Raw genomic sequence first — 57,671 nt, 5'->3', positions numbered from 1 at the left:
ACCGCCATCTGATGCTAAGTCGCGGCCTAGATTATCGCAACAGCCCCCTCTCAAAAGCGCTAAGGCGCATCGGTGTGGCCAGCGTCATGGATCGCGACATATTGCAGCAAGCCGGCTCGATATCGGGGCTGCAAGCTGAAGAACTGCTCAAGCTTGAACCGCGCTGGATTTTACTCAATGACCCGCACAATCGATTAAAACCTAGCATTCTGCCGGCAACCGACTTAGCTCGACATTTAAACGAACTACAAACCAACAATGCTCAATGGAATAAATCTCCGGATTATTTAGATCTCTACAAGATACCCGCAAAACGACTCGACACCGCATCAGTCACGATCGTTGCGACGCTCCAAGAAGCACATGAGAAAATGCAGTTTGAACAATGTGAAGTACTTTACATCACAGGCGCTCACGGCGAATCTAAGCGACGAATCTACGGCGTGGTGACACGTGAACACATTGAGAGCAGTTATCGCGTGTGACGGCCTTGTGGGCCCAACACGCCACCACACTTAACTTCACAAGCTTCTAGTTATCATCACAGATATCGCAGCCTCACTGCGACGAATGCCGATGGACAATAGTTTTACACCAAACTATGAATGACCGAATCCCGAAACCAATAAATAAGAAAAAGAAACCAGCCATAAAGTACGGTGCACTCGATACAACTGATAACGCTGGTGCCCACGGGAAATATTTAATTGATAATGATTCGCCATAACCAGAGATTGCCAAACCCCAGCTGCGATATTTCTTAGACGCTACTTCATACTGATATTCGGCAACCAATAATGAAGACGAGCTTCCATTGAAATTACTATGCGGCAAACCACTATAGCCTTGCTGGTGGAACACTAATTGGAGCACCGATATAACATCGGCTTCGATGGTTTGGAAAAATAAACTTGCAAAGCCAATAATGAAAAAGGATGACGCCGTCGCAAGCAGCAACTTTACCGGCATGCTGAACTTAAATTTCATGGTTTGGCTTTTTTCATTTCAATAATAATTCAATTTTTAAACGTCCCACCGCCAGCAACGTATTGATGTCCCTGGCCGGCCTTGAGCCGATTGACGATAAGCATTTATAGCGTTTACTTTAATGAATCATCCAGCTCTTGCCCAGCCTCTCAATCTGGTTCCGAGATATTTTCTTTTTCTAATACTATCTCTAGGCAAGTAGTACTTAATTCCGCTTATCTGTAACGGCGCGCATGGAAGGATTACTCACGGCATCCATGCGTTTCGCCCTACGGGCAGCCTGCGGCTGGTCAAAATCGCTCCAGGCGATTTTGTTGAACGTGAGGCTCTCATCATACTCTCATACACAGCAAACAAAAAAGCCCCGTTATCTAAGATAACGAGGCTTTCGTGTTTGGCGCGCATGGAAGGATTCGAACCTCCGACCACCTGGTTCGTAGCCAGGTACTCTATCCAGCTGAGCTACATGCGCGTGTCTTTTCAAGGTTGCGAAGATTAATCGAAACGAGTTCAATAATCAACGCTTTTTTAAAAAAATAGCGTCCGAAAACGCTACTTCATTTTAATGGCGGAGAAGGAGGGATTCGAACCCTCGATAGAGCTATAAACCCTATACTCCCTTAGCAGGGGAGCGCCTTCAGCCACTCGGCCACTTCTCCAATTTCAGCAGCAGCGATTCTACACTAACACCGCATAAAATTTCACTACTTATTTCCAAACGTATCTTCGTCGCTGAAATAAGCCGCTCCACGAAGGTCGTGGTCACTACTATACTCTTCAGCAGCGTCAGGCTGGTCGTCATCCCCTTCCATCCGCTCTTCACGCTTGATACGTTGATAAATCTCTTCACGATGAACAGGCACATCTCGTGGAGCATTGATTCCAATTCTCACTTGATTGCCTTTGATGCCAAGAACAGTTACTTGAACATCATCACCAATGTTTAGAGTCTCATTAATACGTCGAGTCAAAATTAACATTACTATCTCCAATCTAAATCTGTCTAGATTTACTCCAATATGGCGCAAACCCAAAATAACCCTAGCAAAGCTTGTCTCCCACAACCCGACCTTGCTTCAGATCTACTCATAGACAGGTGGGCGTATTATATGGAAATAAAAAATGATTTCTAGACTTATTGTTGGTTATTTTCAACACACGCCGCACCCGACTTGTTTTCACGTTAGCACACCGAAAAACAAATAAATGTGCATATTGTTCACAACTTAAGCCAGATCCTTAATGTGATTAAAATTTAAGCTAAATTAAACGCCTCATGTAGCGATTGGACAGCCAAATCAAGCTTATCTTCTTGAATTATTACCGAAATTTTAATTTCGGAAGTCGAGATCATCTGAATATTGATATCTTTATCAGACAAGGTCTTAAACATTTTGTTTGCCACGCCACTGTGTGAGCGCATACCAACACCGACAATAGACACTTTCGCGATCTTGTCGTCACCTTTAATATCTCTAGCACCTAAGGTGTCGACTAATGAGTCCAATAGTTCCATACACGCAGGGTAATCCCCACGAGGAACGGTAAATGTGAGGTCAGTTAAGCCCTTGGCACTGGCGTTTTGAATAATCACATCGACGTTTATATGCGCATCTGAGATAGGACCTAACACACGATGAGCAATACCAGGATGGTCCGGAATGCCGCGTATGGTTAATTTTGCCTCATCACGTTGAAACGCAATTCCTGAAATCAATGGTGCTTCCATTGCGGTACCCTCTTCTTCATAGGTAATTAGCGTGCCTGGCCCATCTACAAAGGATGACAATACACGAAGTGGAATTTTATATTTCCCAGCAAACTCGACGGATCGAGTCTGCAAAACTTTGGCACCGAGGCTCGCTAATTCAAGCATTTCTTCGGCGGTAATTGTGTCGAGTCGTCGAGCTTCAGGCACAACGCGAGGGTCGGTTGTATAAATACCGTCAACATCTGTATAAATTCGACACTCATCGGCTTTAATCGCCGCGGCAATAGCAACAGCGGTGGTATCTGATCCGCCACGTCCTAGTGTGGTGATATTGCCGTCAGAATCGACACCTTGAAAACCAGCAACAACGACTATTCGACCTTTGTCGAGGTCATTAATTATTTTGGCGCTATCAATATTGGTGATTCGGGCTTTCGAATGCACATTGTCAGTTTTAATTGAGACCTGACCGCCCGTGTAAGAACGCGCATCGTTCCCTCTGGTGTGCAATGCCATGGAGAGTAGTGCTATCGTGACCTGCTCTCCTGTGGACACCAGCACGTCCATTTCTCGCGGCGACGGTTTATCGGTAATAGCACTAGCTAAACCAATAAGGCGGTTTGTCTCGCCGCTCATAGCGGACACCACCACCACTAGCTTCTCACCGGCCGCATGTTTAGCAAGCAAGTGATCGGCCACCGCGTTGATTCGTTCAACACTTCCAACAGAGGTGCCGCCAAATTTTTCAACAATCAATGTCATCGAACAATCTCAATACCAACCATGAATAACAAGGCTGGTGGGTATAAATAAAAAGCGAAGCGCGATTAAACATGGTTTATGAGGCACTGTAAATCCTTCTCAGGCAATTAGCGCACTAATTCATCAGATGCTCACAAAACACCCATACTTGCTTCGCTTATTGGCTTAAATACACCCTATAACATTGATCGTTTAGCTCTGGGCGACTACCCAAGGCTCTACCGCATCAAGACAGACTGTCAAGTTCGACGCATCAGGAATGCCTCCTTCCGCCATATCGGGGCGGCCACCGCCACGACCATCAGCCAAAGCGGTTATGTGCTGGATAATCTTACCCGCCGGATACGCTTTAGAAATTGACTTTGACACACCGGCTGATAGCTTAACTTTACCGTCGATTTCAGCACCCAACACAATAATGCCAGCTTGGTGCTTATCTTTAAAACTATCTATAGTTTGGCGCAAAAGATCTTTGTCTGCCCCTTCAAGCACCGCAGTCAACAACGAGATCTCCCCCACTGTTTTAACTTTAGACTCTAGATCACTACCGCCAGCACCACTCGCGAGCAAAGTTTGTAGCTTCTTCTTGTCAGCTTCTAAAGATTTCAGATTTCCTTGCAGTTGTTCGATTCTTTTCGACAAACTTGCCGGATCGGTCTTCAACATGCCAGCCGCATTGCGCAGCATAGAAGCTTGCTCGTTAGCCCATGCTACTGCACCACGACGAGTGACAGCCTCAATTCGACGCACTCCAGCCGCCACACCTGACTCGCTGATGATCTTAAATAAACCAATTTCAGAGGTATTACCAACGTGGGTTCCTCCGCACAATTCTAGCGAGAACTGCCCCATTGAAATGGTCCGAACCTCTGCACCGTACTTTTCTCCAAAAAGGGCTTCTGCGCCAGCCGCCTTAGCTTGATCAATTGCCATTATCTCGGAGCTTACCGTTTGCTGGCTAAATATCTCCGCATTAACTAAGCCTTCTATTTCAGTAATTTGCTCGGGGCTTACAGGAGCGTCATGCGAAAAATCAAAACGTAAGCGTTCGGAATTGACCAATGAGCCCTTCTGTTGCACATGCTTACCCAATACTAATTTAAGGGCAGCATGCAATAAGTGTGTGGCCGAGTGATTTGCTTGGGTCGCATGCCGAGCCTCGGCATCAACGCTAATCTGCACCTGATCGCCAACCGACAAATACCCATCAACGACTCGGCCAATGTGATAAAAGGCTCCATTCGGTGCTTTACGACAGTCGTCAATAGCAACCGTGCCTGAATCTGATTTGAGTATTCCAGCGTCACCAACCTGTCCACCGCCTTCTGCATAAAATGGCGTGGTATCTAACACCACGATAATGTCAGATTCAGACTCCGCGCGCGCTACATCATCACCACCCAAATTGATTGCTAACACGTTTCCTGAGTTGGTCAAGTTATCGTATCCAACAAACTCAGTAGGTGCTTCTACCTGAATCACAACCGAATCTTGTGCAGCGAATTGACTACTAGCGCGTGCGCGCTCACGCTGTTGCTCCATTAATGCTTCAAAGCCAGCTTGATCAATTGTTAAGCCACGCTCTCGAGCAACATCCGCGGTTAAATCCGCGGGAAATCCATAGGTATCATAAAGCAAGAAAACCACATCACCTGGTAACTGCTTGCCCGATATCTCAGAAGCTTTTTGGTCAAGTATCTTTAATCCTTGATCTAACGTCTCAGCGAATCGAAGCTCCTCTTTTTTTAGCGCGTCTTCAATCACACTCTGCTGCTCTATAAGCTCTGGATAAGCCGCACCCATTTCCTTTACCAATGCGGCAACCAATTTATAAAAGAAAGGCGTCTCGCCGCCCAATTGATAACCATGACGTATAGCACGACGAATAATTCGTCTCACAACATACCCTCGCCCTTCCCGTGATGGCAGAACACCGTCAACGATTAGAAAAGAACACGAACGGATATGGTCGGCGATTACCCGCACCGAATGATGCTTACGATCTTGGACACCTAATACTGAACAAATCTCACTAATGAGATTATCAAACAAATCAATTTCGTAATTGTTATTCACATGTTGCATAACGGCGGCAATGCGTTCAAGTCCCATACCGGTGTCAACCGAAGGCTTAGGCAGCGGCGTTAACGTGCCGTCACTGGAGCGATCATATTGCATGAAGACGAGATTCCAGATTTCAATAAATCGATCACCGTCTTCATCTGGTGTTCCAGGAGGGCCACCCCAATATTGTTCGCCATGATCATAGAATATTTCACTGCATGGCCCGCATGGACCAACATCACCCATTGACCAGAAATTATCTTTCTCACCGATTCGCGCGAACCGCTCTTCGCTCACGCCCATCTCATTTAGCCATATGTCAGCAGCTTCATCGTCTTTTTCATAGACCGTGACCCATAACTTCTCAGCAGGTAGGCCTAGTTCAACCGTCAGAAATTGCCAAGCAAACTCGATCGCTTCGCGTTTAAAGTAATCTCCGAAGCTGAAGTTCCCCAACATTTCAAAAAAAGTATGGTGGCGCGCAGTGTACCCAACGTTCTCGAGATCGTTATGCTTGCCGCCCGCTCGAACACAACGTTGCGATGAAGTCGCACGAACGTAATCAGCCTGCTGATTACCAAGAAATAAATCTTTAAACTGCACCATGCCAGCATTGGTAAATAACAGGGTTGGGTCATCTCCAGGCACTAAAGAACTACTGGCAACTTGAGTGTGTCCGCGCTCAGTAAAGAATTCCAAAAAGCGTTGTCTTATATCAGCAGTTTTCATCATTATAGTAATCGGAGTTGCCAAATTTGGCGTTTGAGTGGCATAGTTAATATCTAAAACGGAATTTTATTATATCGCCCTAGAGCGACTCACATCCACGAAACAACGAGATGCATGCAAAGTTACAAGTTATGCATAATTCTCTTTCGACGCGAGATTGTAGCGATGCATACGACCTTCAGCAAACACCGTATCGACAAACGCTGTTTACGTGTAGCGGTATACGGGCATCATAGTCGCAAACAAGAAACTAACTGTCAGAAATAGTAGAGCACTTAAAAAGAACGCTAGATTATTAATTTAGCAGCTATCTGTCGCTAGTCTTGGACTACTGTTGGAACCACAATATGAATATGGTCCATGGTGAAGCCACGACCTTGTAAGAACCTAGCTCGCTTCGACCAATCATTATAGTCGCTAACCACCGCATCTCCATACTTTTTATGGTACTGCTTAATCGCCGCGTCTAGCCAATGCCCCGACCGCGCATCAATGTATTCATCAGCAAGGCTAGCTTCAATTCCTTTATTCTGAAGCTCCAACTTAATTTTCACTGGTCCAAAACCGCGTGCAAGCCTAGACCGAGTATAGCTCTCCGCGAATCGATCATTGCTTAGATAGCCTTCGTTAAGCATTTCCTCAATCACCGCATCCACAAGATCGATGAAGCCTTCGGCTTTACTTGATAACTTGGTATGTAACTCCTTTACACTGTGCTCACGCATTGCCAATAAACGAATCGCCTTTGATTGCAATACTAAATACTGTTTCTTTCGAACATCCAGCGCGTCTGCTTCGCCTAAATCCTCAGAAGTAACTGCCAATGACTCGCCGCTTTGAATTGAATCAGCCTGGGAACCCGCTGAACCAGCGGTCAAGTCGCGAGACTGCCTAATTTTACGCAGCCTATCTTCAAGTTCATGAGCATCCCAGCCCTGACTTGTTGTATTTGAATTTTCACGCTGCGTATCCTGGCGAACGCGAAGTTCATCACCTTGATCAGATGATGAACTGGCTTGGCGATTGAGTTGACCTGTCCGTGGTCGCCTTGAAGGCTTAATGATACGCATTCAATTTCTCAAAATATTTGTTTACAAACTACCTATTTGCTAACTATTACTAGCTCAAAAGCCAAGCCAAAACTGCACTACCAAATTTATTCGGCTTCAGCCTTATCAACATTGGCTTTTGACTTTCCTTTAGCTTTGGACCTTTCTTCTTCAACACCTACACCTAGAGCGGCGCGGATCTTTACTTCGATTTCGTTAGCCGTTTCTTTATGCTCTTTCAGATAGTCACGAACATTATCTTTACCCTGACCAATTCGAGTGCCGTCGTAGCTGTACCAAGCACCGGATTTTTCGACAATATTGTGTTCAACGCCTAGCGTGATCAACTCACTCTCTCGCGAAATGCCCTCGTTATAAAGAATATCGAATTCAGTTTGCTTAAATGGCGGGGCAACTTTGTTCTTAACAACCTTTACTCGAGTCTGGTTGCCGTATATTTCATCGCCTTTCTTGATAGCGCCGATACGACGAATATCTAAGCGCACGGACGCATAAAACTTAAGTGCATTACCACCCGTAGTAGTCTCTGGATTGCCAAACATAACGCCAATTTTCATACGAATCTGGTTAATAAAAATAACCATTGTGTTGGCTTTCTGAATGTTAGCCGTCAACTTACGTAATGCTTGAGACATAAGCCGTGCTTGCAGTCCCATATGGGAATCACCCATATCTCCTTCAATCTCAGCTTTTGGTGTGAGCGCTGCGACCGAATCAATAACAATCACGTCAACCGCGGCTGAACGGACCAACATATCGGTAATTTCTAATGCTTGCTCACCAGTATCTGGTTGAGAAACTAAGAGCTCTTCAATGTTGACCCCAAGTCTTTCAGCATACTTAGGATCCAAGGCGTGCTCCGCATCAATGAATGCCGCAGTGCCGCCCATTTTCTGAGCTTCAGCAATAACCTGTAATGTTAGAGTGGTTTTGCCGGAAGATTCTGGGCCATAAATTTCGATTACTCGACCTTTTGGCAATCCCCCGATACCTAAAGCAATATCGAGTCCTAGAGAACCGGTTGGTATGGCTTCAATACCGGTACCAATTCCGTCATCTCCCATACGCATGACCGAACCCTTTCCATATTGTCGCTCAATTTGCGTTAACGCTGCTGCCAGCGCTTTTTGTTTATTGTCGTCCATTATTTTCTCCAACAGGGGTATTTTGTTTGCTCAATTTCAATAACTGTTAATTTATACAGTATAATTAGCAAAGTCAACTAATTGCTTACTGTAATTAGTTTGAATCGTTAATCACGCGCCGGACTCTACCATTATACGCCTAATAATGAGGTGGACGCTCATCGCTGCTATGGCTATCGCCGTCTTCTTGTGACGGCAAACTACGCATTCGCACCACTAAACTTGCGTATTTTGATTTCAGCTCAGCCAGCTCTCGTTGCTGAGCGTAATACTCATCACTCAACTTTACCATTGCGTCTTCTAAGAACGCGACTTTCACCTGCAAGTCATGGAGCGCGTCTTCATTCATCGGACTCTACCCATTGCTTACTTCGTTCAACCGCTTTATTCCATTGCTTTAGTAATGCATCAATTTTTTCTTTAGGTAAACGAGGTTTGAACTCACGTTCTATTTCGCGTACTCGCGACAAATCCTCCAGCGTCCAATAAGCCACTTTGAGCCCCGCTAAATAGGCCGCGCCTAGGGCCGTTGACTCCAATACTTTTGGTCGAACCACTGACTTTTGCAAAACATCCGCCTGAAACTGCGCCAGGAAATCATTAGCAATGGCGCCGCCGTCAACATTAAGCTGGCTAAGAGAAATACCGCTGTCTTTTTGCATTGCCTCAAGTACGTCGTATATTTGATAGGCTAACGATTGCAGCGTTGCCTTGGCGATTTCTGCACGACCAGAGTCACGGGTCAAACCAAAAATCGCACCGCGCGCATACATATCCCAATGTGGGGCGCCGAGCCCAGCAAACGCTGGCACAACAACCACATTACTCTCAGGGTTTGCTTGCGCGGCTAACGCTTCGGAATCACTCGCTGATTCAATAAACTGAAGTTCGTCGCGTAGCCATTGCACCGCGGCCCCCGCAATAAAGACACTACCTTCGAGCGCATAAGTCAACTTACCGTCAATCGACCACGCAATCGTACTTAACAGGCCAGATTGGCTTTTGACTCTTTCTGAGCCAGTATTCATGAGCATAAAACAACCCGTGCCATAGGTGTTTTTTGCCATACCTTTCTCAAAACAAGTCTGCCCAAATAAAGCGGCTTGCTGGTCGCCAGCCACACCGGCAATCGGCACAGATTTCCCTTGAAAACTAACCACACCAAAATCATCCGAACTGCCTTTAACTTCCGGCAACATCGACGCTGGAACCGTAAACAATTCAAGCAACTCAGGGTCCCACTGACCCGAATCAATATTCAGCAACATAGTGCGGGCCGCATTGCTGGCGTCGGTGGCATGCACGGCACCATCGGTTAGCTTCCAAATAAGCCAACTATCGACTGTGCCAAACAATAAATCACCGGCGTCGGCCAGCGACCTTGCGCCTTCGACGTTATCGAGAACCCATTGAATTTTACTAGCCGAAAAATACGCATCGATGACCAGGCCAGTCTTTTGCTCAATCCGGTCTTTCCAACCCGCTTCAGCAATTTCGTCACAGCGCGCCGCGGTGCGTCGATCTTGCCAGACAATAGCGTTGTAAACCGGTTCGCCGGTATGGCGATTCCAAACGATGGTAGTCTCGCGCTGATTAGTGATGCCAATCGCAGCGATATCATCAGGGCGTAACTGATTGGCCGCAACGAGCTTTTGTAGTACACCAAACTGAGTATCCCAAATTTCGTTAGCATCGTGCTCAACCCAACCTGACTTGGGGTAATGCTGGGTAAACTCTTGTTGCTCGACGTCGACAATGTCTGCGTCATGGTCAAACAACACAGCTCGGGAGCTGGTGGTGCCTTGATCCAGAGCGATAATCATTTGTTTTTTCACGCTAATTCTCTTATTTTTATTGATGGCTAATGGCGCTTACCGCGCGTGTCAGTGTACGGGATTTTGACGCGCAAACCAACTGCACTACAATGCAGATATGCAGACTTCTAACCAGCTACCGCGCATTGTCTTTCTGGACCAAAATGGCTTACCAGAACGAATTCGAATAGCGCCTCCGCCCCAACCACACGAGTGGCTGAATTACCCGAGCACTAAACCAGAGCAAATACTGGAACGATGCACCGGGGCTACTATTGTGCTCACCAACAAAGTGCCCATTAGCAAAGCAATTCTCACCGCTTGCCCGACGATTCGGCACATCGCAGTGACCGCCACTGGATACAACATTATAGATATTGATGGGGCACGATCCTTAGGCGTATCGGTCAGTCACGTACCGAGCTACGCCGCAACGACCGTTTCGGAGCATGTAATTGCCAGCGCCCTAATGTTACGACGGCAACTAATTCGCTACCGACAACGTGTAATCGAAGGAGCATGGCAACGCAGTTCCGCTTTCTGCGTGTTCGATCGCCCTATTCTCGACCTTAAAGGTGCCCGGCTCGGCATTATTGGCATGGGCGAAATCGGTCAAGCGACCGCACAACTCGGTCAAGCCCTCGGCATGCGCGTTGCGTACCATTCAAGGTCTGAACACGCGGTACCCTATGACAAGGCAGAAGACTTAAATTCTCTATTGTCGAGCAGTGATGTGCTGAGTATTCATTGCAGCTTAAACGACGCGACGCACAACCTCATAGGCTCAAAGGAACTGGCTCTAATGCCCGCTGGCGCAATATTGATCAACACCGCTAGAGGCGGAATTGTCAACGAGCAAGCGACCCTAGAAGCGCTGCAACAAAACCACTTGGGCGGCATAGCCTTTGATGTATTAGTTGAAGAGCCTCCGCGTGACACCTCGCCCTTACTGTCACTTGCCAAGCATGACAATGTTATCATTACGCCGCATACCGCTTGGGCGTCGGAACAAGCAATGCAGCAGTTAGCGAATACGGTTTCATCTAACGTAACTGCCTTTCTGGCAAACCAAGCATTAAACCTAGTCTCGTGAAATATTCGCCCCCAAGCTAAAACCACTAATTCTCTCAGCAGCAACAGTTTGCACATTATGAAGCTTTCAAAATTCGGAACCAAGTTCACTCGCCAATCAGCCATCAATCAACTTATGGTTGACCTCGGAGAAGCCTATGCGTCAAACCATCCAGACTTATGCATGCTAGGTGGTGGAAATCCTGCTTTTATTCCCGAAGCACAAGCTTTGTTTGGGCGTGAGATGCAAACCTTGATAGAAAATAAATTGTTCGAGCGCATGATCGGTATCTACGATGGGCCGCAAGGTGAGCAGAGTTTTCGCCAGGTTCTCAGCGAGTATCTGAACCGCCAATTCAACTGGAACGTTGGACCAGAAAATATCTCGCTTACCAATGGCAGCCAGAACAGTTTTTTCTATCTATTCAATGCGCTCGCCGGCGACATGCCCGATGGGTCTAACAAGAAAATCATGTTCCCACTTTGCCCTGAATACGTTGGCTATGCTGATGCCGGCTTGAGTGACAATATGTTTATCTCCAACCCACCTAAAATTGAGTTACTGCCCGACCAACAGTTCAAATACCGAGTAGATTTTGAGTCATTAGAGATCGGTGATGATGTGGCGGCAATCTGCCTATCTAGACCGACCAACCCTACCGGCAATGTAGTGAGCGACAATGAGCTAGCCAAACTAAAACTCTTAGCAAAGCAGCACGACATTCCGCTGATCATTGACAATGCCTACGGGCAACCGTTCCCTAATGTGATTTACGCCGACGCCAATCTAGAGTGGGATAACGACACAATTCTGTGCATGTCGCTCTCGAAGTTAGGCTTGCCTGGCGCACGAACCGGGATTGTTATCGCCAACACTGAGGCTACTCAAACCATCAGCGCCTTAAGCGGAATCATTACGTTAGCGCCGAACAGCGTTGGCGCAGCGCTAATGACACGTCTAATTCAAGATGGTGAAATGGAAAACCTCTCGAATAACATCATTAAACCGTTTTACCGCAACAAGCTCGACGTTGCCTTGGCGATCTTCAATGAGGTATTCAACGACTTACCCGTCAGACTGCATAAACCTGAAGGCGCCTTCTTTTTATGGTTATGGTGCGAAAACTTGCCAATTAGCGCGAGCCAACTCTATGCGCGACTCAAACAAAAACAGGTCTACATTATTCCCGGCGAAGCGTTCTTTATTGATATTGACCCGAACTGGTCTCACACTCGTGAGTGCATTCGCATCAATTATGGTCAACCAGAAGATCGAATTCGCCGCGGCTTTGAAATACTTGCGGCAGAACTCCGGTCACTGTACGTGTAGCTAATAGAGTAGTTATATTTAAACTTACACAACACCTCTAAATAGGGAGCTTGCAACACAATGAATAATACCAAACTGGCTAATGCCTTACTGTTTATGCGCTTGAGCGTCGCGCTGGTTTTGCTTATGTGGACCATCGATAAATTTATCAACGTAGGGCACGCCACAGCAGTTTTTGAGAAGTTCTATTTTATTGCAGGATTAGGCGAGTCGATCATGATGGCAATTGCGATTGGCGAGTTAATTCTTATTGGCCTATTTGTCATTGGTCGCTTTAAGAATATTACCTATTTGATAGTGCTGATAATCCATGCAGTTTCAACCCTTGCACCATTTGCAAAATATCTCGACCCTTATAATGGCAACCTTCTGTTCTTTACCGCATGGCCAATGCTTGCTGCTTGCTACGCACTTTATGCATTGCGTGAGTACGACACCAAGTTAAACTTCTAACGCTGAACGGCGTCAGCCGTAGTTAGCAAGAACGTTTTAGCAAGATAGCTAGTAAATACGATGCATCGAAGCCTGAACTCGGCCTAGATGCGTCGTATTATACGTAATCGAACCAGCAGAGCCCGCGCTCGGTTATCGCACGGCTCGGTTGGTAAGCCACACAAAACCATAGGGCGCAATTGACAAGGACTCGTATTCAACCGAGTAGTTGTCGCCCGAAATCAAGTCTTCCCAAAGATCTAAACTGGTTAAATTGATTGAGTTAATGGGAATCACAACCACCTGATCAGTCATATTATGAATACAAAAAACACTCTGATTTCGATTCAAACTCTGGCGCCAGAAAGCAAACACTTCATCACCTAAATGCAACACCGCTTGAAACGCATTCGGGTGAAACGCCGGCTGCTTAACACGAATTGCGATCAAACTTTTAAGCGTTGAAAAACACTGGGCATGATGACTTGTGGCATCTTCTAACTTGCCCGTTAACGCACTGAAATCCCATTTATGACGATTAATGCTGCGATTTTGCCCCGTCAACTCGAGTCGCTCATAATCATTTTGGGTCGCTAGCAAGCTGTGGATATAAATACCAGGCACACCTTCTAATGCCAACATCACCGCATGCGCACAGAGAAAACGTTGTTGCTGCCAGCGATCCGGACCCTTACTGGTACCTTGCAGCGCATCATACAAAGCAACATTAATCTCATACGGCTCATTGCGTCCATCAGCCACCGCGCGCCATGAAATTCGCGCACCGAAGCTCTGCATCGTGTTAACCAATTCATCTAAGTCGCCCTGGCTCAACAAACCATTCGCCGGCCGCAGTCCTATGCCATCATGGCTAGCTATAAAATTAAAATAAAACGTGCCAGTTTGCGCTGGCGGCATACTCATCTGCCAACGTTTAAGATGCTCGCTGGTTCCACTGACTAAGGCATGCAACAACAGTGGTGGCAATGAAAAATTGTAGACCGCATGCGCCTCATTGGCGTTACCAAAATACGATAGATTTTCGTGATTCGGAACATTGGTCTCGGTAATCACAATCGCGTCGTCGGTATGTGCTTCGATCATGGTACGCAGCAAGCGCACAATCTCGTGCGTTTGCGGTAAATGTACACAATTAGTACCGATTTCTTTCCACACAAATGCGACGGCGTCCATGCGAAATATCCGTACACCCTGATCTAAATAGCGGCGAATGATTCGAATCATCTCGATTAACACCGCCGGATTACTGAAGTCCAGATCAACTTGGTCATGGCTAAACGTACACCAGACATGTCGCAGGCCATCGAGTGTTTGTGTTTCACACAATAGCGGTGATGTTCGAGGTCGCACGACATCACTCAAATCGGCGCTCGGATCCGCTTCCACAAAATAGTCTTTACCCGGATCTTTACGTTGCTTAAAGTTCTCAAACCACGGGCTGCGTTGTGAACAATGATTAACGACTAAGTCCGCCATTAAGTCATAATCCTGACCAATTGCTTCAATATCGCCCCAGTCACCAAGGCTGTCATTAACCTGCGAGTAATTGATCACGGCAAAGCCATCATCTGAGCTATACGGGAAAAATGGCAGAATATGAATTCCAGAAATCTCTGGCTTTAGATAAGCGTCACTGAATTTTTTTAGGGTTTTTAATGGTGCTTCGCCAGCCTCGCTAATTGAGTCGCCATAGGTGATAACCCAAATATCGGACTCGTCCCACTTGTTGCGATGCAGTTCGCTCGAAAACGCCTCATGATCTAGATGCATCGCCGCAAAAATTTGATCGGCGAGTTCGGTAGCATCTCGCTCCGGATAAATGCGACAGAGGTGATCAATTACTACCGGCAGTAATGGTCGCGCAACGGAGACACTCATAGAATCTACTCGAATTATAGGTTTGTTAGTTTATATAGCGTCAGAGTATTCCTGCATATCGGCTGTCACGGCCTCACTCAACTCATCAAGAATATCGGGCAAAGCGCTCATGGCACGATTCCAACTGGGAATAAACGGCGTTTCCATGGGGTTTTCTAAAAAGTCATGTCCTGCGTTCAACACATTCTCAGCGAATAACTCAATGGCTGCTTCCTCAGCGTGGATGTCCAAATTGAGGCCATTCATTTGCGCGTCGTTGTAGTAGGTTTCAACGAAGTCCAAAGCGATTCGGTAATACGTGGCTTTGATGGCGCGAAAGGTTTCAGCGTTAAACACCACGCCATTGGTGGCCAGCTTGCGAAATAATGCCTTACAAATATCAATCGACATTTTTGACAGACCTTTGGCGGTATCTTCTGGCGATAGCGACTGATGTTTGTGATCATAAGTATCAGCAATATCGGCCTGGCAAATTCGATTATTGGCGTAGTTACGATTCAATTCTGACAGAACGCCAATTTCGAGCCCCCAATCGCTGGGAATGCGGAGATCGTTAATCACGTCGGTACTAAACGAAAACTCGCCGGCCAATGGATAACGAAAGCTGTCGATGTAGTCTAAATAATCGTTTTGTCCGTAGACCTTCTTGAGAGCTCGGACTAACGGCGTGACTAATAAACGGGTAACGCGGCCGTGCATTTTGCCGCTCGCTACGCGAGCATAAAAGCCCTTGCAAAACTTATAGTTGAAATTGGGGTTAGCCACTGGGTAGAGCAAGCGCGCCAATAGGCTGCGGTCATACGTGACAATGTCGCAATCATGCAAAGCGATTGCTTTGGCACGCTCTGCTGCTAAAACATAACCAAAGCAAAACCACACATTGCGGCCCTTACCCAATTCTTTAGGTGCCAGCTTCTTGGCTCTGAGCTTGGCATCAATAGCTTGTAATCTTGGGCCATCGTTCCACAGGACCTTAAAACTCTGATTAAGAGGTTTGAAAAATTCGAGTGCCTGGCGGTATTGATCTTCGCTGGCTCGATCTAAGCCAATCACAATATCGTCCAAGTAATCAACCTTACTCAATTCCTGCACTATATTGGGTAAGGCGTCGCCTTCTAACTCCGAAAATAGCGACGGCAATACTAGCGCCATTGGGCGCTTCTTTTTAAACGACCGAAGTTCGCCTTCCAGTTCCTCTAAACTGCGCTGACGTAGGTTATGGAGCGTAGTGATAATGCCATTTTGATAAAAATCTGCCATGAATAGTTCGCTTTTAGAGTTATTAGGTTTAATTCACATCAGCTGAGAAGAGTCTCTAGCGCTTCATTCCAACCCACTGGTCCAAAACCGTGAGTTCGAATAATCGGATGTTCGGTGGCCAAGCTTGGATAGTCCGCGATTGGCGAACGCACACAGACAGGAAAGTCTGCGACATTGAGCATAGCCACGTCGTTGTGACTGTCTCCTAAACATATCAACTTCGGCGGAATATTACCATCAGAATCAGGAAACAGCATTTGCGGATGTTGTTTCAGCCACGTTAACGGGCGCGCCTTATCCGTGTGACCTTGTATGTGTATAAAGCGTCCGCCCTTTAGCAAACTAAACCCAGCGGTCGCGACCGCAGCCTCAAACCCAGCAAAGCTTAGGTCATCGTCTTGCCATACAATCGGCTCAGAATACTGTTTTTGTGACGCCAACTCAGCACTCGCCAGATCCAGACCAGTATTGCTCGCTATTTCAGCCGCCGTCCAATCATTAAACCCAGCAAACTGCCAAGTAGTTTCACGTCGCAAAGCACTAATGAAATCTAGAATCGCCGATCGTTTCACACCGAATACTAGGGTCGTTCGCTGCGCGTCTTGAACCACTTCAAACTGATTTTCTGGTAGATTTGAAATATTAATATCCGCGGCATCGAAACTTAGCGCACTGCCGTTCTCTACCACCAATGGCGCCGAAATATCGAGCGCTTGTTGCAACGCCACGACCTCTGCAAAGGTCTTACTGGTATTCAAAATCACCGGCACACCTAGCGTTTTGCAGCGCGTGAGCGCCGGTAACGCGGCGGCGTAGGAGTAAGTATTATGATCCAACAAAGTACCGTCTAAGTCGGTCGACACGATCAAATTAGCACGTGTCATGACTTACTCCTTAGCGATTCGAATTGATGATTGTTATTTAGCGTTAATAGCCAGTCCGCACGCTGCGGCATGGTGGCAAGAGCGTGCTCCGTCAAGCGCTGATAGTGGGAAATAAATCGTTCAATCTGCGCAGGCGTTTGCGCTTGCGACACATCTCGCCCCTGCGCCTGCAAACGATCGATCATCTTCTGCTCTTGCAAGAGTCGCCAGCCATATACGCAAGCAAAGCTCGGAGCTTGTAGCGCGACCAGCACATCCAAACGCGCGAACAGTTCCGCATACTCTTCACTCAACGCTCTATTCACCGACTTTCGCCAAATAAAATCGACATCTTCCAATCGCTCCAGTTGATTCTTTGGCATCGCTAGCGCGCTATCAGGTTCTGCATCAATGCCAACACACCAACCTTCGAGAATAACCACATCGAACGGACCCGTTAGCTGCTGCCATTGACTCGATGGCGCGCGATCATCTACCGACTTATCAAATATCGGCACAGAAAATGTTTGTGATGTCGCGGCAAGTTCGAACATTGTTTGGATCATGCGTACATCATGGGTTCCGGGCACACCGCGTGTCGCGAACAGCGGATGCACCTCACGAGCCATGGTCTCACGCTCCAATTTGGTAAGATAGAAATCGTCAATTGAGGCAACCAACACACGTTTATCAAATTCGTGTTGCAGCAATATTTTTATAAACTCAGCGCAGGTGCTTTTACCGCTGCCCTGAGAGCCTTGTACGCCGACTTTAGTCAACTGATGATTCTCGAGCTGGCTATTTAAGCCTATAGCCAACGGCAGGTAGAATTCCAACACTGAGTTGATAAACTCAGCGGGTAGGCGCTGCTGGTCAATCAACTGGCTAACAGCGGCGAGCGTGGCGGGCTTTAAAGACGACATAAAAAGGCACAACTTGATCCATCGGGGTCTACTACTTTACTTGACCTAAACAGACAATCATAGATCGAGATAGATCTCTTCCGCTCAGAAACCGTCGCTATAGCGCAAATTCGACTCAATATCGGCCTAATGATACGGATTCATTGCCGTTAAAGAGCTTTCGGCAACAGTTGCTTGCGCTATAATCCGCCGCTTAGCGAATGAGGTTTTTATGACAGCTCCAAAAATTGGTTTTATCAGCTTAGGCTGCCCAAAGGCACTGGTTGATTCAGAACGCATTCTGACTCAGCTGCGAGTCGACGGTTACGATATTGTGCCGACATATCAAGACGCAGATATGGTGGTAGTGAACACCTGTGGCTTTATCGACGCCGCCAAGCAAGAGTCGTTAGACACCATTGGCGAAGCCTTAGCTGAAAATGGCAAGGTGATCGTAACAGGCTGTATGGGCGCAACTGAATCAGACATTACCGATGTACACCCGAACGTGCTCGACGTGTCAGGACCCCATGCCTACGAACAAGTAGTCGGCGCGGTAAAATCACATCTGCCGTTTAGCAAGGAATACAACCCGCATCTAGATTTAGTCCCGCCACAGGGTATCAAGCTAACCCCGCGGCACTATGCCTATTTAAAGATTTCAGAAGGCTGCAATCATCGATGTAGCTTTTGTATCATTCCGTCTATGCGTGGAGACCTAGTAAGTCGTCCAGCTAATGATGTCGTCGCCGAAGCCGAAGGGCTGGTGCGCTCCGGCGTTAAAGAGCTATTGGTGATCTCGCAAGACACCTCAGCTTATGGCGTTGATACGCGGTACCGAACCACGTTTCACAATGGCAAACCGATCAAAACTAAGATGCTCGATTTATGCCACGCTTTGTCAGAAATTGGTGGCGAGCAAGCCCCGTGGGTTCGCTTACACTATGTGTACCCCTACCCACACGTCGACGACATTATTCCACTAATGGCCGACGGTAAAATCTTGCCGTACTTAGATATTCCATTCCAGCACGGATCACCAAAGATCCTCAAAGCTATGAAACGCCCAGGTGCTATTGACAATACGCTCAATCGAATCAAAGCGTGGCGACAAGTATGCCCCGACATCACTATTCGCAGCACCTTTATTGTCGGCTTTCCTGGTGAAACAGATGATGATTTCAAACAGCTATTAGACTTTATTGATGAAGCTCAGTTGGACCGCGTCGGCGCGTTCACCTATTCCCCAGTAGAAGGCGCCGCGGCCAACGCCATTGCAAACCCAGTACCCGAAGAGCTTAAAGAAGAACGTTTGGCACAATTCATGGGGCTTCAAGCCGAAATAAGCACCGCCAAGCTTGCCGCAAAAGTAGGTAAGACTATTGACGTGATAATTGATGAAATCGACCAGCAAGGCGCGGTCGCCAGAAGCCAAGCCGATGCGCCTGAAATCGACGGCCTAGTCTATCTAAATGAAGAAGCGCACCATCAACCCGGCGACATTGTGCGGGTAAAAGTGCATGCCAGCGACGAGCATGATTTATGGGCAAATAGCGTTCAATAAGCGGCTATTCACTAATACTAATCGCATCGTCACTAAGCAACAAAGCCACTGCCCATCAAGGGCGTGGCTTTTACTTCTGAACTCTCAGAGTAAGCTTAATAGTCGTCGTTAGAATCCAATAAAACCAAGTTATCGCGGTAATAACGCAATTCCTCGATCGACTCCTTAATGTCATCCAACGCTTGATGACTTGCACGCTTATCAAATCCACCAAGAATACTCGGAGCCCATTGCCGCGCGACTTCCTTAAAAGAACTCACGTCAATATTTCGGTAATGCAGCCACTCACTCAATTCTGGCATGTATTTGTAGAGGAAGCGTCGGTCTTGGCAAATACTATTGCCACATAATGGGGCGCGATTTTTGAGCGTGTGTCGCTGAATAAAGTCGAGTGTCTCGATTTCCGCTTGGCGCTCGGTCACGCGCGAAGCTTTGACCTTGTTAACTAGCCCGGTTTTATTGTGTGTGCGGGTATTCCACTCATCCATGCCATCCAATAACTCCTGTGGTTGATGAATGACAATAACTGGCCCTTCGGCAATCGTTCGCAAATCACCATCGGTGATAATAGTCGCCATTTCGATAATACGATCTTTCTCAGGATCTAGGCCGGTCATCTCAAGGTCCATCCAGACCCAAGCATTATGGTGTTGTGGCACAGGCCATCTCCTTACTATTGATAAAATAGTGGTATAGTTTTAAAAATTAAGCTGGCTAGAATACTATGAACGACGCAATCAATAAACTACTCGCACTAAACTGTCGGGACTATTCTCAAGAAGAGTCCTCATTAAATTTATCTGAAGTAGAGCAATGGCGAAAACTGACACCTGAATGGCAGTTCTGCGCTACTGAAAATGAACTCAGTCAGACCTTTCATTTTGCCAATTATGCTGACACCATTCATTTTGTTAACGCGGTAGCTAAGGTCGCTGAAGCGGACAACCACCATCCTGAAATGGAAGTCAGCTTTAAACGCTGTAAAGTCACGTTTTACACACACACGGTGCGCGGCGTAACACTCAATGATTTTATCTGCGCAGCAAAAATTGATGCCGCACTCCCACAACTTAACGCTATTTAAATTGGGATAATTGAAGTTAGAAGCATCTAACTAATTAATATCCGAAGTTAAGCAATATTCACTCTGATCGACTAGAAGTCAGTGCTAGTCGATCCACCAAACTGTTGCAAATAACTTGTAACGCAAGTTCGCACATGCCGAAATCGGTCCGCGCCTAGATGAACGCCGCCATACCATCGGGTAACAATCACGACTTGGTTAGTTACCCCAGCTCGATCTAACATTGCCAGCATAATCACACCAGCACCGCTCTCTCCGTCGTCGTCTTTGACCGGCTCGCCATCGGCAAACACCACCGCCCAAGTGTTGTGGGTCGCTTTGGCATATTTTTTCTTGCTGCGTAGTTTCTTTAACACCGCCGCCACATCAGCTCGATTCCGCACGGTCGCGCCGCTCACGGAATACTTTGAGCCCTTATCACTAAGCACGTTTTCGATTTGGTTTAATTTCATTATGTCTAAATGAGTTGGCAAAGCCAGTATCGACAGACATAAAGCATGCCTGCCAATACTTAACTCGAACCTAGTGCACTACAACTTCAATATATTGTTACCGGTATCTCGGTCAATAAACCGCACAAAAGGATCTACACCAATGTATTTTGGTAACGCATCGACAACTAATTGAATGGTATTTTCACCAGTCTTCAATTGGTGCGACTGGTTATAAAGCACCTCAGTCTGTGCGCTAAAATCGTTCGGGTCATTATCGAACAGCACAACCTCGACCTGTTCATCGAATGGCTGCTCGGCTTCGACACCGGTACCGTCGGCACTAAACTGTTGAGCATTCACCGTTAGATTAATTTGGTAACGTCCATCGAGCTCATCGACCGAAACCTCTTCAGCGCGTAAATCATACACCGTGATTTGATTGAAACTATTATCGATAAAACTGATCTCGCTGTCGCTTGCGCCCACTTTTAATTGACGAACTAGGTCGAGCGTTGTCGGATAAGGGTTACTTTGATACTTATACTCAGTCAGTAGCCGTTTTAATGCGTCATTGATACGCTGCTCACCGAGTTTATGACGCAGCGCCATCATTACTACTGACCCTTTTCGATAATGGATGTATTGCTGGCGCTCGGCGCGTAGCAAAGGCATTTCCTCGAGTAACTCAGTGGTACGCCCGGTCAGATAACGATCCAATTCGTAGGTCAAGAATTTACGCAGCTTTGTTTCACCATACTTCTTTTGCATTACCATCAGCGCACTGTACTGCGACAACGTTTCTGACAAAATTGCCGCGCCTTGCACATTAGCGGCACCGAGCTGATGGCCCCACCATTGGTGCGCCATCTCGTGTGCGGTTACGTAATACACATAGTCGATCTTTGATTCATCACGCAAATCCGCAGTAAAACCAATCTCCTCTGAAAATGGGATGGTATTAGCAAAACTCTGAGCAAAGCTTCGGTAACCCGGGAACTCAATAATGCGAAACTGTTTATGTTGGTAAGGACCAAATGCGGCTTGAAAATAATCGAGCGAATCTTTGGTTGCCGCCACCATGTTGCTGAGATTCCATGCATGTTCAGGATGATGGTAAACCTCGATAGCCACGCCGTTGTGCTCATCTTTCAAGGTCAATAACTTACCTGATGTGACGCTGAAAAAATTCATCATCGGCTGATCCATCACGTATCGAAAATACTGACGACCGCCCTCTTCCCATTGCTTTTCGAGATAACCAGGAGCCATTGCAACTTGGTCCTTTGATGTCGAGATCGTGGCACTAAAGTCTATAAAGTCGACGCTCGGATCAATAAAGTGTTCAGTATACCGACTGCTATCCTCCAATTTATACGCCCGCTCGACTGGGTCAAGCCCACGTTTCCGTCGGTCATGCTGATCAAGTAATTGCGACCTAGCTTGGTATCCCAACATCGGAAACAATTCACCATTATTGATAAAGGTTCCATTTTCGACCACAGTAAAGTCCTCACCGCGGTCCTTAAAACCTTGATGATCAATCTCGGAGGTCAGCACGCCAGCTCGTCGTTCGCCGGGTTGCAACGGTTGCGAAAATTCAAACCAAGCGGTCTTGAAATTGCTATCAACGTCGAGCATTTCGCCACCATGTATTTGCACGCTAGCGGTTTTACTATGACGTGGAAGATTCACCAAAAACTTAGTGATCGGTGACTTACTCTTATTAAGCACCTCGATGTCCGCGCGCGCGACGATCCGACGATCACTGGGGTAGATTGCAATATCAGCATCGACACTTTGAATCATCGGCACCGCGTCGTCGCGAACTGGGCTAAATTGCCTTTCGTACTCAGCTTGCAAGTCTTTAAATGCTTCAGCTCCGATAAAATTATTGAGCACTCGCGTGTTGTAATAGATATTTGCGCCAGCACCAATAAACACCAGCAGCGCAATCGCAATGACACTCAAGCCTTTGTTACCAATTTGGTAACGCAATAAACCCAATCGTTGCTTCAACGGCGCAACCGGTCCGCGACGCCATAAACCATAGCTGACTACCGCCAGCACGACAGCAAGCGCGCTCCAATACAACATGTACCAGCTATGCGCCTGCAAAAACGGCCCAAACCCATTTAAATCGGAATAGATTAATTCAGGCCCGCTGCCGAAATTCGCCATGTTATGCTCAACTCCCAGCTGCGGAAGCACTAATTCAGTCATCGCATAGGCAAAAAAGATCAGTATTCCGATATATTTTCCTGGGCTCAGAGACTGAATAAAGAAGGCCAATACCACTAGCAAGAAAATTGGCAGTAAGTAAAAATAAAACACCGTAATAAAGTACTGCGCAAAATCAATGTGTGGATAACCGGCGACTAATTGGAATACCACCGCAATGCCGATTGCAAACACATGTAGCGCTATTAGCACCGCACACACGGCCACGAACTTTGATAACCAAAACACCAAATTATGTGCCGACGTGCTATCAATAATATCGCCCATCCCTACCGAACGCTCTCGCCAAACAACTTCAGCGGTGTAATACGCAACCACAATAATCGTCAATAGCGAGAACCCGCCGACTATCATCTCGGACAAATTTTTGGTTAATGGCCAATTATCGGTACCAAAAGGCCCGCTCGCCATTACCATTCCAGCAATCAACTGGAGTGAAGAAAAAACTGCCAATAGAATAAATGCGGGACTCAGAAAAATCTGACGCATCTCAAACCGTGTCAACGACTGGAATCGAGCGAAGTGAGACCCTTGATTAGCGCGATATGCGAATGATGCACCAACCGGCGCCTCGTCGACTTTTACGGCAACCAGTTTGCTAGATTTATTGTTGGATGTTAATCCCAACGGTTTAAAAAAACGACCGCCAAATAGTAATGCTAGTAGCCCGACCGCTAACCACAATAGACGATTCTGCAGCACTACACCGGTTAAACCAACGAGCTGAGTGTTGCGCTCAAACGGAGTCCAGTAACGCGACAGATCACGAAACGCATTCAGCCCAAATGGATCGGTAATGGCGCGCATAAAACGCTGATGCGGCTCATCAAATATTTGTCCGGCCAAGCTATACAAAATAAACAGCCCGAGAGCAAACACATAAGCCAGCATCAAGCTTTGAAAGCGCTGAACCACTGCATAAAAAATCGCGGCGAGAATAAACAAGGTGGTTAAAGAGAACAGCAAAAATGGCTGCAGGTAGAACATCAAGCTATTACTACCCAAGCGTTCAGCATCGACGCTAGGCATCAAGGTACCGAAAAATGTGCCTAGCGGCACCATCGCGAAGACCGTCACACAGATTAAATAGGCGCCGAAGAATCGACCAAGGTTATAGCCCAGCGGAGAGATCGGTTTGGTATAAATGATCTCCGCCATTTTGCTCTCGTCATTTCGAATCGCAGTATTACCGACGAAATTGACCACCATAAACATACTGAAAATACTTAATATCAACAGCACTTGGGCTATTGCATACGGGCTGTTAAACAAGACATTGCCGCCCGCTCCAATCTGCACTTGTGGCACCACCATAGCCAAAAATGGTAATAAAAAGAACACCATACAGGTGACGATAAACGAGGGTTGTCGAGTGAAGTAGCGCCACTCAAAAGCCAGCATTTTAATAAACATAGACCCTCCCCTTACGCTGCGTTGCGAGATGCGATTAGTGTAGAAAAATACACATCCTCAAGGTTTGCTGGAGTACTCTCGAATCCAGTCGGCGCAGCGTCGCTCAATACATGCAGTACAGTACGTCCAGCCAATAGGCGCTTTGAAATCACCGCAAATTCGGACTCAATGTCAGCAGCTTCATCAGACGAGACAATCTTGCGCCAAATTTTTCCGTTGAGCTTATCGGTAACCTCCAGCGGATTACCTTCTAACAATATTTTGCCGTCGCCCAACACGGCCATATTGGAGCAAAGTTCAGAAACATCGTCGACGATATGCGTTGAGAGAATAATGACTTTTTCTTCGCCTAGACTAACCAATAGATTGTGAAACCGATTTCGCTCCTCGGGATCCAGACCGGCGGTGGGTTCATCCACAATCAGCAGGTCAGGATTACCTAACAAGGCTTGCGCAATACCAAAACGTTGACGCATACCACCAGAGTAGCCACTCACGGCCTTTTTGCGGTGTTGATAAAGGTTGGTGTGGGCCAGCAATCCATCTACCGCTTCACGCCGCTCAGCCTTATTGTTCAAACCTTTAAGGATCGCCAAATGGTTTAGTAAATCCACTGCGCTAACACGTGGATAGACACCAAAATCCTGGGGCAAGTATCCCAAGCGCTGACGTAGCTCATTGGGCTGCGTCAACACATTCAAATCGCCAAACTCGATGGTGCCAGAATCCGGTTGTTGCAGTGTCGCAATGGTTCTCATTAATGAAGACTTGCCCGCGCCATTTGGCCCTAACAATCCAAACAAACCTTTGTCAATCCGCAAGTTGACCGAATTTAACGCCTTGACTCCATTCGCATAAGTTTTTGAAACGTTTGAAATATTAAGCATGAGCTTGGTCTCCTTTATCGGATATCCGACTGGTTAATTTATTGAGTAGGCACGACTAATCCGCACCGGTTTGTAATAGTTAGATGCAAGGTTTGGAATTTCGGATTCAACTAAATTTAGAAATCCGAGGTCACGTACCTGAGACCCCGGATTAATGCTGGCAAAACGTCGCTTACTTTTTAAACGCCGCAGCTAACTTGGCGGCCATGGCGTTGTTAGCTGGCATCGGCTTAGTCTTAGCCACGCGTGCTGAGTTAGTCGTATTGCTTCGTGGTTTAGCCGATCCCTGACCTCGATCACGTCGTTCTGCGCTAGTCTCTTGCAAGCGCATGGTCAACGCGATTCGTTTACGCTGGATGTCCACTTCCAGCACCTTCACCTTAACAATCTGCCCAGCGTTTACGACTTTGTGTGGATCATCAACGAATTTATCCGCTAAACAACTAATGTGAACCAACCCGTCTTGGTGAACCCCAATATCCACGAACGCGCCGAAGTTTGTGACGTTGGTGACGGTACCTTCAAGCACCATGTCTTCACTCAAGTCCTTAATTGTTTCGACACCATCGCGCAATTCGGCCGTTTTAAATTCGGGGCGAGGATCGCGACCAGGTTTATTCAACTCTTGAATGATGTCGGTTACGGTTGGCACGCCAAACTGTTCAGTGGTGTAGTCCTCGGGTTTCAGCGAATTCAGAAAAGCACTATCGCCAATGATCGAGTTGATTTCTCGCTGGTTTTTACGAGCGATATCTTCCACCACCGAGTACGCTTCTGGATGCACACCAGACGCATCGAGAGGGTTCTCATTATTCGAGACAATACGCAGAAAGCCAGCGGCCTGTTCAAAGGTTTTATCACCTAGGCGCGCCACCTCTTTCAGTTGCTCTCGACTCTTAAACTCACCGTGCTGGTTTCGATGCATCACAATGTTATTGGCGATCGTTTCATTTAGACCCGAAACGCGGCGCAGCAACGGCATTGATGCCATATTCAAGTCCACGCCAACATCATTTACACAATCCTCAATCACCGCATCCAACGATCGGCCCAACTGAAATTGGTTCACGTCGTGTTGATACTGACCAACCCCGATGGACTTAGGTTCAATTTTAACCAGTTCGGCTAACGGATCTTGTAAGCGACGAGCGATTGACACCGCACCACGGATGGTCACATCTAGGTCAGGAAATTCTCGTGCAGCGAATTCTGACGCTGAGTAGACTGAAGCACCAGCTTCGTTCACCATCACCTTGGTCAGTTTTAGCTCAGGATGTCGTTTAATTAAATCGCCGGCCAATTTATCGGTCTCTCGAGACGCCGTGCCATTGCCAATCGCAATTAGCTCGACATTGTAGCGTTTACTCAAAACCGCCAGCTCCGCGATCGACGCATCCCATTGGTTCTTCGGTGCGTGCGGGTAGATCGTTCCTTGGTCGAGATATTGCCCAGTATGGTCAACCACCGCAACCTTGACGCCGGTTCGTAACCCAGGATCCAATCCGATAGTCGCCTTAGCGCCAGCAGGAGCCGCCAGTAATAAGTCTTTCAGATTCATTGAGAATACCCGAATAGCCTCTGCTTCCGCTCGCTCGCGCAGACCAAACATCAGATCCCCAGAAAGATGCAACAAAAGCTTAATCTTCCACGTCCAACTAATGACTTGCGAAAGCCATGCATCGGCCGCGCGGCCATCATTTCGAATACCCCAGTGCTGGGCAACCATCTGCGCACAAGGATGAGACAGGTCACTCTGCCAACCTTCATCAGGCGGCGCAATATCCAGCGTGGAGCTCAAAATGCCTTCGTTGCGCCCACGAAATATAGCTAGCGCTCGGTGTGGCGGAATCGCTTTGAATGGCTCTTGATAATCAAAATAGTCTCGAAATTTACTACCTTCTTGCTCTTTGTCCTTAGCCACCATAACAGTCACCACGGCGTGTTCTTCAAGGTATAACCGTAACCGTGCGAGCAAGCTTGCATCTTCAGCAAAACGCTCCATGAGAATAGCCCGCGCACCATCTAACGCTGCTTTAGCATCCGCCACAGGCGTTTCTTCGCTGTCATTTAAATACTTAGCCGCTTCTACTTCAGGTTGCAAATTTGGGTTCTCTAACAATGCATCGGCAAGTGGCTCAAGCCCAGCCTCACGTGCGATTTGTCCCTTGGTACGACGCTTAGGCTTGTACGGCAAATATAAGTCTTCAAGCGCATTCTTGGTCTCGGCAGATAAGATGGATTTCTTCAAATCATCTTCCAATTTACCTTGCTCATCAATGCTAGTAAGAATTGTCGCACGGCGATCTTCGAGTTCTCGTAAGTACTTTAAACGGTCTTCCAAATTACGCAACTGCGTGTCATCTAAGCCACCAGTTACTTCTTTACGGTAGCGTGAGATAAATGGCACAGTCGAACCATCATCCAGCAGCGCAATGGCCGCAATCACTTGCTTGGGATTAACCAGGAGCTCTTCCGCTATGCGGTTTTCTATCGATTTCATTTAAGTTAAATTATTTAGTTCAATGAGAAAGAACGAGCAAGCAGCGTGCATGCTCGATAGTTGAATTCATTTAGTCATTAGACTCTATGAGGTGGCGCGTCGATCCTTGAAAGCGGCCGCTAAGGTACGTTGATCCATATACTCTAACTCACCACCAACCGGAACTCCGCGAGCTAAGCGCGTAATACTGATTCCGTATGGTGCTAGCATTTGCTGAGTATAGTCCGCAGTGGTCTCCCCTTCGGCGGTAATATTCGTGGCAATAATAACTTCTCGAATCTGGTTCTCAGCAACAATCGCATTCAAGCGCTTGAACCCAAGCTGTTCGGGGCCAATACCTTCTAACGGCGAAAGCTTTCCCATTAGCACAAAGTATAAGCCGCGATACGCACCTACTTGTTCGATGGCCTGTAAGTCGGCGGGAGTTTCAACCACACAAAGCAGCTGTTTATCACGTTTTTCAGAAGCGCATATATCGCAAATTTCGCTCTCGCAAAAGGTGTTACAGCGCTGACAAGAAATTATCCGTTCAAGCGCATTATTCAGTGCATCAGCGATTTTCTGTGCACCTTCGCGATTGCGCTCCATTAAATGAAACGCCATGCGCTGCGCATTCTTAGGCCCCACGCCAGGAAGCGCTTTTAACGCCTCCTTAAGTTGCTCTATCGCGTTCGACGTAGCCACTTGCTTAAAACGGCATCTTCATGCCAGGTATATCTAAACCACCGGTCAGGCCTGCCATTTTCTCTTGAGACGTTTTCTCGACTTTTCGGACCGCGTCATTCATTGCGGCGGCAACCAAGTCTTCGAGGATTTCCTTGTCTTCAGCGTCGCCCAATAATTCTGGGTCAATATTGACCGACACCACATCATGTCGACAGGTCATCACTAACTTAACCATTCCGCCACCAGCTTCGCCAGTTACCTGAATGTTGGCAAGTTCTGCTTGGGCTTTCTGCATGTTTTCTTGCATAGCCTGAGCTTGTTTCATCAAATTACCTAAACCGCCTTTCATCATGCTCTACTACCTATATATTGTGTTTGTTTTGTACTCAAAAGTGACGCGAATAGCCTAGCGCGTTTTTATCGACTGTTCATTGATTGTAGCGCCGAATTCTGACATTAAAGCGCGCACACCAGGATCACTCTTTATACTTTCTTTAGTTTGCTCAAACTGCTCATGCCCGAGGCGAGTTAAACATTCTGCTGGTGTTTCTTTATCCGACTCTTCAAGCTCAAGCTTGATATCGACCTCGGCTTTAACCACGCTGCGCACGGCTGCAATGATTTTCTCCAACCGTTCTGGTTTAAACAAATGACTCAATCGCGGCGCGAGAGAGAGCTGTATGCGCTCATCCGTCAACCGCTCACATGCGCAATTCATTGCTAGCTCTTTCGGCAAGCCAATCAGGTTAGTTTGCTCTACTAGCTCGCCCCATTCGTTCTGCCCCGCTAAAGCTACCGCCACTTGGCTCGGTTTATTGCCTGGTTGATCAACTGACTCGGGCTCTGTATTAGCCGCCGGCATCGCTTCAGGCATTGCCATTGCAGCCGGTGCTTGTTCAGACGCAATCGGCGCGGCCGACGTCGCTCTGGGCATCGCCACAACCGTAGGTTGAGCCGGGCTAGGCTCAGCACTCGAAGCATTATTCTTAGGTGCGGAATCACGCGCTCTTTGAGTCTGAACTGACGAGGCGCGTAGTGAGTCACTTAATGGCGTCTGGCGTACAGTATCTCGAACTGTTTCTGGTGCCGCGGCTGACGATGACACATCTGCCGCATAGGCTTGCTCAGGGATTGATGTAATTGGCACCGGTCGTGACATATTCGGGCCAGGCACTTCCGATTCAACTGCGCGCGGCGAATCTTGAGATTGGATTGTCGATGTTTGAGGGGGCGACGCATGAGAAGTCGCGCCACTCTTTTGGCTACCGGCTTGGCTACCGGTTTGACTGCCGGGCGCTGGACTTGAAGTATTCGCGCTCGGCGCAGCGGGGCTTATGGCTTGCGGTGAACCCTCATCAACCGGGTCAAACGCTAACATACGCAGCAGCGCCATTTCGAACCCCACACGCAAACTGGGCGCCAACGCTACATCGCGTTTACCGATAAGACCGATTTGATAATAAAGCTGAACCAGCTCAGGGGACATTAACGCTGCTATTTCAGTCACAATCCCTTGATTTGCATCGGTCGCTGACAAAGCACTGGGAGCAAGCTGCGCCAGTGACACATAATAGAGTTGCATCAACACATCATCTAACGCTACCGAAAAATCGACCGCATGATCCGCCATGTCCCGCACAGTGTTGAGCGCTGTATCGACATCTTGCGTTGCTAACGCACGTAAAATCGACTCGGTATGTTCAGCTTTGATGGTACCCAACATGCTTTCAACTTCAGCAAGCCGCACCTCGCCATCGCCTTGGGCAATAGCTTGATCCAGCAAACTTAGACCATCACGCATACTGCCATCGGCTGCTTTGGCAATCGCATGCAGAGCCGTCTGATCAAAGCTCATGCCCTCATTGCCCAAGATTTTAACTAACTGATTCTCGACTTGCTCAGGACGCATGGCGCGCAAGTTAAACTGCAAACAACGCGACAATACAGTAACCGGCAGCTTCTGTGGATCAGTCGTAGCGAATAGAAACTTTACATGCTCTGGTGGCTCTTCCAAGGTTTTCAACAAGGCGTTGAAACTGTGTCCGGAGAGCATGTGCACCTCATCGATTAAGTACACTTTATATTTGCCGACGGTTGGCGCGTACTGAACATTTTCAAGCAATTCACGCGTGTCATCTACCTTAGTGCGTGACGCCGCGTCGACTTCGATTAGATCAACGTAACGACCTTCATCGATTGATATACAAGTATTGCAGGCCTGACATGGCTCCGCGCTGGTGCCATTTTCGCAGTTTAGTGACTTAGCAAAGATTCGCGCTAACGTCGTCTTACCAACCCCTCGAGTACCGGTAAACAGAAAGGCATGGTGCACGCGCCCAGAATCCAGAGCATTCGACAGGGCTTGCACAACATGACTTTGGCCGACAACTTCCGAGAAAGATTTGGGCCGCCATTTTCGTGCCAGTGCGAGATATGCCATAGACGTTACGTATTTCTAATGAGGTTTTTGATTGGTACCGCGTATCGTATCGCATTCTGCTGAAAACAAAATGCGGTATCGTTTTAAATTGGTGATTTGTATCCGTTTGGCGTAACGGGCGAGTGAGCTAATACAGCGCGGGCACAACACTCAAATCGGCTGCTTCTCGCTAATCCAAAGGCTGAGATCAATGTGCCTCTAGCGTTGATTCTAATCTAACATCACAATGCGTTACTTGTATGTTAACGCAAATTGTAATAAATGACGACGGCAGCTAACCTGATCACAGCACCCGAATCGATCGCTACGGCTGCTCCCTTCCAGGCCTGACCGGGTTCACCATCTATCGCCACTGTGGAGACTAACTACCGCCGCCGAGCGGATTATAACCAACCTAGCTTGCCACGCCTACAAGCGACTCCAACTATTCGATAAAAATATGACATTTTTTGCGCGCTGGAACTTTTATACTATAGCCAAACTACGATTTAACCAGCGCCAGCCGTCTAAATCGAACCCAAGCAACCATTGCAACCCACACTAAAGCCAGTTTAATGAACCAATCACCAGCGGTTTTTCAAGTCAGCGAACTCGCCGAGCAGATGCGTCGGCTTATGGAAACCAGTTATCCCGAAGTGTGGATTGAGGGCGAACTATCATCGCTAAGCGCTCCTGCCTCCGGCCATCTGTATTTCAGCCTCAAGGATGAACGATCACAACTGCGATGTGCGATGTTCAAAGGTCGTGCCGGAATAAATCGTTACCGCCCCAAGGCCGGCGACCTTGTCAGAGTGCGCGCAAAAATTTCGGTGTATACTGCGCGAGGCGATTTGCAATGCATTGTGCAACATATCGAGGAAGCTGGCGAAGGGTTATTGCAGCGACAATTTGAACAGCTAAAACAATCATTAAACGCCGAAGGCTTATTTGACCAATCTCACAAGCAGGCTGTGCCCTCGTTTGCCAAACACATTGGACTCATTACCTCACCGTCCGGCGCCGCTGTACGCGACATTATCACCACATTTAAACGTCGCTGCCCGGGCATCCCGATCACACTGTATCCGGCCACCGTGCAAGGTGATACCGCAGCCGCGTCGATAGTCGAGGCGATTCAAAGCGCCGTTCAGCACCAACGTGCAGATGTGCTCATAGTAAGCCGCGGCGGTGGCTCGCTCGAGGATTTATGGTGCTTCAACCATGAAGATGTCGCTCGCGCGATCTATGCCTGCCCGATTCCAATCGTCAGTGGAGTTGGGCACGAGGTAGATGTAACAATTGCTGATTTAGTCGCTGATTTGCGAGCGCCCACACCAACCGCTGCGGCAGAAATGTTAAGTCCTGACACCGATCAACTTCAAACTCAAGTGATGGCGCTAGGGTTTAGGTTGCCCCGCAGCTTTGCTCGACTCACTCAACGCTTAGCGCAAAATGTTGACATGACGGCCCGTCAATTGACACATCCACGCGAACAACTCGTCGCTAAATCCAACCGCCTCACAGCATTAGCAACTCAGCTTGAACGCGCCGCACGTCGAGAAGTAAGCAGCCAGCAGCGCGCCACATCTGCCATCCAAGCTCGATTTATGCATTCACATCCGTCGCGTCAGCTAGCACAGCATAGCGCCAACACCTTTCAGCTGGCGCGACGACTCCAACGCGTGCAAACCCACACACTTAGCTCAGCCAAACAACAATTTGCATCGCTAGCCGGTCAGTTAAACTTGGTAAGCCCGCTAGCAACCATCGAACGTGGATTTAGTATTGCCCGCCAGCAAGACGATAAAATAGTCCGGAGTATAAAAGACGTCACTACCGGTGAGCGCATTGATTTGCAAGTACGCGACGGCTTAATCCACTGCCAGGTTGAACAGACACATGAGGTCGCTGCAGGCAAGCTAACTAAAAACACTCGTCAGCAAAACGGAGTCGACAGTTGATGCCAAGTCTAGCTCGGAACCTGTTCGCCATTTTCACATTAATCGTGTGTGGAATCTCGGTGGCTGGTGCAGAACACAACTACCCTGGAGGGGTTGTAGAGCTTGAGTTTAAAAAGCAAACACAAGAACTTCCGGATATCCGCTTCGGGCTGTATGAACCGGTCATCATTGAGCTAAAACGCCACTGGCGTGTGCTGATCGGAATTGACCTAGACACTCTGCCAGGCGAATACGTAGTGTATTTTCGTAGAAACACCGAGACTAGTCGTGATGAATTCACGACCATTAAAGTTCGACATCATCCAACCCTAACCGAGTTAATTGATGGCATCGAACCCACTCAGACCGATATCAGCGCACCAATTAGAAACTACCAGAGCTGGAGTGAGATCGACTTTAGTAATACCCAACAACCCAGCTTACCGCTGCAACTTCCGGTTGAAGGGGGTTGGTCGGAAACCTTTGGCAAGCAATTAGTCGATGCTAAATCTGGCGCTCTGACGAGCGTAAATGCCGTAAGCTTTACCACCACAGAGTTCGCCAATGTGACCTCGCCACAGAGTGCCATTGTGTCTCGAGTTATCACCACTGAAGATGGCATCTCCACGGTTTTTCTTGACCATGGGCGTGGCTTATACAGCATGATTGAAGGCATTGGAGATCTCACCGTGGCCGCTGGCAATGGCGTGAACGCCGGCGCTGTATTGGGTAAAGTTCCAGTTTCAAATAACAACTCAGATAATGAACCGCGAACCATAGTTTGGCAGACTCGACTAAACCATGCGCTGGTTAACCCTTTTGTTTTGACACAATTAAAGCCCTAGCTCCAACTTTGCCTTACCGAATGCCAATGGTGAAAAAAACGATTATCAGCTTATTGCTAGTTATGCTGTTCAGCCTAGTGTCGTTTAACATGACCGCCTCTAAAGGAAATGCCACGCCGGCAAAACTTGGTACGCAAGTGATTTTAGCCAAAGCTGAAGTTAATGATTTTGAAATTGCCTATCGAGTAGCCGGCGACGTCAACAAACCCGGCGTATTATTTATTCATGGCACGCCAGGCGATGGAACTGCATTCTCGTCGTACCTAGAAAACTCATCGCTCCAATCGGAGTTTCTGTTGATATCAGTTGACCGGTTAGGCTGGGGAACTTCAACACTACCCGACAAATTAGTAGATGGCGACTTTGCCCTGCAAGCACAGTCAATCATTGCCGTTATGGAAAAGTTCCCCAACCAGCAATGGATTGTCGTAGGTCACTCCTTAGGAGCATCTATCGCGCCGAAAGTTGCGTTATTGGCACCGCAAAAAGTCAGGCGCCTAATATTACTAGCTGGCTCGCTTGACCCAAAACTAGGCAAGCCGCGATGGTATAACCGAGCCGCTAACACTTGGCTCATATCTCGCCTTATCGGCCGCTCCATGCGTCACTCTAATCGAGAAATAATGAACTTGAGTCAACAGTTAAACATCATGAACCAGCAGCTAGTGGAGAACCGACTAAACGTAGATGTGGTGGTAATCCAAGGAATGAAGGATCGATTAGTGTCGCCCGACAACGCCACATTTGCCAAACAATCATGGCAAAATCACTTCAGACAATTAGATATTATTGAGCTTGAATCGGAAGGCCATTTCCTGCCATGGCGTCAGGCCGAATTAGTCATCAAAACGATTCAATCGACACAACACGAAACGGCTATAACCCAATAACAAGCTACGCATTACTCGTTGCTAATAACTAGGTTAAGCACGTACCGCCTTAATGAATTCTCATTCAACGAGCAGCTAGTAAACAGCTACTTATAAATAACTACTTAGCTTTACCGCGCCCGCCGCCACGATACTTAACTTTGTCCTTACTTTTACGTGAATTTTCATCAGGCTTATATGGGTTATCGGACGTTTTAAGCGACAAGCGTACTTTGGTACCCACCATGTTGAACTCACGTTCGAAGGTGTTCGACAAATAACGCTGATACGTTTGCGGCAACTTATCAAGCTGGTTGCCATGAATAATGACATGCGGAGGGTTCATTCCACCTTGATGTCCAAATTTCAACTTGATGCGGTAGTTGCCTACCATCGGCGGATTACGCTTCTCTTCCGCCTCTTTTAATATTCTATTGATCTGCCCTGTACTCATGTCGGTCATTGCACTGTCGTACAATTTGTCGATCAGAGGCATAATCACATCTATGTTTTTACCCAATTTAGCCGAAATGAATTCGATGGGAATATTTCCCATGTGACCAAATTTACGATCAATTTGCGCTCGAACTTGATCACGCTCATAGGCACTCATGCCGTCCCACTTGTTGACCAGAATCATCAACGATCGACCGCTGGTAAACACCAAGTTAATCAAACGATTATCTTGATCGACGATGCCATCTCGCGCATCCAGCACAATCGCGACAACTTGCGCCAATTCAACGGCTCGTAGGGTTTTCATAACTGAAAAACGTTCCACGCGATCATCGATACGGGACTTCTTGCGCATGCCCGCAGTATCAATTAACACATACTCTTTATCAGCAAACTTAAACGGTACATGAATACTGTCGCGAGTGGTTCCAGGCATGTCATAAACCACTACTCGCTCTTCTCCAACCAGCGTGTTTAGCAAGGTCGACTTGCCAACGTTAGGCCGCCCGACGATCGCCAACTTAGCGACGCCTTCGGGAATTACATACGATGACTGCTCGGCACTTTGCCGCGCCTCTGTTTCTTCCAATACGCGATTCATTAAGCGAACCACGCCATCACCGTTTTTACCAGAAATGATAGTCGGCTGATCCAAACCCAGTTGATAAAAATCGGCAGCGATCATCGCCCGATCTAAACCTTCGGCTTTATTCACCGCCAAATAGACTGAAATTTTGGGGCTTTGGCGCAGCAATTTAGCGATATCAAAATCGACCGGCGTGGCGCCATCGCGTCCATCCACGATGAAAATGACGGCGTCGCTATCATGTAGTGCAAAATCCACTTGCTCACGCATTAGCGAGTGAATCTCTTCATCGTCAGACTCAATACCGCCGGTATCTACAACCCAATACGGTAAGGCTCCGACTCGTCCAACCCCGACCATGCGGTCACGAGTCACTCCGGGCCGGTCATCGACAATCGCGTCACGGCTACGAGTTAACCGGTTATACAATGTCGACTTGCCCACATTGGGGCGACCGACAATAGAAATAATTGGTTTGGGATGATCAACTGAAGGCGTTGATTCGATGTATTCTTGTTCGTCCACGATGGTAATACCTAAGAGGTTTTAGTCAACGCCCAACAAGTCACAATAAGTATTACCGCCGGCGTTGCAGCGGTAGCACAATAACTAAGTCAGCGTGCTAACTGCCGTTGTTAATTAGGCTTAGCGACTGCAGCGCACCATCACTGTCGAGAATGAATATGGTGTCAGAATCGACCGCGGGTTCGCCGATAATAGTCTTAGCGCCAAGGCTATGCTTACCCACTAGACGACCATCTTGCTTACTCAAAATATACAAGCCGCCATCTCCTTCACTGACTACCACATACGGCCCAACCGAGACCGGTGCAGAGACAGGAAACAAACGAAGCGCAGTTTGAGACCACGTTTTGTTGCCATTCGAACGATTGATCTGATGTATCACGCCATTCTTATCACTGATGTATAAAAATGCCGCGTCATATGCCAGTGAATGGTACGAAGAGACGTCGGTGCTCCACGAAATTTTTTGACCCGGAATATCCAGTGCATGAGTGACTTCTTGATAAGAAGACACATAAATATGATCACCGACTAACAACGGGTTAGTGTCAATATCTGATAAGCGGTCGATATCATTTGTGCCGCGCGGAAAAGAGATCGGAAAGTCCCATAGAGCACGGCCGGTTTCAGCTTCAATCGCCGCCAATAAACCGTCAGAGAAGCCTGCAAAAACAACACCTTGCGTGACCACTGGCCGCGAATCTCCGCGTAAAGTTAACTTGGGTAGCTGGCGACTGATAGTCCATTTACGCGAACCGTCAAATGCTGAAAGGCCATAAACCTTACCATCACCGGTACGCGCAACCACTACCGAACCTTCGATGACTGGGCTCGCTAAGACCTCACTGTCTAAAACCGCTTTCCAAGCCAATTCACCATCATCTTGATTTAAGGCGTAGATGATACCTTCACCGGTTCCGGTCAGGACTAAACCACCACCAACACCAACACCAGCTGTAATACGCTCGTCCTTTAACTTAAAAGACCATTGCGTCTTACCCGTATCAATAGCAATCTTCTCGACTCGGCCGTTAGCCGCTGCAGCATATACGTACTCACCAAGTAGCGCCGGTGACAATACCGCATCGCCGGGGGTTATACGCTTACCAAGCTGATGAGACCAGTTACGTTTTAGCTTTGTAGTGGTCTCAACTTTTGGCTTCTTAGGTTTTTCCTCAGGACCAAAAAATTCTGTCTTTTTAGATTTGCCACCGCAAGCTGCCACCATGAGCAGCAAAGAGCACACCATAATAAGTCTAAATTTGTTCATAGTAACCTGTGTCATTTTTCACCTAGAATACAGCCTCCATAGAATGGTGCGACTGTGGCCTACTGTCTTTATCTAGCCCGATTCAAATGAATCGATTAATACTACTCTACGCCGGAGTCTGCATCAGCCGAAGTAACTTCCGCTGACTCATTGTTTGGCAGTCGATCTAACTTAATCGATAGCACTTGTGCATAAGCGGCTTGCGTTTCTGACAAAGCGTCAATCGACGTTTGATAATTAACGCGGGCACTCAACAAATCGCCTTCTTGCACCGCAATATCGCCTAATATTTCAGCGTAATTAGAGGTAAACCCCTGTGTCGGTTGGTGCGATGCCAGAGCCTTTGCTGCAGCCAATTCACCTTGCGCCAGTTTAATTTTTGCTTGCCTAAGTCGCGCGGTGTGCTGCAATCCACTCTCATCAGAGTTATCAATGACCCACTGTAGCTCATCGTAAGCGGCAGCCATGTCACTCAACGCTAATTGCTTGGCTCGAATCAATACTGCCTTAGCGGCATACGATGTACCCGAATAATCTTGCTTAAGTGTGTCGACCTGAGCTGAAATATCAGCAAGCTCCGAGCTTTGCACGCTTTCTAAAGTCTCAGCATAAACGGCACTAGCACCTTCCGCTAGTTCGAGCTGAGCCTTTTTATAATAGTCCCAACCAAAGATCGCCCCAAGCCCAAGTGCAATACCGATGACAAGTGCCGGTCCATTGTCTTTTAGCCACTGACGAGCACGCTCGTCTTGTTCTTCGGGGGTCAGAAAAATATCGTCTGCCATGTGAATTGCTCTCAGTAAATTCTTTTTGTTATCTAGGCCAATGGCCCATTCTAATCATCGTTAGACGCTAGCACGTCAAACAACGTCGCAAAACAGCACTCTAAGCAAGCGAGCGTTATGCGGGACTGTGCATTATAGCGATTCTAGTAAATTAGTCACGGCGTTAACGACATCGTTTTGCGCGATTATCGGTTGCTGGTTCGCTGTTTCACCGGAGTCAGGCCGAACCCGCAACAATTTAACGCTTGCCGAGTTATTTGCCGCCTCTTGTTCACCAATAATCACCGCCACCGCAGCACCACTTTTATCAGCTCGCTTAAATTGGTTTTTCATTGAGCCTTCGCCCATGTGGCATTGCACACTCAAACCAGATCTAGTCAGCAAAGACTGAACAACTAAGGCCTGCCGACGCGCGGCTTCACCAACCGACACAATAAAAACATCTAATGTCTTTTGCTCAAGAGCAATGCTGGCTCCTTGTTCTTGCAAGATTTGAATCAAACGCTCAAGCCCCATACCAAAGCCGAAGCCTGGCGTGGCATGTCCACCTAATTGCTCAACCATGGAATCGTAACGACCACCGCCACAAACGGTAGACTGAGCACCGAAATCCGCATTTACCCACTCAAACACCGTATCGTTATAGTAATCCAGCCCACGCACTAAACGAGGGTTGATAACAAACGAAATATCTAAATCTATGAGATGTTGCTGCAAGGTTTCAAAATGCTGTCGCGACGCCTCATTCAAAAAATCCAGAATACTCGGCGCATCAACTAGCAGCTCTTGCACCGTCTGATTCTTGCTATCGAGAATCCGCAACGGATTGGTTGTCAGTCGGCGTACACTATCTTCATCGAGTTGATCTTTATGTTGCGATAAATAGGCCACCAAACTCTCTCGGTAACTTGCTCGTGCGCTCTTATCTCCCAAACTATTGATTTGCAGTTCGGTTTTTTCAAGCCCCAACTCGTCAAACAACTGACGTGTTAGAGACAAGACCTCGGCTTCAATGTCTGGCGAACTCCAGCCGTAGCACTCAACGCCAATCTGATGGAATTGCCGATAACGCCCCTTCTGTGGTCGCTCGTGGCGAAACATCGGGCCGGTGTACCATAATCGTTGTTGCTGGTTATAAAATAAGCTGTTTTCGATTCCAGCCCTGACCGTGCTTGCAGTACCCTCAGGACGTAAGGTCAAGGAATCACCGTTTCGATCTTCGAAGGTATACATTTCCTTAGACACAATATCAGTCTCTTCGCCAATAGAGCGGGAGAATAGACTGGTACTTTCGATGATGGGCGTTCGAATTTGCTGGTAACTATGACGCGCAAAAACCGCTGCACAGATAGATTCGACACGAAGCCAAAGCCGACTGTCCTGCGGCAAAATATCATTCATACCTCGAACGGCATTAATCTGGGCTTTTTTGCTCATTAAACAATCTTGCTATACGCATTGGGGCTAAAAACACACGCCAGCATTGATGCCGACATTACTACCGACGAAAAGGTTTATTCGCCTAACGAAAATCTCGCGAACACACCTTCTCGATGTGCAGTCAAATCAAATGCAGCCCCGTTATACGTGGCGGTTACCGCTTTAGCATTGCCGATAAACACACTCATTGGAATCTGCGAGGAAACTACCAGCTCTTCCCCTCCGGCATAACTTTTGTACGCAAGTCGCTTACCGTCGGCATCACGAATATCAATCCAAGAAGTATCAGAGAAATTCAATACTAACTCATGCCCAGCTGCTTCTACCGCGTCAGCATTAAGCTCATCAGCTTGCTCAGAGTTTTCATCAGAGTCAGAACCAACCACAGCCGCATCAGACGCCGCATCATTCGTCACATTTTGAACAGGGGAACTTGTCACTTGAGTAGAACTACCACTACTGGGTACCGCTCCGCTGCTTTGAATGGAGGCAGCCACCGGAGCTGCCTGCTTACCAAGCAGACCATCAAGCCGGCCCGTCATCCACATAAACACGGTAATACCCACAATTGCGGCAATAAACAATAATTTACCAAGACTGAAAAAACCTCTGGAATCACCAGTACTGGCGTTACCTAAGCCTTTTGGCAAACCATCGAGCCTCGAACCTTTCTGCCAATTGGGATGCAAGTAATGTGCAAGAACCTCTTCAGAATCCAGTTCTAAAAGCTTCGCATAAGACCGGATATAACCGCGCACATAAGTGGGCTCAGGCAAGCCTTCACTTTGATCTAGTTCTATTGTGCGGATTTGCGTCACCGACAGATTAAGTTGCGCTGCAACCTCTTCAACGGTTTTATTTTGTCGTTTGCGTTCAGCGGCTAGCAAGCTGCCACTGCCCTGCTCGGGTACAGCGCGCACGTCATCAGTAAGTTTGTTTTTTTCTTCCATCAGTCTTTTCACCAACCCATACTTAACTAGGGCTTACATTCATCCACTCTGGACTAACAGGATGAATGGTATTTAATTCGATTAATTTCTGCCTTGGCGAACTGACCCAGCTTCTTTGGAGCCAGGAAACTCGATTAGCAATTTACTACGGTAGCCTTCAGCAACATCTAAGGCATTGAGTTGGGATTCTATTTTATATGCTAGCAAAAGCGAGCCAGGTTGCGGTTTAGTAATCGCAAAATAACGCTCGATGTATGCCCGAGCCGACATATAGGACCCTGCTTCATATTTTAACAGCGCCAATTGGTATAGGGCGGGGCGTAATCGGGGGTTAATTGATAATGCTCGCTTTAAATACTGCTCTGCTACTGGGTCTTTGATCTTGAGTAGACACTCTCCGGCGCGCATATAACTCAACTGAGCTTTATCAAAAAGTGGATTAGAAACGGCGATTTCAAAATATTCAACCGCTTCTCGCTCTTTACCAATTTGGCATAAAAACACACCAAAATCGTGCGCTGCCGGCGAATTCTGCCGGTCACTCGAAACCGCCCTAGCGAAAAACTGTTCAGCCTCTCTGTTTTGTTCCAACTTCAGCAATAACAAAGCCATCACATAATTGCTGTCCGAATGGGTAGGATCAATGCTTAACGCTCGCTCCAATTGAGTCTTGGCCGTAGCGTATTGGTCTTGCTGCAAATAGCCTCGCGCTAGCTGTGTGTGCACCATGGCACGATCAGCTCGAGATTTCTGCGCTTTAGTAATTTGCTTACTACCACCACCAGTTGTGGTGCAGGCAGAAACAAATAATAGCAGTGAGAAGCCAATAGCGGCGCGGATAAATAGTTGGTGAAACAGTTTTAGAGTAGGCATAACCCTCATTGTATTTTTTTGGCTTGGCTTTGTCTAAATTTTTCGGCACGACGTGTGCGATCCATTACATCTCCAGCCAGTTGGCCGCAAGCCGCCTCTATATCGTCGCCTCGCGTCTTCCGAACCGTTACAATAACACCGGCGTCATGCAAAATGTCACGAAATCGATTAATTCGATTATTTGATGAGCGCTCATACTCAATCCCTTCAAATGTATTAAACGGAATCAGGTTCACCTTGCCAGGCACGGTCTGCATTAGCGCCGCTAACTCATGCGCATGTTCAGGCTCGTCATTGACGCCCGACAACATCACATATTCGAAAGTAATCCGCGCGCGATTCGAATCAGCAACATAGCGGTTACAAGCATCCATTAATTGTTGAATTGGATATTTTCGATTTAGCGGGACCAATTCATTGCGTAACGCATCATTGGGGGCGTGCAGCGACACCGCCAAACTAACTGGGCACGCTTCTTTTAATGCGTCAATTTTAGGCACAACTCCAGCGGTACTGAGAGTAATACGTCGCTTTGATAAACCAAAACTGAAATCGTCCTGCATGATTTTCATGGCCGAAACAACATTGTCAAAATTCATCAACGGCTCGCCCATGCCCATCATTACTACATTGGACACGATCCGCTGATCAGTGTTGTATTGCTTGGCTAACAAATGCTTGGCGATCCAGACTTGCCCGATGATTTCAGCAGTGGTCAAGTCACGATTATAACCCTGCTTGCCGGTAGCACAGAACGAGCAACTTAGAGTACAGCCAACTTGCGAAGACACACACAAGGTGCCGCGTGAATCTTCTGGAATAAACACCATTTCAATGGCGCTCTTACCGGGCACCTTTAACAACCACTTACGCGTACCGTCTTCAGATAGATTATCGGAGATGATCTCCGGAACCGATATCACAGCTTGCTCAGAAAGCGCAGTACGCAGCGTTTTGCTGAGATTAGTCATCTCAGCAAAATCGCTAACACCAACCTGATGTATCCACTTCATTACCTGTGAGGCACGGAAAGATTTCTCGCCAATGGCAGCGAAATAAGCTTCCATTGCCTCACGATCAAGCCCCATTAAATTAGTCGGCTGATCGGTTTGCTCAGGTAATATCATAGAAATTCGGGCTGGTGTTATAAAACTAACTATCGAGTGCGAGGGCAAACGCCATCGGCACCGAAAAAGAATTCGATCTCTTGTGCAGCCGTTTCAGGTGCATCAGAACCATGACATGCATTTTCGTCAATGCTCGTAGCGAAATCAGCTCGAATTGTACCTGGAGCCGCTTCAGCTGGGTTAGTCGCGCCCATTACATCACGGTGTGTAGCAATCGCATTTTCGCCTTCAAGCGCTTGCACGATTACAGGCCCAGAGGTCATGAAAGATACCAAGTCGCCATAAAACGGACGCTCTTTATGCACAGCATAAAATTCTCCGGCTTGCTCTTCGGTCAAATGCATCATGCGTGCAGCAACAATTTTCAAGCCTGCTTTTTCAAATCGTGAGTAAATTTCACCGATTACATTTTTAGCGACAGCATCTGGTTTAATTATAGAAAGAGTACGTTCAACAGCCATTTTAAGACTCCAATAGGATAGTTTTGTTAAGCAATTATTTGGACTGTGGCCAACAACCATTCGAGGGCCACGAGGGGCGCATATTCTAACGCCATGCAGCATTAATTACTAACAAACCAATGCGAAGTTAGAGTGAATTTGCCAGCAAATAATCATTTTCGACGCCATGGTAGTGAACTTTTACCCATTTACCATGCTGAACTTGATTAGCCGGCACCAGGACTGCAAGATAATCCTCTGCACGACACACCATCAAGCTCGCATCTTTCGCCAGTTTCTCGGGCAATACCCAAGCTGAACTTCCGACCCGTGACGCACGCAGCTCAGACTGAATCGGCTGCGCCGCTTTGCGTAGACGGGCATTACGGTCCTTACGCTCGACAACTGGAACCTGTTTGATTGCCGGAATTCTAGCCGCTGGCGTACCACTGCGCTCAGAGTATGAAAATGTATGCGGGAACGCCACTTGAATATCGCTTAACATTTGCTCGGTATCTTGGTACTGCGCCTCCGTTTCGGTCGGAAAACCGACCATAACATCCGCACTAATCACAAGTTCTGGCATAGCCGCTCTTAAGGCGTGAATTCGCTCGCGCACTTGGCTGCCGCTATATCGACGTTTCATCCGTTTCAAAATGAGATCATTGCCACTCTGCAACGATAAATGCATATGCGCACAAATTCTCGGCTCACGCGCCCACAACTCAATAAGACGTTCAGTAATATGGTGCGGGTCAATTGAACTCAAACGAATTCGAAATGGATTGTCGGGGTCATATTCAAGCGATAAAAGCTCTTGCAGCAGATCAACCAAGTCAAACTTTACGTCACTAGCGACAAAATCATCACCGTACGAGCCTAAATCGACACCACAAATAACCACTTCAGGATAGCCATTCAACACCAATCGCTGAACTTGCCGCTTGATAAGGCTCGGCGCTAAAGAACGACTCGGGCCTCGCGCCACATGAATAATGCAGAATGTACATCCTTGATCACAACCCTGCTGTATTTGCACAAAGGCTCGAGTATGTGCCTCAAAGCCGGTAACAAGCTGCTCAGGAAGACTAACGTGCTGATCTAAATCACCAACCATCACCTTAGGCAGCTCACCACGATCTAATGCAGGTAGCAGTGAATGCACATCAAGTTTTCGATCATTCCCCAATACCAAGTCAACACCCGGTATCTCGGCACAGGCTTGCGGATCCATCTGAGCATAACACCCAGTTACGACCACCAAAGCATCAGGATTTCGCTTAATGGCCTTACGTACCTCTTGTCTAGCTTGTCGATCTGCTTCACGGGTCACAGTGCAGGTATTAATCAGATACAAGTCAGCCTTTTCGGTATTTGCTACAACCTGCCAATCGCTGGTCTTCAAGGTTTCCGCGATCAACTCCGACTCGTAAGTATTTACCTTACATCCGAGCGTGGTAATGCCAACAGCCTTGGTCTTACCAGCTATCGACGGAGTAGATGATACAACAGCGGCGTCATGAGACCGCTCGGCATACGGAGTAGCAATGGCTGGCTGAGACTCTCCGCGTCGACCAATTTGATCCAACTTAATTTCAATACTAGCCATCTAAACAGCCTCCGCCCTACTCACAATGTGAACCTTACTGAAACAGAAAAAGCGGCGAGTCGCCGCTTTTTCCGATTATTACAGATTTATCGACTATTTAACTAAATAGCGAAAACCGGCACTGAACATTTTGTTATCAGAGATGGAGCCGTGATTTGGTGAATCGCTATCAAACAGGCGTCCTTCTAGGAACCACTGCAGATTGCTCTTACCAATATCACCACCGACGTGGCCGAACAAAGACGCATCGCGATAATCGCTTTCGTCAATGTTAGCCGCACCAATACCGCCACCGATGAAGGCACGTTCACTTAACTTACGCTCTACGCCAACGTCTAAAAAGAACGTTTCTTTAGGGTAAACATTGCCAGGATTAATGCCATTGCGATCTACGAATGACAATTGCGCTAACAAGGCAGTTTTATCTGAGATTGGCTTCATCAGACCGGCTCGTAAACCAATTAAACCTGATGAATCTTTCATGTCCATATCCCAAGCAGTCTCATAGCGTGCACGTGTTTCAGTACCAGCAAAAACACCAAAGTATGGGAATAACGACTTGGCTTTCTCTTTCACTGGAACCACTTCAGCAACTGGCGCTACCTCATTTACTGGCGCAGCAGCTACAGGCGCAACGCATTCAGTAGAAGTGTCGGCAACAACAGATACCAGCGACACGTTACAACATTCTTTTGGAATGGCAACTTGGTAAACCTGACAACCGCTTGAAACGTTTACTTGGAACGCTGGGAAAGACTGAGAACCAGCCCACTCACGCAATGGGTTTGCAACATAGTCACCTTTGACTTTAGCGCCCATCCAAGCCAACTTAGTACCAACTGGGTATGAGCGTTCACTCACTTCACCAGCCGCCACCGCAGCGATCAAGTCATCTGCACTACCTGACCAACCAGAGTCAGCTAGAATCTTTCTTACAACACTTGGATTGTCGGCAAAGAATTTTTGTAATTCTGCCACTGTCTGAACGCCACCAGGACAAACTGCCTGAGATGTTCCAAGACGAGTGATTTTTTTGTACTCTTGAGCCGACACCACCGGGCTCGAAAGCGCCAACACCAATCCAAAGCTGGTGGCTAATATAGGGATCATACGAGTAATATTCACGGCAAATTGCCCTCTTCATTTATTATTTGTGGTTGTGGATAGTCGGGATGTCTTCGGATAGTCCTTTTACATCCTTTCAACGCGTATTCTATGGTTTTTCGTAGAAAATCACACACAAATATCAATAAATATCCTTAATAATGTGTTAATAATTGTGTCGAATCACGTTTTTAGAGAAATAATCGTACTTTCGAGCCTAAACGAGACTTGGTCGACCACAAAAGAGCGCCGCACTGTTACTTCCGCTAAGCTGCCAAACCAGCTCAAACAACGCGAAAAACCAGCAACAAACGGCCATTTAAAGCCTTTTATAATGCGCGGCTCCCAGCTATCGCACCGGCAAGAGCCTAACCCTAGACACTAATTAATTCCAAGCGTACTCAACGGTTAAAATCTATCTAGAGCGTCTAACTAGAGCGCCACACTAAAGCGCAAAACTCTCTCCACAGCCGCATTCATCGGTGGCTTTTGGGTTCGAGAATTTGAAGGTCTGATTTAACCCTTCTGAGACATAGTCAATTTGTGTGCCCGTCACGATTGGCAGACTTTTTTTATCTACCGCAACACTGACTCCGAACTGCTCAAATATAGCATCGTCGTCTTCGATTTCACGCGCGAAATCCATCACATAAGAATATCCGGAGCAGCCCGACTCCTTGGCTCCGAAACGTAAGGCAATCGCGCCATTTTTAGCAATTTGGCTGGCGATGCGTTTAGCAGCAGGTTCAGTAAGCGTAATCATAATAGTGCCTTCACGTTAACGTGTAATTTAAATTTCGTGACTGATATTCGGTCGAATGCATAAACCATACTTTAAGTGAAAGCTTCTACTCTCACCGAATTGCGATGCTGCACTCATTAAAACCGGAACATTTCGCCCCGACACCCCTAATATAGTGGAGCAATACAATATTACAAGTCGTCCTGCTGCACCGGCTCCAACTCAATGCAATCAGTTTTGATCTCAGGCATTTGGATTCCGGCCACATCAACCCCCGCTGCGTCGAGCTGCTTGAGTAAGTCTTGATTATAACGATTCATTACTTGTAGCTGCTGACACAGGCCATGAATAGCAAGGGCCACAGGGTCGTCGGCGGTCGGGCGATGACCGTAAGCCTCAAATCGCCCGTTAGCTCGATCATACTCTGCTGAACCAACCGCGTGCGCGGGCAGGCCTACCATGGTTGCGCCTTTCTCGACATTTTTGACAACCACTGAATTAGATCCAATGCGCACATTGTCGTCAACAAATATTGGGCCCAAGACCTTGGCGCCTGCACCGATCACGACATTATTGCCAAGCGTCGGATGTCGTTTACCTTTATTCCAAGAAGTGCCACCTAGGGTAACCCCATGATACAACGTGCAATCGTCTCCAATTTCAGCCGTTTCACCAATCACCACGCCCATGCCATGATCGATAAACAAACGCCGCCCCAACGTTGCGCCAGGATGAATTTCAATACCAGTAAGCCAACGACTGATATGCGCAATAAATCGCGCCAACCATTTTAGGCCGAGATTCCAACATGCATGCGACAGCCGATGAAACAACACAGCATGCACACCAGGATAAGTGGTGAGCACTTCGAGCGTGTGGCGTGCCGCCGGGTCGCGCTCAAAGACAATTCGAATATCTTCTTTAATTCTTTGAAACATAGTACTAATTTAAGTCCAGAGCATGATCAGCTAATTGCCTAGTGAAACCACTAAAACTTCCTAGCCTCCAGCTCACTAATCGGTTTTTGATTTTTCAATGATCGAGTCGACCGCTGACAATATCCCGCGCAATATTTGTATTTCTTCTTTCGAAAGATCCGCCTTGTTATACAACCGAGTCAACTTTCGCATCAACACTGTTGGCGGCTTAACCTTTACAAAGTCTAAGGCCAGAAGCGTGTTTTGCAAGTGAGACAAATAACCTTCTTGCTCGTGCTTGCTGGCCGAAACCTGTCGTTGCACAGCTTGGGTCGGCGCCTGCGGCACATCAACCTGTGACTCAATCAATTGACCGGACGATGTCTGAATTGCTTGCATCCGAAGTTCGTAGGCAATGATTTGCACCGCATTCGCTAGATTAAGCGAGCTATATTCGAGGTTAGCGGGTATGCGAATTTGAAAATCGCAGCGATCTAACTCTGCATTACTCAAGCCACTACTCTCGCGACCGAATAAAATAGCAACTTGATGCTCTGAATGACTTAGATGCTCGATCACCGTTGCCGCCGATTCGCGCGGATTCTTAGTTGGCCAACTTACCTCACGATCACGCACCGACGTACCGACTACCGAGGTGCAGTCGCCGATCGCCAACTCCAGCGACTCGACCACTTCAGCCTCTTCAAGCACACTTTCTGCTCCCGCGGCCAACTTGCTCGCCTCGTAATGAGGGAATTTCTTAGGGTTGACTAACACCAAGCGGCTAAGCCCCATGGTCTTCATAGCTCGCGCCACCGAGCCAATATTGCCCGGATGTGTTGGTTCGACTAACACAACACGGATGTGATTTAACATTTCCACGACAGATTGATTCGCTAGGTCTGAATAGTTAGACGTGGCATTTTAGCGCAGGTACCGAGGAATCGTGCACAAATATACGAATGAGGTGCTTCATCGTCTTTTAATCAGCAAACCACACGGTTACAATCAGACTTTGCTTTTTTACAATTGATCTTCGGAAATTCTGCATGGAATCCAACCTAATTGCTGGCGCACTAAATGTGGCCACGACGGCGGCCCGTGAGGCTGGTAAAGTCTTCACTCAAAATATTACCCAACTTGACCGCATTAAGGTCAATCGGAAAACGCATACTGCAGACCGCACTGAGCTGGTTTCAGAAATCGACTTGCTCGCTGAACGCACTATCATCCATCACTTGGAATCAGCGCATCCAGACTACAATATAATTAGCGAAGAAGCCGGAGATCATGGTCGCGACAGCGAATACTGCTGGATCATCGACCCATTAGATGGAACCCACAACTTTCTACATGGCCATCCTCACTGCTGTGTATCAATCGCGTTAAAACATAAAGCCGATATCGTCGCCGCAGTAGTTTACGATGCGTTTCGCAACGAACTATTTACGGCTCGCAAAGGCGGTGGCGCGCAATTAGATGGACGCCGTATTCGCGTATCCGAAACCAGCCGTCTCTCAGACAGTTTGCTGTGCACCGGCTTCCCTTATCGAGAAGGCGCAACCACTAAGTTGTGGTTAAAGACATTTGCCGCACTAATGCCTCGCGCCCAAAGCGTGCACCGCACTGGCTCGTCGGTACTCGACTTAGCCTATGTGGCATGTGGTCGATATGATGGTTTCTGGGAATTTGGTTTACAAGACTGGGACATTGCAGCTGGGGCACTTCTGGTTAAAGAAGCTGGCGGCCTAATCACCGATTACTCCGGCAGCACAGATGTCTTTAAATCGGGCAACGTGGTCGCTGGCACTCCGCGCGTACACGAAAAGCTCCAACATATGATCAGCCACTTAAGCTAAGCATTGTAGAAAACGTACACATTTAGCCATACCCAACCCATCAACGTCCATCACCGAAGATAGCCGAACGTGTCAACCAGCTCGCCCGCACCAACCAGCCATAGCCAACATACGCCGATGATGCAGCAGTACCTGCGGATCAAGGCAGATTACCCAGACACTCTGGTACTGTATCGAATGGGGGATTTTTATGAAGTCTTCTATAAAGATGCCGAACTGGCTTCTAGATTGCTGGATATCACACTGACCCAACGCGGCAAGTCGGGCGGCGAACCGATTCCCATGGCTGGCGTACCGTTTCATAGCATTGACCAATACCTAGCGAAGCTGGTCAAGCTCGGACGATCGGTCGCGATCGCCGAACAAATCGGCGATCCCGCCACATCGAAAGGCCCAGTCGAACGCAAAGTGGTGCGTGTGGTAACACCGGGCACCTTAACCGAAGACAGCTTGCTGGACGAACGGCGCGACAACTTGCTAGCCGCTATCTATCAAAAGGATCAGCACTATTCGATCGCAACCTTAGAGCTTTCACTTGGGCAGTTCAAAGCACAGCAAGTTGAAAACGAAGAACAGTTGCATGCCGAATTACAGCGACTGCAGCCGGCTGAGATTTTGCTGCCTGACTCGAGTCCACTCAGCCAACTAACTAACCTGCCCTGCCCGCATCGTAGCGTACCAAATTGGTATTTCGATTTTGACGTCGCCACCGAGCTTCTTTGCCAGCAGTTTAATACCGGCAACTTGGTAGCATACGGCTGCCAAGATTTTCCGCTTGCGGTGAGCGCCGCGGGCGCCTTGCTGCAATACACCAAGGATATGCAGTACGACGCAATACCGCATATCAATGATTTATCCATTTCGCAGAAAAGTGACTATTTGGTGATTGATGCCGCCAGTCGACAAAATCTCGAAATCGAGACCAACCTTTCTGGTGGGCAGAAATTTACGTTGGTGGCGTTAATGGATCAGTGTGCCAACCCGATGGGAGCCAGGTTGCTTCGGCGCTGGCTACACGGGCCAATTAGCGATCAGACAGCACTACAACACCGACAATTGGCTGTTCAGGAATTTATTGAGCAGCTTGATCAATCGAGCACACAAAAACTACTGCGCACCTGCGGTGATGTAGAACGAATATTAACCAGGATTGCGCTGAACACCGCGCGCCCACGAGACCTAGTCCGACTGCGTGCCGCACTGCAATGCTTACCGGCAATAAAGCATCTCCTCGACTCGGCTAAAAGTGAGTTAGTCATCACACTAAATAGTCAACTCGGGCCATTTCAAAACAGCCTCGCCCTACTGGAGTCAGCGGTACTAGAAGAGCCCGCTGCGGTGATTCGCGAAGGCGGCGTGATTCGCCCCAGTTTCGATGCTGAATTCGAAGAGCTCCACACGCTGAGTAAAAACACCGGGAAATTTCTGGTAGAGCTCGAGCAGCGCGAGCGCGAACAAACCGGCATCAGCACTTTAAGAGTAAAATACAATCGGGTACATGGCTTTTACATCGAAGTCTCGAAAGCGCAAGATGGCTCGGTTCCCGAGCATTATATCCGGCGTCAGACGCTTAAAAATGCGGAACGTTACATTACCGAAGAACTCAAAGAGTACGAAGATAAAGTCTTGGGCGCGCGCGAAAAAGCACTTGCCCGTGAAAAATATTTATACCAACAAGTTCTCGACGCATTGCAACCTGAATTAGGCGGCATGCGCGCAATGGCACAATCTCTTGCTGAGCTTGACGTCTTAGCGAACTTCGCCGAACGCGCCGTAACACTGAATTTTTGCCGACCACAACTATCGAAAAATCCTGGGATAAGCATCCAACAAGGACGTCATCCAGTCGTAGAAGCCAATCAATCTAAGCCGTTTATCGCCAACGACTTAGTATTCGACGATAACACGCGCATGCATGTAATTACCGGCCCAAACATGGGCGGAAAAAGTACCTATATGCGCCAAAACGCGCTTATCGTGTTATTGGCATACACAGGAAGCTATGTGCCTGCACAATCGGTTACCGTTGGCCCAATCGACCGAATTTTTACTCGCATTGGTGCCGCCGATGATCTAGCTGGTGGACGCTCAACATTCATGGTCGAAATGACTGAAATGGCCAATATACTGCGCAATGCCACACCGAACAGCTTGGTCCTAGTTGACGAAATCGGCCGAGGCACTAGCACTTATGACGGCCTATCATTAGCGTGGGCTTGTGCACTGGATCTGGCGCAACACCTGCGAGCATTTAGCTTGTTCGCGACCCACTACTTTGAAATAACCACGCTGGCCGACCAACTCGAGAACGTCATAAACGTACATCTCGATGCGGTTGAGCACGGACAAAACATCGTATTTATGTACCATGTCAAACAAGGTCCAGCCAATCAGAGCTATGGCATACAGGTGGCTAGGCTTGCGGGGCTGCCGGACACGGTGCTGACTACCGCCAACAACAAACTTCGCGAACTAGAAACAAGTCAAGCAACGTCTCCAAGTCCGCAACGCAGCTTGGATCTACAACCGCCCAAACCGGTCGCCGACTCGAAGCTTGAGAGCGCATTGAAAGAAGCAGACTTAGACAACATGACAGCACGTCAGGCACTCACACTACTGTATGAACTTAAATCACAGCTTGAGTAGTTCGATTGCCGATTGATTTAACAACTCTGAGCACATAAAATACGCGCTCTTTGAGTATCAAGACATACTCGTATCAACATCGAATTCTGGAAGCAGCGGAGATCAGCCCGATGACTTATGTAGTTAAAGAAGAATGCATTAAGTGCAAATACACAGATTGCGTGGAAGTTTGCCCGGTAGACTGCTTTCACGAAGGTCCTAATTTCTTAGTAATTGATCCTGAAGAGTGTATCGATTGCAGCCTCTGTGAGCCTGAATGCCCAGTAAACGCCATTGTTGCTGATGACGACCTCGAAGCCAGCGACTCGCATTACCTTGAGTTAAACGAAGAATTATCCGCTATTTGGCCGGTAATCACCGAGAAGAAGCCAGCCTTGGAAGATGCCGATGAATGGGCTGACAAACAAGACAAACTGCCACTCCTCGAACGTTAAGTAACACCAAGACACACACCGTTTACTACAGCAAGTAATAAACAGTGCATTAAAAAAGGAGCCAACTGGGGCTCCTTTTTTAATGCACATAGACAGTTATTAGATGGCTCGTGGCTATCTTGCCTAGGCAGATGACGCTAGCTTAATTAGCCTACACATCACTCTAAATCAACACCATTAGTTCGACGCTGTTGGTGACCCTAGACCCAGGCGATCAATCAACTGTGCTGACGGAATGTAACCCGGAGTCACCGTGCCATCATCAAAAATAATCGTTGGTGTTCCTTCAACGCCAACTTTTCGACCCAGTAAATAGGTCTCTTCAACTGGGTTCTCACAGCTTGCTGGCGCTATTGCCTTGCCGGCTTTAGCATCAGTCAAAGCAGTTTGCTGGTCAGCATTACACCAAACTGATACATATTTTTTGTGGCTCTCTGACCCTACTCCCGCTCGCGGAAAAGCAAGATAACGAACCTGAATGCCGGCCGCTGTTAGTTCGGGAACTTCTTGATGTAATTTCCGACAGTAACCGCAATCGATATCGGTGAAAACCGTGATGTGGCGCTTGGCATCTTTTGGGCCATACACAATCATTTTATCCAACGACGTGCTGCTAATAATCTGCGAAGTACGCTCAGACTTAGCCACCTCCCCTAAGTTAATTTTGCTTTCGGTATTAATTAAATCACCGAAGAGGATATGATCGCCATCAACATAGGCGTAATAAAAACCTCCGTCTAACTCAAGTCGATATACACCTTTAGCTGGTGTAGTCAGTATTTCAGCATCCGCAGCTGGCGGCACCATTTTCACCAACTCAGCGCGGACTCGCTCAATTTCAGGGCTCGCATTCTCGGCCAATACCAATTGCGGGGCAAACATTATCGCAGCGAACAACCCAATGGTTGCTTTAATCATATATTTCATTCAGACATTCCTGTTGTGTAATTGGTTGACCAAAGGTTTGAGCCCTTAATCTCTAAAATTATTAAATTGCAGCGGAATACCAGCGTCCGCTTCGCGCAAAAAGGCGATTACCGTCTGCAAATCATCTCGCTTCTTACCAGTGATGCGAAGTTGATCACCTTGTATTGCGGTTTGCACCTTTAGTTTCTTATCTTTAATTTGCTTAACTAACTTGCGCCCAAGATCCGAGTTTATACCCTCTTTTAGCAAAATGATTTGTTTGGCCTTGCCGCCACCAATCTCTTCAATTCGCTGATAATCCAAACACGCCAAGTCAATACCTCGCGCGGCCAACTTCAGACATAAGACCTCGACCGCCTGCTTAACTTGAAACTCATTGTCCGCAAACACTGTCATCGTCGACTCGCTAAGCTCAACGCGTGCATCAGTGCCTTTAAAATCAAAACGTGTTCCTAACTCTTTATTGGCCTGATGCAAAGCATTGCTTAGCTCGGGCTTATCTATTTCAGACACAACATCAAATGACGGCATAACAGACTCTTAATATCAAAATATCAAAAAAAATGGGTTAATTAATTGTCGACTCATACTGTACCATAGCGAAAGTTCATACTAAGATTCATAATTAATACAACCACATTGCTCAAGACCTTGCCACGAAGCATTAGCTTTCAAACAAGATTAAACCAGCTAGTTTATGCGCCGACATACTATATCCTCAATTATACTCAGTAAAATAACCCTAGCTCTAGGCTTGGCGATATTAATCTGTGCAGCCTCGCCGGTTTTTGCTACGGTCTACGTCTATGTGACGCCCGATGGCAGCAAACTAATTACCGATAAAAAGGTAAATAAGCAAGGTTATAGCTTAGAACGCAGTTATGCGACTAAACCATATGGCGCGGCGCGTAGCCGCTCACCTTACTACGCCAAACCGATTAAATCTCAGTACGACGCACTAATTGTCAACGTCGCACTTAAGTATGACCTCGAACCCTCCTTCGTAAAAGCCGTCATCCACATCGAGTCAGCTTTCGACCCAGCAGCGATTTCACGCGCTGGCGCGATGGGGCTAATGCAACTCATGCCGGGTACCGCCGCAAATTACCAGCTCAAGCAAGACCATTTCAACCCCAACTTGAATATGAATGCCGGAGTCCAGCACTTAAAAGACCTAATGGAGCGTTACAACGGCAATAAAGAGCTATCGCTGGCCGCATACAATGCTGGCGAGGGCGCAGTCAGTAAGTATCAAGGAATTCCGCCCTACCCAGAAACTCAAGACTACGTTTCAAAGGTGCTTAAACTTTATAAGTTATATAAGAAGGAAATCTAAGCGAACAAGCGATTCAGTAGCATTACCTAGCGCACGCAATCGTTACATTCCACTTCCTTCAGCCTCCAACCGAGCGCCATTCAGAATTTGTTTCATCGCGAAGACCGCTTCATAGAAGCCTGTGATCGCAGCGCGAGACACAATTGAGTGCCCAATATTTAGACAAACAATTTCAGGAATCTGAGCAACTGGAATAACATTTTGGTAGTGCAGACCGTGTCCAGCGTTAACTTGTAAACCTAACTGATGCGCAAAGCTTGATGCGTATTGAATACGTTCGAGTTCACACTGCTGTTGGTCGCCTTGCTGATCCGCGTATTGCCCAGTATGTAGTTCGACAATGTCAGCCCCGACTTGTTTACTAGCCTCTATCTGAGAGGGTTCAGGATCAATAAACAGCGATACCCGCGCGCCACAAGCTTTTAGAGCAGCAACATAATCTTGCATTGCCCCCATTTGTGCAACCACGTTCAAACCGCCTTCTGTTGTCAACTCTTCGCGTTTTTCAGGCACCAAACAACATTCATAGGGTTTAACCTTGAGCGCAATTTTCAACATGTCGTCGGTGGTTGCCATCTCCAGATTCATTGGCAACGCAACATTGCTACGAATGGTGTACACATCTTGGTCCTGAATATGTCGCCGGTCTTCGCGTAAATGGACCGTAACGCCGTCAGCGCCTGCTTGCCGAGCAATATCGGCGGCCTGAGCTGGATCAGGATAGGTGGTACCCCTAGCCTGCCTTAGCGTGGCGATATGGTCGACATTTACGCCGAGCTGAATGGTGTGGTGCGTTGTCATGATGGCTATTAACTCTCGATTAACTTTCTTTTCGTTAACTGCTACGCGGCTTTGGGTAAAACAGCGCGCGGCTTATTATTTGTTTTCGTCCCATGCTTTGACCCAATATATCACGCATCAAACGCTTACCTTGAGACTGCTGCTCGCTTGATAGCGCGAAGATAGCATCACTCGCGAGTGACTTAATAATCGCACCAAGCACAGAATTATATTGTTGGCCCGCTAAACGCACAAACCCCTGACCTGGTTGAAAGCAGTAATGAGCATCATCAAGCAACGCTGTTTTACCATCGGCCTCGTAAAGAAAATCTATTTCGTAGCCAGTTTCTTTCATTACTTGACGCTCAAAGCCTCGCAACAACACTGTCAAATTGCTGGCATTCGCAGGACTCGCTAATTGCATAATTGTAGAGTGGTAGTTGTCGTAGAGCTGTGCATGCGGGTCATGACGGTGAAGTAAATTGACCAACAGTTCATTACAGTAAAAACCACATACTAGGCCATCACCACGAATCTCTTGTGAGCCGAGGTCAAACTCGCTGATATCTATCTCAGCCGATGTCAGAGTGGGAATTTCGCCTTTACCAGTCCAGCTCAACAAGGTAGGTTGAAACGGAATTAGCACGCCCTTCTGCTTAGACTTCAAGCGCCGCGCGCCCTTAGCCATCAACGCTAATCGACCGAATTCGCGACTAAATATTTCGACGATCCAAGAGGTTTCACTATAGGGTCGATTCAGCAATATATACGCTTTTTGTTGATGAACACGCATACCCTAAATTAAATGACTATTGCGACGTAGCGGGAATCGCTAACTAGCTTCCTTCGTCATAACCCAAGCTGTATAAATCCCGAGCATTATCGGACCAGCCTGATCGAACTTTAACAAAAAGCTCCAAGAACACTTTCCGCTCTAAAAGCACTTCGCTATTTTTACGTGCAAACGTGCCAATTTGTTTTAATGCTTCGCCCTTTTTACCAATCACCATGGACTTATGTGAATCCTTTTCAACCCAGATATCACAATTTATTAAAGCGCGTTCGGGCTCTAAAACGAATTCGGTTACTTCAACTGCAGTCGCATACGGTAGCTCGTCACCAAGCCGTCGAAATAATTGCTCACGAACTAGTTCAGACACTAAAAAGCGGAAGCTTCGATCAGTAATTTGATCTTCGTCAAAGCCCGCTGGAGCATGAGGCAAGTGCGTTGCCAACACCTCCATTAAACGATCTACATTATCATTATGACCGCGGCCAATAGCGCTTACAGGCACAATATCAGCAAACTTATACAACTCATTTGACTCAGCGATCAACGGTAACAAATCGTTGATAGACCTCAATTTATCAAGCTTATTAATGACCAACACTACCGGGGTCGTAACATGCTCCAAAGCCTTTAACACCAACTTATCGCCATCGGTCCAACCATTAGCAGGGATCATCAGACAAACTACATCAACACCATCGATACTCGATATGGCGGTTTTGTTAATCACCCGATTGATCGTTTTGCGGTTTGATTTTTTTGCCACCGAGTGAATCCCTGGCGTATCGACAAACACAATTTGCTTTTCGGGATCCGTATGAATCCCTAAAATACGATGACGCGTGGTCTGTGCTCGATGCGAGGTAATGCTAATCTTTTGACCGATAATTCGGTTCATCAACGTCGACTTACCAACATTCGGCTTACCGATAATGGTGACGTATCCAAACTTGAAGTCTGCAGCTTGATCTGAATTCTTAGGAGTATCCACCTAACCACCATTTACGTTTACTTGTTTGACCAACTGAAGAACTTCAGCAGCAGCCTTTTGTTCAGCCTGACGTCGAGAACGCGCCGTAGCTTGAGAAGAGATCGGTGAATCAGGCAGAGAACATTCTACCGTAAACCGTTGATTGTGTTGTTCGCCCACTGCCTCGACAATATCGTAATTAGGCAG

General features: G+C 47.4%; 52 protein-coding genes, 2 tRNA genes and 1 other RNA gene (2 of these 55 only partly in view). 13 read left to right on the top strand and 42 right to left on the bottom strand.

Annotation, left to right across the window (positions count from 1 at the left end):
• Positions 1 to 485, top strand: the 3' portion of a protein-coding gene (locus DFR28_RS14965; protein ID WP_113955184.1) for a chloride channel protein. 1,315 nt of this gene lie to the left of the window's left edge; only the last 485 of its 1,800 coding nucleotides appear in the window; its start codon lies beyond the left edge, outside the window; it ends in the stop codon at positions 483 to 485.
• A gap of 73 nt (positions 486 to 558) precedes the next feature.
• Here the strand turns inward: DFR28_RS14965 and DFR28_RS14960 are convergent, their stop codons facing one another.
• From DFR28_RS14960 to glpK, 10 genes are all read right to left on the bottom strand, one after another.
• Entirely contained in the window at positions 559 to 987 is a 429-nt protein-coding gene (locus DFR28_RS14960; protein WP_113955183.1) for a hypothetical protein, read from the bottom strand.
• Positions 988 to 1,382: 395 nt separating this feature from the next.
• Positions 1,383 to 1,459, bottom strand: a tRNA-Arg gene (locus tag DFR28_RS14955).
• A gap of 94 nt (positions 1,460 to 1,553) precedes the next feature.
• Positions 1,554 to 1,646 (bottom strand) — tRNA-Ser (locus DFR28_RS14950).
• Between the two features lie 45 nt (positions 1,647 to 1,691).
• Positions 1,692 to 1,967, bottom strand: a complete 276-nt coding sequence (gene csrA, locus DFR28_RS20090; RefSeq protein WP_113955182.1) for a carbon storage regulator CsrA — start codon at positions 1,965 to 1,967, stop codon at positions 1,692 to 1,694.
• 275 nt (positions 1,968 to 2,242) lie between these two features.
• Complete coding sequence (locus DFR28_RS14940) at positions 2,243 to 3,460, bottom strand: aspartate kinase (RefSeq protein ID WP_113955181.1); 1,218 nt, start codon at positions 3,458 to 3,460, stop codon at positions 2,243 to 2,245.
• A 192-nt stretch (positions 3,461 to 3,652) separates the two neighbouring features.
• Positions 3,653 to 6,256, bottom strand: a complete 2,604-nt coding sequence (gene alaS / locus DFR28_RS14935) for an alanine--tRNA ligase (RefSeq protein ID WP_113955180.1) — start codon at positions 6,254 to 6,256, stop codon at positions 3,653 to 3,655.
• Positions 6,257 to 6,570: 314 nt separating this feature from the next.
• The gene (locus DFR28_RS14930; protein WP_113955179.1) at positions 6,571 to 7,323 is read right to left on the bottom strand and encodes a regulatory protein RecX; all 753 of its coding nucleotides are present in this window, start codon (positions 7,321 to 7,323) and stop codon (positions 6,571 to 6,573) included.
• Positions 7,324 to 7,409: 86 nt separating this feature from the next.
• Positions 7,410 to 8,468: a recombinase RecA gene (gene recA / locus DFR28_RS14925; RefSeq protein WP_113955178.1), complete on the bottom strand. Its 1,059-nt coding sequence runs from the start codon at positions 8,466 to 8,468 to the stop codon at positions 7,410 to 7,412.
• 139 nt (positions 8,469 to 8,607) lie between these two features.
• Positions 8,608 to 8,817 (bottom strand): SlyX family protein, encoded by a 210-nt coding sequence (locus DFR28_RS14920; protein ID WP_113955177.1) that lies wholly within the window; start codon positions 8,815 to 8,817, stop codon positions 8,608 to 8,610.
• Positions 8,810 to 10,291 (bottom strand): glycerol kinase GlpK, encoded by a 1,482-nt coding sequence (gene glpK, locus DFR28_RS14915; RefSeq protein WP_113955176.1) that lies wholly within the window; start codon positions 10,289 to 10,291, stop codon positions 8,810 to 8,812. The genes DFR28_RS14920 and glpK overlap by 8 nt, the downstream gene beginning before the upstream one ends.
• A gap of 109 nt (positions 10,292 to 10,400) precedes the next feature.
• Here glpK and DFR28_RS14910 point away from each other — a divergent pair, with 109 nt between their 5' ends.
• From DFR28_RS14910 to DFR28_RS14900, 3 genes are read left to right on the top strand one after another with little or no spacing between them, the layout of a single operon-like run.
• Positions 10,401 to 11,375, top strand: a complete 975-nt coding sequence (locus tag DFR28_RS14910) for an NAD(P)-dependent oxidoreductase (RefSeq protein WP_113955175.1) — start codon at positions 10,401 to 10,403, stop codon at positions 11,373 to 11,375.
• A gap of 57 nt (positions 11,376 to 11,432) precedes the next feature.
• On the top strand, positions 11,433 to 12,683 hold the full coding sequence (locus tag DFR28_RS14905) for a valine--pyruvate transaminase (RefSeq protein ID WP_113955174.1): 1,251 nt from the start codon (positions 11,433 to 11,435) through the stop codon (positions 12,681 to 12,683).
• A 60-nt stretch (positions 12,684 to 12,743) separates the two neighbouring features.
• Complete coding sequence (locus DFR28_RS14900; RefSeq protein WP_113955173.1) at positions 12,744 to 13,136, top strand: hypothetical protein; 393 nt, start codon at positions 12,744 to 12,746, stop codon at positions 13,134 to 13,136.
• A gap of 132 nt (positions 13,137 to 13,268) precedes the next feature.
• On the opposite strand, the gene DFR28_RS14895 is transcribed toward DFR28_RS14900, so the two are convergent.
• From DFR28_RS14895 to DFR28_RS14880, 4 genes are read right to left on the bottom strand one after another with little or no spacing between them, the layout of a single operon-like run.
• The gene (locus DFR28_RS14895) at positions 13,269 to 15,014 is read right to left on the bottom strand and encodes an alpha-amylase family glycosyl hydrolase (protein WP_113955172.1); all 1,746 of its coding nucleotides are present in this window, start codon (positions 15,012 to 15,014) and stop codon (positions 13,269 to 13,271) included.
• Between the two features lie 30 nt (positions 15,015 to 15,044).
• Complete coding sequence (locus DFR28_RS14890; protein ID WP_113955171.1) at positions 15,045 to 16,274, bottom strand: glycosyltransferase family protein; 1,230 nt, start codon at positions 16,272 to 16,274, stop codon at positions 15,045 to 15,047.
• Between the two features lie 38 nt (positions 16,275 to 16,312).
• Positions 16,313 to 17,158, bottom strand: coding sequence for an HAD-IIB family hydrolase (locus DFR28_RS14885; protein ID WP_113955170.1), 846 nt, complete (start codon positions 17,156 to 17,158; stop codon positions 16,313 to 16,315).
• Positions 17,155 to 18,060 (bottom strand): phosphoribulokinase, encoded by a 906-nt coding sequence (locus DFR28_RS14880; protein ID WP_113955169.1) that lies wholly within the window; start codon positions 18,058 to 18,060, stop codon positions 17,155 to 17,157. Before DFR28_RS14880 ends, DFR28_RS14885 begins: the two co-directional genes overlap by 4 nt.
• Before the next feature lie 211 nt (positions 18,061 to 18,271).
• Between DFR28_RS14880 and rimO the strand changes: the two genes are divergently transcribed.
• The gene (gene rimO / locus DFR28_RS14875) at positions 18,272 to 19,603 is read left to right on the top strand and encodes a 30S ribosomal protein S12 methylthiotransferase RimO (RefSeq protein WP_113955168.1); all 1,332 of its coding nucleotides are present in this window, start codon (positions 18,272 to 18,274) and stop codon (positions 19,601 to 19,603) included.
• 95 nt (positions 19,604 to 19,698) lie between these two features.
• Here rimO and orn read toward each other — a convergent pair whose 3' ends face one another.
• Positions 19,699 to 20,262 (bottom strand): oligoribonuclease, encoded by a 564-nt coding sequence (gene orn, locus DFR28_RS14870; protein ID WP_281268395.1) that lies wholly within the window; start codon positions 20,260 to 20,262, stop codon positions 19,699 to 19,701.
• 65 nt (positions 20,263 to 20,327) lie between these two features.
• On the opposite strand from orn, the gene DFR28_RS14865 reads away from it, so the two are divergent.
• Positions 20,328 to 20,687, top strand: a complete 360-nt coding sequence (locus DFR28_RS14865; protein ID WP_113955166.1) for a 4a-hydroxytetrahydrobiopterin dehydratase — start codon at positions 20,328 to 20,330, stop codon at positions 20,685 to 20,687.
• Positions 20,688 to 20,758: 71 nt separating this feature from the next.
• Here DFR28_RS14865 and DFR28_RS14860 read toward each other — a convergent pair whose 3' ends face one another.
• From DFR28_RS14860 to ffs, 8 genes are all read right to left on the bottom strand, one after another.
• Positions 20,759 to 21,139: a YigZ family protein gene (locus tag DFR28_RS14860; protein ID WP_113955165.1), complete on the bottom strand. Its 381-nt coding sequence runs from the start codon at positions 21,137 to 21,139 to the stop codon at positions 20,759 to 20,761.
• A gap of 78 nt (positions 21,140 to 21,217) precedes the next feature.
• Positions 21,218 to 24,772 carry an ABC transporter permease/M1 family aminopeptidase gene (locus tag DFR28_RS14855; RefSeq protein WP_113955164.1) on the bottom strand — a complete coding sequence of 1,185 codons (3,555 nt, stop codon included), beginning with the start codon at positions 24,770 to 24,772 and terminating at the stop codon, positions 21,218 to 21,220.
• Positions 24,773 to 24,783: 11 nt separating this feature from the next.
• Positions 24,784 to 25,659, bottom strand: a complete 876-nt coding sequence (locus DFR28_RS14850) for an ABC transporter ATP-binding protein (RefSeq protein WP_113955163.1) — start codon at positions 25,657 to 25,659, stop codon at positions 24,784 to 24,786.
• 172 nt (positions 25,660 to 25,831) lie between these two features.
• Positions 25,832 to 28,159 carry a Tex family protein gene (locus tag DFR28_RS14845; RefSeq protein WP_113955162.1) on the bottom strand — a complete coding sequence of 776 codons (2,328 nt, stop codon included), beginning with the start codon at positions 28,157 to 28,159 and terminating at the stop codon, positions 25,832 to 25,834.
• An 84-nt stretch (positions 28,160 to 28,243) separates the two neighbouring features.
• Positions 28,244 to 28,843: a recombination mediator RecR gene (recR, locus tag DFR28_RS14840; RefSeq protein WP_113955161.1), complete on the bottom strand. Its 600-nt coding sequence runs from the start codon at positions 28,841 to 28,843 to the stop codon at positions 28,244 to 28,246.
• Positions 28,844 to 28,847: 4 nt separating this feature from the next.
• Complete coding sequence (locus DFR28_RS14835) at positions 28,848 to 29,177, bottom strand: YbaB/EbfC family nucleoid-associated protein (protein ID WP_113955160.1); 330 nt, start codon at positions 29,175 to 29,177, stop codon at positions 28,848 to 28,850.
• A 54-nt stretch (positions 29,178 to 29,231) separates the two neighbouring features.
• Entirely contained in the window at positions 29,232 to 31,265 is a 2,034-nt protein-coding gene (dnaX, locus tag DFR28_RS14830; protein ID WP_113955159.1) for a DNA polymerase III subunit gamma/tau, read from the bottom strand.
• A 270-nt stretch (positions 31,266 to 31,535) separates the two neighbouring features.
• An RNA gene (gene ffs / locus DFR28_RS14825) (signal recognition particle sRNA small type) lies at positions 31,536 to 31,631 on the bottom strand.
• A gap of 188 nt (positions 31,632 to 31,819) precedes the next feature.
• On the opposite strand from ffs, the gene xseA reads away from it, so the two are divergent.
• From xseA to DFR28_RS14810, 3 genes are read left to right on the top strand one after another with little or no spacing between them, the layout of a single operon-like run.
• Positions 31,820 to 33,205 (top strand): exodeoxyribonuclease VII large subunit, encoded by a 1,386-nt coding sequence (gene xseA, locus DFR28_RS14820; protein ID WP_113955158.1) that lies wholly within the window; start codon positions 31,820 to 31,822, stop codon positions 33,203 to 33,205.
• Positions 33,205 to 34,029, top strand: a complete 825-nt coding sequence (locus tag DFR28_RS14815) for a M23 family metallopeptidase (RefSeq protein ID WP_113955157.1) — start codon at positions 33,205 to 33,207, stop codon at positions 34,027 to 34,029. The genes xseA and DFR28_RS14815 overlap by 1 nt, the downstream gene beginning before the upstream one ends.
• 29 nt (positions 34,030 to 34,058) lie before the next feature.
• Positions 34,059 to 34,919: an alpha/beta fold hydrolase gene (locus DFR28_RS14810; RefSeq protein WP_170132122.1), complete on the top strand. Its 861-nt coding sequence runs from the start codon at positions 34,059 to 34,061 to the stop codon at positions 34,917 to 34,919.
• A gap of 100 nt (positions 34,920 to 35,019) precedes the next feature.
• Here DFR28_RS14810 and der read toward each other — a convergent pair whose 3' ends face one another.
• From der to DFR28_RS14745, 13 genes are all read right to left on the bottom strand, one after another.
• Positions 35,020 to 36,465 carry a ribosome biogenesis GTPase Der gene (gene der, locus DFR28_RS14805; RefSeq protein WP_170132121.1) on the bottom strand — a complete coding sequence of 482 codons (1,446 nt, stop codon included), beginning with the start codon at positions 36,463 to 36,465 and terminating at the stop codon, positions 35,020 to 35,022.
• Between the two features lie 97 nt (positions 36,466 to 36,562).
• A complete protein-coding gene (gene bamB / locus DFR28_RS14800; protein ID WP_170132120.1) occupies positions 36,563 to 37,735 on the bottom strand; it encodes an outer membrane protein assembly factor BamB in 1,173 nt (390 codons plus the stop codon).
• Positions 37,736 to 37,836: 101 nt separating this feature from the next.
• Positions 37,837 to 38,520, bottom strand: coding sequence for a YfgM family protein (locus DFR28_RS14795; RefSeq protein WP_113955153.1), 684 nt, complete (start codon positions 38,518 to 38,520; stop codon positions 37,837 to 37,839).
• Between the two features lie 132 nt (positions 38,521 to 38,652).
• Positions 38,653 to 39,957 (bottom strand): histidine--tRNA ligase, encoded by a 1,305-nt coding sequence (hisS, locus tag DFR28_RS14790; RefSeq protein ID WP_113955152.1) that lies wholly within the window; start codon positions 39,955 to 39,957, stop codon positions 38,653 to 38,655.
• A gap of 77 nt (positions 39,958 to 40,034) precedes the next feature.
• Positions 40,035 to 40,910 carry a RodZ domain-containing protein gene (locus DFR28_RS14785; RefSeq protein WP_113955151.1) on the bottom strand — a complete coding sequence of 292 codons (876 nt, stop codon included), beginning with the start codon at positions 40,908 to 40,910 and terminating at the stop codon, positions 40,035 to 40,037.
• Positions 40,911 to 40,991: 81 nt separating this feature from the next.
• The gene (pilW, locus tag DFR28_RS14780; protein WP_170132119.1) at positions 40,992 to 41,783 is read right to left on the bottom strand and encodes a type IV pilus biogenesis/stability protein PilW; all 792 of its coding nucleotides are present in this window, start codon (positions 41,781 to 41,783) and stop codon (positions 40,992 to 40,994) included.
• Between the two features lie 5 nt (positions 41,784 to 41,788).
• Positions 41,789 to 42,910 carry a dual-specificity RNA methyltransferase RlmN gene (gene rlmN, locus DFR28_RS14775; RefSeq protein WP_113955149.1) on the bottom strand — a complete coding sequence of 374 codons (1,122 nt, stop codon included), beginning with the start codon at positions 42,908 to 42,910 and terminating at the stop codon, positions 41,789 to 41,791.
• 29 nt (positions 42,911 to 42,939) lie between these two features.
• Complete coding sequence (gene ndk / locus DFR28_RS14770; protein WP_113955148.1) at positions 42,940 to 43,371, bottom strand: nucleoside-diphosphate kinase; 432 nt, start codon at positions 43,369 to 43,371, stop codon at positions 42,940 to 42,942.
• A gap of 127 nt (positions 43,372 to 43,498) precedes the next feature.
• Entirely contained in the window at positions 43,499 to 44,959 is a 1,461-nt protein-coding gene (gene mtaB / locus DFR28_RS14765) for a tRNA (N(6)-L-threonylcarbamoyladenosine(37)-C(2))-methylthiotransferase MtaB (RefSeq protein ID WP_113955147.1), read from the bottom strand.
• 93 nt (positions 44,960 to 45,052) lie between these two features.
• Complete coding sequence (locus tag DFR28_RS14760; protein ID WP_147251028.1) at positions 45,053 to 46,084, bottom strand: hypothetical protein; 1,032 nt, start codon at positions 46,082 to 46,084, stop codon at positions 45,053 to 45,055.
• 424 nt (positions 46,085 to 46,508) lie between these two features.
• Positions 46,509 to 46,829, bottom strand: coding sequence for an iron-sulfur cluster assembly accessory protein (locus DFR28_RS14755; RefSeq protein WP_113955145.1), 321 nt, complete (start codon positions 46,827 to 46,829; stop codon positions 46,509 to 46,511).
• A gap of 167 nt (positions 46,830 to 46,996) precedes the next feature.
• Positions 46,997 to 47,743, bottom strand: a complete 747-nt coding sequence (cysE, locus tag DFR28_RS14750; RefSeq protein ID WP_113955144.1) for a serine O-acetyltransferase — start codon at positions 47,741 to 47,743, stop codon at positions 46,997 to 46,999.
• A gap of 75 nt (positions 47,744 to 47,818) precedes the next feature.
• On the bottom strand, positions 47,819 to 48,598 hold the full coding sequence (locus tag DFR28_RS14745) for an RNA methyltransferase (protein ID WP_113955143.1): 780 nt from the start codon (positions 48,596 to 48,598) through the stop codon (positions 47,819 to 47,821).
• Between the two features lie 173 nt (positions 48,599 to 48,771).
• Between DFR28_RS14745 and DFR28_RS14740 the strand changes: the two genes are divergently transcribed.
• From DFR28_RS14740 to fdxA, 3 genes are all read left to right on the top strand, one after another.
• A complete protein-coding gene (locus tag DFR28_RS14740; RefSeq protein WP_211317005.1) occupies positions 48,772 to 49,581 on the top strand; it encodes an inositol monophosphatase family protein in 810 nt (269 codons plus the stop codon).
• Between the two features lie 117 nt (positions 49,582 to 49,698).
• Positions 49,699 to 52,227, top strand: a complete 2,529-nt coding sequence (gene mutS, locus DFR28_RS14735) for a DNA mismatch repair protein MutS (protein ID WP_113955142.1) — start codon at positions 49,699 to 49,701, stop codon at positions 52,225 to 52,227.
• A 110-nt stretch (positions 52,228 to 52,337) separates the two neighbouring features.
• Complete coding sequence (fdxA, locus tag DFR28_RS14730; RefSeq protein ID WP_113955141.1) at positions 52,338 to 52,661, top strand: ferredoxin FdxA; 324 nt, start codon at positions 52,338 to 52,340, stop codon at positions 52,659 to 52,661.
• Positions 52,662 to 52,838: 177 nt separating this feature from the next.
• Here fdxA and DFR28_RS14725 read toward each other — a convergent pair whose 3' ends face one another.
• The gene (locus DFR28_RS14725; RefSeq protein WP_113955140.1) at positions 52,839 to 53,588 is read right to left on the bottom strand and encodes a DsbC family protein; all 750 of its coding nucleotides are present in this window, start codon (positions 53,586 to 53,588) and stop codon (positions 52,839 to 52,841) included.
• A gap of 45 nt (positions 53,589 to 53,633) precedes the next feature.
• Entirely contained in the window at positions 53,634 to 54,119 is a 486-nt protein-coding gene (locus tag DFR28_RS14720; protein ID WP_113955139.1) for a YajQ family cyclic di-GMP-binding protein, read from the bottom strand.
• Positions 54,120 to 54,285: 166 nt separating this feature from the next.
• Here DFR28_RS14720 and DFR28_RS14715 point away from each other — a divergent pair, with 166 nt between their 5' ends.
• Positions 54,286 to 54,924, top strand: a complete 639-nt coding sequence (locus tag DFR28_RS14715; protein ID WP_113955138.1) for a lytic transglycosylase domain-containing protein — start codon at positions 54,286 to 54,288, stop codon at positions 54,922 to 54,924.
• 42 nt (positions 54,925 to 54,966) lie between these two features.
• Here DFR28_RS14715 and pdxJ read toward each other — a convergent pair whose 3' ends face one another.
• The 4 genes in view from pdxJ to rnc are tightly spaced (at most 43 nt apart) and all read right to left on the bottom strand, a layout consistent with a single transcriptional unit that may run on beyond the window.
• Positions 54,967 to 55,725 carry a pyridoxine 5'-phosphate synthase gene (gene pdxJ / locus DFR28_RS14710; protein WP_113955137.1) on the bottom strand — a complete coding sequence of 253 codons (759 nt, stop codon included), beginning with the start codon at positions 55,723 to 55,725 and terminating at the stop codon, positions 54,967 to 54,969.
• Positions 55,726 to 55,759: 34 nt separating this feature from the next.
• Entirely contained in the window at positions 55,760 to 56,497 is a 738-nt protein-coding gene (gene recO, locus DFR28_RS14705) for a DNA repair protein RecO (protein WP_113955136.1), read from the bottom strand.
• 43 nt (positions 56,498 to 56,540) lie between these two features.
• Complete coding sequence (gene era, locus DFR28_RS14700) at positions 56,541 to 57,485, bottom strand: GTPase Era (protein WP_113955135.1); 945 nt, start codon at positions 57,483 to 57,485, stop codon at positions 56,541 to 56,543.
• Positions 57,486 to 57,671: the 3' portion of a ribonuclease III gene (gene rnc / locus DFR28_RS14695; protein WP_113955134.1), read on the bottom strand. The gene runs 510 nt beyond the window's last position; only the last 186 of its 696 coding nucleotides appear in the window; its start codon lies off the right edge, out of view; its stop codon occupies positions 57,486 to 57,488. It lies immediately after the preceding gene.

It is taken from the genome of Arenicella xantha (assembly GCF_003315245.1).
Taxonomy (GTDB): domain Bacteria; phylum Pseudomonadota; class Gammaproteobacteria; order Arenicellales; family Arenicellaceae; genus Arenicella; species Arenicella xantha.
This window is presented reverse-complemented; position numbering and strand designations above follow the sequence as displayed.

Bases quoted from the DNA above. Each gene is read 5' to 3' on its own strand.
- DFR28_RS14960 (WP_113955183.1), bottom strand. From the start codon at position 987: ATGAAATTTAAGTTCAGCATGCCGGTAAAGTTGCTGCTTGCGACGGCG.
- csrA (WP_113955182.1), bottom strand. From the start codon at position 1,967: ATGTTAATTTTGACTCGACGTATTAATGAGACTCTAAACATTGGTGAT.
- DFR28_RS14940 (WP_113955181.1), bottom strand. From the start codon at position 3,460: ATGACATTGATTGTTGAAAAATTTGGCGGCACCTCTGTTGGAAGTGTT.
- alaS (WP_113955180.1), bottom strand. From the start codon at position 6,256: ATGATGAAAACTGCTGATATAAGACAACGCTTTTTGGAATTCTTTACT.
- DFR28_RS14930 (WP_113955179.1), bottom strand. From the start codon at position 7,323: ATGCGTATCATTAAGCCTTCAAGGCGACCACGGACAGGTCAACTCAAT.
- recA (WP_113955178.1), bottom strand. From the start codon at position 8,468: ATGGACGACAATAAACAAAAAGCGCTGGCAGCAGCGTTAACGCAAATT.
- DFR28_RS14920 (WP_113955177.1), bottom strand. From the start codon at position 8,817: ATGAATGAAGACGCGCTCCATGACTTGCAGGTGAAAGTCGCGTTCTTA.
- glpK (WP_113955176.1), bottom strand. From the start codon at position 10,291: ATGATTATCGCTCTGGATCAAGGCACCACCAGCTCCCGAGCTGTGTTG.
- DFR28_RS14910 (WP_113955175.1), top strand. From the start codon at position 10,401: ATGCAGACTTCTAACCAGCTACCGCGCATTGTCTTTCTGGACCAAAAT.
- DFR28_RS14905 (WP_113955174.1), top strand. From the start codon at position 11,433: ATGAAGCTTTCAAAATTCGGAACCAAGTTCACTCGCCAATCAGCCATC.
- DFR28_RS14900 (WP_113955173.1), top strand. From the start codon at position 12,744: ATGAATAATACCAAACTGGCTAATGCCTTACTGTTTATGCGCTTGAGC.
- DFR28_RS14895 (WP_113955172.1), bottom strand. From the start codon at position 15,014: ATGAGTGTCTCCGTTGCGCGACCATTACTGCCGGTAGTAATTGATCAC.
- DFR28_RS14890 (WP_113955171.1), bottom strand. From the start codon at position 16,274: ATGGCAGATTTTTATCAAAATGGCATTATCACTACGCTCCATAACCTA.
- DFR28_RS14885 (WP_113955170.1), bottom strand. From the start codon at position 17,158: ATGACACGTGCTAATTTGATCGTGTCGACCGACTTAGACGGTACTTTG.
- DFR28_RS14880 (WP_113955169.1), bottom strand. From the start codon at position 18,060: ATGTCGTCTTTAAAGCCCGCCACGCTCGCCGCTGTTAGCCAGTTGATT.
- rimO (WP_113955168.1), top strand. From the start codon at position 18,272: ATGACAGCTCCAAAAATTGGTTTTATCAGCTTAGGCTGCCCAAAGGCA.
- DFR28_RS14865 (WP_113955166.1), top strand. From the start codon at position 20,328: ATGAACGACGCAATCAATAAACTACTCGCACTAAACTGTCGGGACTAT.
- DFR28_RS14860 (WP_113955165.1), bottom strand. From the start codon at position 21,139: ATGAAATTAAACCAAATCGAAAACGTGCTTAGTGATAAGGGCTCAAAG.
- DFR28_RS14855 (WP_113955164.1), bottom strand. From the start codon at position 24,772: ATGTTTATTAAAATGCTGGCTTTTGAGTGGCGCTACTTCACTCGACAA.
- DFR28_RS14850 (WP_113955163.1), bottom strand. From the start codon at position 25,659: ATGCTTAATATTTCAAACGTTTCAAAAACTTATGCGAATGGAGTCAAG.
- DFR28_RS14845 (WP_113955162.1), bottom strand. From the start codon at position 28,159: ATGAAATCGATAGAAAACCGCATAGCGGAAGAGCTCCTGGTTAATCCC.
- DFR28_RS14835 (WP_113955160.1), bottom strand. From the start codon at position 29,177: ATGATGAAAGGCGGTTTAGGTAATTTGATGAAACAAGCTCAGGCTATG.
- dnaX (WP_113955159.1), bottom strand. From the start codon at position 31,265: ATGGCATATCTCGCACTGGCACGAAAATGGCGGCCCAAATCTTTCTCG.
- xseA (WP_113955158.1), top strand. From the start codon at position 31,820: ATGAACCAATCACCAGCGGTTTTTCAAGTCAGCGAACTCGCCGAGCAG.
- DFR28_RS14815 (WP_113955157.1), top strand. From the start codon at position 33,205: ATGCCAAGTCTAGCTCGGAACCTGTTCGCCATTTTCACATTAATCGTG.
- bamB (WP_170132120.1), bottom strand. From the start codon at position 37,735: ATGAACAAATTTAGACTTATTATGGTGTGCTCTTTGCTGCTCATGGTG.
- DFR28_RS14795 (WP_113955153.1), bottom strand. From the start codon at position 38,520: ATGGCAGACGATATTTTTCTGACCCCCGAAGAACAAGACGAGCGTGCT.
- hisS (WP_113955152.1), bottom strand. From the start codon at position 39,957: ATGAGCAAAAAAGCCCAGATTAATGCCGTTCGAGGTATGAATGATATT.
- DFR28_RS14785 (WP_113955151.1), bottom strand. From the start codon at position 40,910: ATGGAAGAAAAAAACAAACTTACTGATGACGTGCGCGCTGTACCCGAG.
- pilW (WP_170132119.1), bottom strand. From the start codon at position 41,783: ATGCCTACTCTAAAACTGTTTCACCAACTATTTATCCGCGCCGCTATT.
- rlmN (WP_113955149.1), bottom strand. From the start codon at position 42,910: ATGATATTACCTGAGCAAACCGATCAGCCGACTAATTTAATGGGGCTT.
- ndk (WP_113955148.1), bottom strand. From the start codon at position 43,371: ATGGCTGTTGAACGTACTCTTTCTATAATTAAACCAGATGCTGTCGCT.
- mtaB (WP_113955147.1), bottom strand. From the start codon at position 44,959: ATGGCTAGTATTGAAATTAAGTTGGATCAAATTGGTCGACGCGGAGAG.
- cysE (WP_113955144.1), bottom strand. From the start codon at position 47,743: ATGTTTCAAAGAATTAAAGAAGATATTCGAATTGTCTTTGAGCGCGAC.
- DFR28_RS14745 (WP_113955143.1), bottom strand. From the start codon at position 48,598: ATGTTAAATCACATCCGTGTTGTGTTAGTCGAACCAACACATCCGGGC.
- DFR28_RS14740 (WP_211317005.1), top strand. From the start codon at position 48,772: ATGGAATCCAACCTAATTGCTGGCGCACTAAATGTGGCCACGACGGCG.
- mutS (WP_113955142.1), top strand. From the start codon at position 49,699: ATGATGCAGCAGTACCTGCGGATCAAGGCAGATTACCCAGACACTCTG.
- fdxA (WP_113955141.1), top strand. From the start codon at position 52,338: ATGACTTATGTAGTTAAAGAAGAATGCATTAAGTGCAAATACACAGAT.
- DFR28_RS14725 (WP_113955140.1), bottom strand. From the start codon at position 53,588: ATGAAATATATGATTAAAGCAACCATTGGGTTGTTCGCTGCGATAATG.
- DFR28_RS14720 (WP_113955139.1), bottom strand. From the start codon at position 54,119: ATGCCGTCATTTGATGTTGTGTCTGAAATAGATAAGCCCGAGCTAAGC.
- DFR28_RS14715 (WP_113955138.1), top strand. From the start codon at position 54,286: ATGCGCCGACATACTATATCCTCAATTATACTCAGTAAAATAACCCTA.
- pdxJ (WP_113955137.1), bottom strand. From the start codon at position 55,725: ATGACAACGCACCACACCATTCAGCTCGGCGTAAATGTCGACCATATC.
- recO (WP_113955136.1), bottom strand. From the start codon at position 56,497: ATGCGTGTTCATCAACAAAAAGCGTATATATTGCTGAATCGACCCTAT.